This window comes from Bradyrhizobium valentinum, from assembly GCF_001440405.1.
In the GTDB taxonomy this organism is placed as follows: domain Bacteria; phylum Pseudomonadota; class Alphaproteobacteria; order Rhizobiales; family Xanthobacteraceae; genus Bradyrhizobium; species Bradyrhizobium valentinum.
Map to the genome: position 1 here is coordinate 79789 of NZ_LLXX01000177.1, position 41989 is coordinate 121777.

General features: G+C 61.2%; 40 protein-coding genes and 2 pseudogenes. 8 read left to right on the forward strand and 34 right to left on the reverse strand.

Annotated features, from left to right (window positions below):
• A partial coding sequence (locus tag CP49_RS43660) for a recombinase family protein (protein ID WP_245310976.1) occupies positions 1-244 on the reverse strand: 244 nt, incomplete at its 3' end.
• Between the two features lie 194 nt (positions 245-438).
• On the opposite strand from CP49_RS43660, the pseudogene CP49_RS32510 reads away from it, so the two are divergent.
• Positions 439-1807: pseudogene (locus CP49_RS32510) on the forward strand (transposase).
• 211 nt (positions 1808-2018) lie between these two features.
• On the opposite strand, the pseudogene CP49_RS32515 reads toward CP49_RS32510, so the two are convergent.
• From CP49_RS32515 to CP49_RS48105, 3 genes and pseudogenes are all read right to left on the reverse strand, one after another.
• Positions 2019-2221, reverse strand: a pseudogene (locus CP49_RS32515) (SOS response-associated peptidase); the annotation flags it as partial.
• A 93-nt stretch (positions 2222-2314) separates the two neighbouring features.
• Positions 2315-4339 carry an acyltransferase family protein gene (locus CP49_RS32520; RefSeq protein ID WP_057854210.1) on the reverse strand — a complete coding sequence of 675 codons (2025 nt, stop codon included), beginning with the start codon at positions 4337-4339 and terminating at the stop codon, positions 2315-2317.
• A gap of 346 nt (positions 4340-4685) precedes the next feature.
• Entirely contained in the window at positions 4686-5204 is a 519-nt protein-coding gene (locus tag CP49_RS48105) for a tyrosine-type recombinase/integrase (RefSeq protein WP_057854211.1), read from the reverse strand.
• A gap of 112 nt (positions 5205-5316) precedes the next feature.
• Between CP49_RS48105 and CP49_RS48110 the strand changes: the two genes are divergently transcribed.
• Positions 5317-5640 carry a hypothetical protein gene (locus CP49_RS48110; protein WP_245310978.1) on the forward strand — a complete coding sequence of 108 codons (324 nt, stop codon included), beginning with the start codon at positions 5317-5319 and terminating at the stop codon, positions 5638-5640.
• Between the two features lie 699 nt (positions 5641-6339).
• Here CP49_RS48110 and CP49_RS32535 read toward each other — a convergent pair.
• The 4 genes from CP49_RS32535 to CP49_RS32550 form a co-directional block, all read right to left on the reverse strand.
• Positions 6340-7851: a tripartite tricarboxylate transporter permease gene (locus tag CP49_RS32535; protein ID WP_057854213.1), complete on the reverse strand. Its 1512-nt coding sequence runs from the start codon at positions 7849-7851 to the stop codon at positions 6340-6342.
• Between the two features lie 123 nt (positions 7852-7974).
• Positions 7975-8517: a tripartite tricarboxylate transporter TctB family protein gene (locus tag CP49_RS32540; RefSeq protein WP_057854214.1), complete on the reverse strand. Its 543-nt coding sequence runs from the start codon at positions 8515-8517 to the stop codon at positions 7975-7977.
• Positions 8518-8575: 58 nt separating this feature from the next.
• Positions 8576-9679 carry an S-methyl-5-thioribose-1-phosphate isomerase gene (gene mtnA, locus CP49_RS32545; protein WP_057854215.1) on the reverse strand — a complete coding sequence of 368 codons (1104 nt, stop codon included), beginning with the start codon at positions 9677-9679 and terminating at the stop codon, positions 8576-8578.
• The gene (locus tag CP49_RS32550; RefSeq protein ID WP_057854216.1) at positions 9676-10551 is read right to left on the reverse strand and encodes an S-methyl-5'-thioadenosine phosphorylase; all 876 of its coding nucleotides are present in this window, start codon (positions 10549-10551) and stop codon (positions 9676-9678) included. The genes mtnA and CP49_RS32550 overlap by 4 nt, the downstream gene beginning before the upstream one ends.
• A 91-nt stretch (positions 10552-10642) precedes the next feature.
• Between CP49_RS32550 and CP49_RS32555 the strand changes: the two genes are divergently transcribed.
• On the forward strand, positions 10643-11293 hold the full coding sequence (locus tag CP49_RS32555; protein WP_057854217.1) for a class II aldolase/adducin family protein: 651 nt from the start codon (positions 10643-10645) through the stop codon (positions 11291-11293).
• Positions 11294-11301: 8 nt separating this feature from the next.
• Here the strand turns inward: CP49_RS32555 and CP49_RS32560 are convergent, their stop codons facing one another.
• The gene (locus tag CP49_RS32560; RefSeq protein ID WP_057854250.1) at positions 11302-12279 is read right to left on the reverse strand and encodes a Bug family tripartite tricarboxylate transporter substrate binding protein; all 978 of its coding nucleotides are present in this window, start codon (positions 12277-12279) and stop codon (positions 11302-11304) included.
• Positions 12280-12981: 702 nt separating this feature from the next.
• Here CP49_RS32560 and CP49_RS32565 point away from each other — a divergent pair.
• A complete protein-coding gene (locus CP49_RS32565) occupies positions 12982-13311 on the forward strand; it encodes a hypothetical protein (RefSeq protein ID WP_057854218.1) in 330 nt (109 codons plus the stop codon).
• A gap of 24 nt (positions 13312-13335) precedes the next feature.
• Here the strand turns inward: CP49_RS32565 and CP49_RS32570 are convergent, their stop codons facing one another.
• From CP49_RS32570 to CP49_RS32580, 3 genes are all read right to left on the reverse strand, one after another.
• On the reverse strand, positions 13336-14133 hold the full coding sequence (locus CP49_RS32570; protein WP_057854219.1) for an enoyl-CoA hydratase/isomerase family protein: 798 nt from the start codon (positions 14131-14133) through the stop codon (positions 13336-13338).
• Between the two features lie 35 nt (positions 14134-14168).
• Entirely contained in the window at positions 14169-15368 is a 1200-nt protein-coding gene (locus CP49_RS32575) for a pyridoxal-phosphate-dependent aminotransferase family protein (RefSeq protein WP_057854220.1), read from the reverse strand.
• Positions 15369-15510: 142 nt separating this feature from the next.
• Positions 15511-16713, reverse strand: a complete 1203-nt coding sequence (locus CP49_RS32580; protein WP_057854221.1) for a pyridoxal-phosphate-dependent aminotransferase family protein — start codon at positions 16711-16713, stop codon at positions 15511-15513.
• 120 nt (positions 16714-16833) lie between these two features.
• Between CP49_RS32580 and CP49_RS32585 the strand changes: the two genes are divergently transcribed.
• The 3 genes from CP49_RS32585 (at position 16834) to CP49_RS32595 (ending at position 21063) form a co-directional block, all read left to right on the forward strand.
• Positions 16834-17565 carry a GntR family transcriptional regulator gene (locus CP49_RS32585; RefSeq protein WP_057854222.1) on the forward strand — a complete coding sequence of 244 codons (732 nt, stop codon included), beginning with the start codon at positions 16834-16836 and terminating at the stop codon, positions 17563-17565.
• 98 nt (positions 17566-17663) lie between these two features.
• Positions 17664-20606: an FAD-binding and (Fe-S)-binding domain-containing protein gene (locus CP49_RS32590; protein ID WP_057854251.1), complete on the forward strand. Its 2943-nt coding sequence runs from the start codon at positions 17664-17666 to the stop codon at positions 20604-20606.
• Between the two features lie 28 nt (positions 20607-20634).
• Positions 20635-21063: a GlcG/HbpS family heme-binding protein gene (locus CP49_RS32595; RefSeq protein WP_057854223.1), complete on the forward strand. Its 429-nt coding sequence runs from the start codon at positions 20635-20637 to the stop codon at positions 21061-21063.
• A gap of 188 nt (positions 21064-21251) precedes the next feature.
• Here the strand turns inward: CP49_RS32595 and CP49_RS32600 are convergent, their stop codons facing one another.
• From CP49_RS32600 to CP49_RS32700, 22 genes are all read right to left on the reverse strand, one after another.
• Positions 21252-22442, reverse strand: a complete 1191-nt coding sequence (locus tag CP49_RS32600; RefSeq protein WP_057854224.1) for a TraB/TrbI/VirB10 family type IV secretion system protein — start codon at positions 22440-22442, stop codon at positions 21252-21254.
• The gene (gene trbG / locus CP49_RS32605; RefSeq protein ID WP_057854225.1) at positions 22442-23386 is read right to left on the reverse strand and encodes a P-type conjugative transfer protein TrbG; all 945 of its coding nucleotides are present in this window, start codon (positions 23384-23386) and stop codon (positions 22442-22444) included. The genes CP49_RS32600 and trbG overlap by 1 nt, the downstream gene beginning before the upstream one ends.
• 32 nt (positions 23387-23418) lie before the next feature.
• The gene (gene trbF / locus CP49_RS32610; protein WP_057854226.1) at positions 23419-24102 is read right to left on the reverse strand and encodes a conjugal transfer protein TrbF; all 684 of its coding nucleotides are present in this window, start codon (positions 24100-24102) and stop codon (positions 23419-23421) included.
• Positions 24102-25355, reverse strand: a complete 1254-nt coding sequence (gene trbL / locus CP49_RS32615) for a P-type conjugative transfer protein TrbL (RefSeq protein WP_057854227.1) — start codon at positions 25353-25355, stop codon at positions 24102-24104. Before trbL ends, trbF begins: the two co-directional genes overlap by 1 nt.
• 4 nt (positions 25356-25359) lie before the next feature.
• Complete coding sequence (gene trbK-alt, locus CP49_RS49480) at positions 25360-25746, reverse strand: putative entry exclusion protein TrbK-alt (RefSeq protein ID WP_082646350.1); 387 nt, start codon at positions 25744-25746, stop codon at positions 25360-25362.
• Entirely contained in the window at positions 25743-26480 is a 738-nt protein-coding gene (gene trbJ, locus CP49_RS32620) for a P-type conjugative transfer protein TrbJ (RefSeq protein ID WP_057854228.1), read from the reverse strand. The genes trbK-alt and trbJ overlap by 4 nt, the downstream gene beginning before the upstream one ends.
• Positions 26477-28918, reverse strand: a complete 2442-nt coding sequence (gene trbE / locus CP49_RS32625) for a conjugal transfer protein TrbE (RefSeq protein ID WP_057854229.1) — start codon at positions 28916-28918, stop codon at positions 26477-26479. The genes trbJ and trbE overlap by 4 nt, the downstream gene beginning before the upstream one ends.
• A 7-nt stretch (positions 28919-28925) precedes the next feature.
• Positions 28926-29189, reverse strand: coding sequence for a VirB3 family type IV secretion system protein (locus tag CP49_RS32630; protein ID WP_057854230.1), 264 nt, complete (start codon positions 29187-29189; stop codon positions 28926-28928).
• Positions 29189-29497, reverse strand: a complete 309-nt coding sequence (locus CP49_RS32635; RefSeq protein WP_057854252.1) for a TrbC/VirB2 family type IV secretion system protein — start codon at positions 29495-29497, stop codon at positions 29189-29191. Before CP49_RS32635 ends, CP49_RS32630 begins: the two co-directional genes overlap by 1 nt.
• 11 nt (positions 29498-29508) lie before the next feature.
• The gene (trbB, locus tag CP49_RS32640; RefSeq protein ID WP_197423297.1) at positions 29509-30477 is read right to left on the reverse strand and encodes a P-type conjugative transfer ATPase TrbB; all 969 of its coding nucleotides are present in this window, start codon (positions 30475-30477) and stop codon (positions 29509-29511) included.
• Between the two features lie 133 nt (positions 30478-30610).
• On the reverse strand, positions 30611-31045 hold the full coding sequence (locus CP49_RS32645) for a hypothetical protein (protein ID WP_057854232.1): 435 nt from the start codon (positions 31043-31045) through the stop codon (positions 30611-30613).
• 9 nt (positions 31046-31054) lie between these two features.
• On the reverse strand, positions 31055-33058 hold the full coding sequence (locus CP49_RS32650) for a conjugal transfer protein TraG (protein WP_057854233.1): 2004 nt from the start codon (positions 33056-33058) through the stop codon (positions 31055-31057).
• Between the two features lie 160 nt (positions 33059-33218).
• Positions 33219-34469 carry an MFS transporter gene (locus CP49_RS32655; RefSeq protein ID WP_057854234.1) on the reverse strand — a complete coding sequence of 417 codons (1251 nt, stop codon included), beginning with the start codon at positions 34467-34469 and terminating at the stop codon, positions 33219-33221.
• 130 nt (positions 34470-34599) lie between these two features.
• Entirely contained in the window at positions 34600-35181 is a 582-nt protein-coding gene (locus tag CP49_RS49485; RefSeq protein WP_057854235.1) for a ribbon-helix-helix domain-containing protein, read from the reverse strand.
• A gap of 333 nt (positions 35182-35514) precedes the next feature.
• Positions 35515-37272: a relaxase/mobilization nuclease domain-containing protein gene (locus CP49_RS32665; protein WP_057854236.1), complete on the reverse strand. Its 1758-nt coding sequence runs from the start codon at positions 37270-37272 to the stop codon at positions 35515-35517.
• 489 nt (positions 37273-37761) lie between these two features.
• Positions 37762-38247 (reverse strand): S26 family signal peptidase, encoded by a 486-nt coding sequence (locus tag CP49_RS32670; protein WP_057854237.1) that lies wholly within the window; start codon positions 38245-38247, stop codon positions 37762-37764.
• Between the two features lie 23 nt (positions 38248-38270).
• Positions 38271-38735, reverse strand: a complete 465-nt coding sequence (locus CP49_RS32675; RefSeq protein ID WP_057854238.1) for a DUF2840 domain-containing protein — start codon at positions 38733-38735, stop codon at positions 38271-38273.
• A 244-nt stretch (positions 38736-38979) separates the two neighbouring features.
• Positions 38980-39861: a replication initiator protein A gene (locus CP49_RS32680; protein ID WP_057854239.1), complete on the reverse strand. Its 882-nt coding sequence runs from the start codon at positions 39859-39861 to the stop codon at positions 38980-38982.
• 21 nt (positions 39862-39882) lie between these two features.
• Entirely contained in the window at positions 39883-40164 is a 282-nt protein-coding gene (locus tag CP49_RS32685) for a helix-turn-helix transcriptional regulator (RefSeq protein WP_057854240.1), read from the reverse strand.
• A gap of 131 nt (positions 40165-40295) precedes the next feature.
• Positions 40296-40949, reverse strand: a complete 654-nt coding sequence (locus CP49_RS32690) for a DUF2285 domain-containing protein (RefSeq protein WP_338060427.1) — start codon at positions 40947-40949, stop codon at positions 40296-40298.
• Positions 40876-41064, reverse strand: a complete 189-nt coding sequence (locus CP49_RS48115; RefSeq protein WP_057854241.1) for a transcriptional regulator domain-containing protein — start codon at positions 41062-41064, stop codon at positions 40876-40878. Before CP49_RS48115 ends, CP49_RS32690 begins: the two co-directional genes overlap by 74 nt.
• Before the next feature lie 152 nt (positions 41065-41216).
• On the reverse strand, positions 41217-41498 hold the full coding sequence (locus tag CP49_RS32700) for a DNA -binding domain-containing protein (RefSeq protein WP_057854242.1): 282 nt from the start codon (positions 41496-41498) through the stop codon (positions 41217-41219).
• Between the two features lie 189 nt (positions 41499-41687).
• On the opposite strand from CP49_RS32700, the gene CP49_RS43680 reads away from it, so the two are divergent.
• Positions 41688-41957, forward strand: a complete 270-nt coding sequence (locus CP49_RS43680; protein ID WP_082646353.1) for a helix-turn-helix domain-containing protein — start codon at positions 41688-41690, stop codon at positions 41955-41957.
• The last annotated feature ends 32 nt before the right edge of the window (positions 41958-41989 follow it).

Sequence of the window (41989 nt, forward strand, 5' to 3'; positions counted from 1 at the left end):
GGTGACCGACATCGCACCGGCTGGAGAGCGCCAAAAGCCGTTGCGCCAAAACTCGAATTTTAAGTGAGAGGGCACTCTTCCCAGCGTCAATGTATGATGCGACGACAGCATAACCATGCTGCTCGGCATACTCTGCAATCGCATTCTGCTGATTTTCGGTTGAGTATCGTTGGTTTTCCGACGACATGCGCAAATATTGCGCAGCGCGGATCGGACCATCTTGTGATGCGAGACGGTGGGACATGGTCTCTCCCTAGCTCGAATCGTGGTGACACCGACAGAGTACTACCTCGCTTCGTGATTTCCACTGATGTTTCCCGCTCAGGTAGAGCGGCAGATCGCGGTAGGCATTGGGTCGATTTTGTTGCAAAAGTCGGTTGAGGCAGGCGACGAACCGTGATTCCGTTACGTTGACGCGAATCTCGGCGAGGTCGATCCATGATGGGCCGTCTGAAGAGTGACCAAGGTCAACTGTTCTACGAGTTTCGTCTTGGCGACGCGGTTCCTGAAGACCATCTGGTACGTAAGATCGACACTGCTCTCGATCTGTCCTGGCTTCGCAGCGAACTTGCACCTCACTATTCGTCCATGGGTCGGCCGTCGATCGATCCGGAACTGATGATCCGGATGCTGGTCGTGGGGTATGTCTTTGCAATCCGTTCGGAGCGGCTGATCTGTCGCGAGGTGCAGGTGAACCTCGCCTATCGCTGGTTTTGCAAGCTCGGCATCGAGGACGCCATCCCGGATCATTCGGCGTTCTCACGCGCCCGTAACGAGCGCTTCCGCGAGGGAGACGTTTTTCGCCGCGTGTTTGAGCGTGTCGTCGAGGCGTGCATTGCGGCCGGTCTGGTCGGTGGCGAAGGCTTTGCAGTCGATGCGAGCCTGATTGCGGCCGACGCCAACAAGCAGCGTTCGATCGCGGGTCAGGATTGGCGCAGGGATCGTGATCCCAAGAGGTCCAGCCGCGCGGTGAAGGAGTATCTGGCGACCCTCGACGATACGGCATGGGGCGCCACCAGCGACGTTGTTCCGAAGTTCGTTTCGCCTTCCGATCCCGCGGCCCAGTGGACCGGAGCTCACAAGGGACCGGCATTCTTCGCTTACTCCGACAACTATCATTGACGTGAAGTTTGGCGTTATCGTAGACGTCGAGGCCTCCCGCTCCATTCGCCAGGCCGAGGTCGGTGCGGCGAAGACCATGATCGAGCGGACGGAAGAGCGCTTCGGCCTCAAGCCGGATAGGCTTGCGGCCGATACCGCTTACGGGGCGGCTCCGATGCTGAACTGGCTGGTCGAGGAGAAGGGTATCGCGCCCCATATTCCGGTGAACGACAAGTCGAAGCGGGACGATGGCACCTTCTCGCGCGGCGACTTTCGATATGATCCGACCGGCGACGTCTACCACTGCCCGGGCGGAAAGCAGCTTGGGACAAGTGGCCCAGTCCATGAGGGCAAGACGCTTCTGTGTCGCGCCAGCAAGCTCGACTGCTATGTATGCCCACTCAAACCCAAGTGCTGCCCAAAAGAGCCATCACGCAAGATCCCGCGCGATATCCATGAGCATGCCCGCGACGTCGCCCGATCGTTCGTTGGCACCGAGGACTTTGAGCAGTCGCGGCGCGAGCGCAAGAAGATCGAGATGCGGTTTGCGCACCTCAAGCGCATCCTCAAGCTCGGCCGGCTTCGACTGCGCGGTCCACGAGGCGCCCAGGATGAGATTGTTCTGGCCGCTATCGCCCAGAACCTGCGACGGCTCGCCTCGCTGGTCGCCCGGCCGCCACCCGCTGGGGCCCTGTGTATTGCGTAGCGTGGTAGTTGCGTAGAGAGCGTCAGGGCCGGCAGATCAAAGCCGGCCGTTCTGAATGAAATGGCAGGTCGACCATCGGCAGCAGCCGACTTTTGCAACAAAATCGGTCAAAAGCTGAGTTCAGCCTCAACACCACTCGATGCCCGGTTTACCCCTCGAAAGCGGACATGATGTGTTTCATCAGTCCCCGAAGCAGGATGGCGCCGCCCTTTTCCGGCTTTAGCCATCCCCGCCAGTGCGGCGACGCCGTATTGCGGATGTTGGTGACAGGCGGGCCGCCGGTTCGCGGCGGTGGCGGCATGCCCACCGCATCATCGCCATTTCGCGCTCAGCCTCGGCGTTGCGTACCACCGGAGCCGGATAATCCGGAAAGACCCCTGGCATCGGCGGCAGGTTGCCGACATAGCGGTCGATCAGGCGAAACACCGCTCGAATGGCTTCCTGGTACGTGGTGAGCGAATAGAGATTTCATCGTGTCGCTACCAATATGGGTATCGCGGCGCTCAGTTAATCTTTTGTCTCAGTTCCGGCGTGGACGGCTAACCTAAAAGCGGACTCGAACGCGCCTTTGAACTGCATTGCATTGACATTGGAGATATGGGCTGTATCCCGGAAATTGGATTGGCCGTTTCTGACCAGATAGCACTGATCCGCCTCACAGACTATGGCCTGTGGATCTACCTTAATGAGCCGCGCATTGTCTTGATGCTTGCTTAGCGCTTGAGCAATCTCATGCCGTAGGTCGCTCATTGTCAGACCAGGGTCAGCTTCGAGCTTCCATTCATCTATCGCTCGACCTGCTCTCAGTTGATTTTCGAACCATTTCTGCGGCACGTCGAAGCCAATGTTTAGTAGCGGCATGATCAGAACAACCGTCTTGTCCGAAGCAAGCAGTTTGTCGATCAGGGCGGAGATTTCGCGAGCATCTCCCCAGTTACTTCCAAGCACTACAATGCTAGGCTGACCTTGAGCTAGGACGAAGTCCAGTGTGCTACGGTTAAACTGTCGGCATGGCGGCTGATCTCCAGCGTTCCGTATGGGATTGTCGATGAAGGCCCGACACGCGCTCTGTGTGGCGATCAGTCCGTGTATCCGATTCGCGAGGGCAGCGGCGGAGACTGGCTCAAGGTACTGATTGGCGAATGAATCTCCCCACAATATTGCGGAAGGCCTGCCGGGGGTCTCCGCGCTTCCGAAACTGCAATAGGTCTCGGTCGCCTTCTTGATCGAGTTCGAATTTCTGAAGCACTCGTCTCGCGGTGTGTCGGTCTTTCTGGCCACTTCGGCCGGCAACAAATATTCCGGCAGCCGGCTTGGAAAGCCAGTGGTTAGAACTGCCATCGTCGTCAATCCGAGTAACAAAGCGAACACCACGCCGGAACACACCATCAAACGGTGAGGCGTCCAGATGTCTCGCCTAACCCTGAATGGTTGCTCGACATATCGAAAAGAAACTGCGCCGAGTGCTAGCGACGCCAGAACCATCAGGGTCTTCTGTGCGGCATCGACACTATAGCCGCGTAGGGAGAGCCAGCTTAATGCAAAGACCCAGATAGGCCAGTGCCAGAGGTAAATCGAATAGGACCAATCGCCTATGCGCTGAATGGGAGACATTCCCAACAAACCGCCTTCACTGGCTCCCTGTCGTGCCCCGACAATCATGGACGCGCCCAAGATCGGCAGGATTGTCAGGACGCCGGGCCATTTCGATTCCGGGAGAGGGTAAGCGATGCAACCCACGAGCAGCACCCAGCCTGATAATGCGACGATTGGCGTCTTCAGCCAGGACGCTTCGCTATCGCCGTTCACTCTGCGCCGAATCTCTTGAGCAGCAATCAGACCGCCGGCTAACGGCTCCCAAGCCCTCGCACGGAGTGAGAAGAAGGCGGACCCCATGGCGTCGTGTTGGCTTTGCCACAGACACCAAGCCAAAGAGGCTGCAGAAACCGTCGCTAGCGCAAAAATAATCGCGCTGAGCTTGGATTTCGAACCGGAAGCCACGCGCCAGACCAGGCATACGACTAGCGGCATCCAGATATAAAATTGCCACTCGAGCGACAGAGACCAAGTGTGCAAGAGCGGCTTAGTCTGGGCGGCCATTGCGAAATAGCCGTTGTCATTGTCGAACGTAAAATTCGACAGAAACAAAAGCGCGTAACATGCCTGCCGAAGGTGCCTTAAGTACTCGCCCGGCAAGGTCACAAACCAGCCTGCGACGGCGGACGAAACGACCACAACCACCAGCGCGGGATAGATTCGGCGCATCCGCATCATGCTGAAGTCATGGAAGGAGAAACGACTTAGGCTCAGGTCGTTTATGACCTTACCGGTCATCAGGTAGCCCGTTATGACGAGGAAGACATCGACGCCGACGAATCCCCCGGCGAACCCTGGCATCTGAAAATGATAGCCAAGTACAGCTACTACGGAAAGCGCCCGGAGCGCGTTGATATCTAGCCGAAAGGCCTTCGTCGCCGTTAGGCGCGCATCGACCCGCAACAGCGGTTGCGCGCCGGCAATAGAGTAAGACAATAGGGTTCCCCAACCCACTTCACCGGACAAATTCCGGGTACCGCGCTATTAGCTGAAGCTGAGCGGGTTGTCTTTCAGAAAATTGCTAGCGGCCGTATTTCTACGGGTCGCTGTTTTCGCCTTGCGCTCTCCCGGCCACCAAGTGGACGGCGGGTCGCTGGCTGAAATCTTTGTTGGCCGCGGTGCTACCAGATGGCTGCGCCTGAGCCCGGACCATTTCCCCCCGCGCGCCCGTTAAGCGCCCAGCGGCCCAAATGGCGCGTTTCGCGGTGTTTCAAAAGCAGAGCCCGATCCAGAGATGGGATCGGGCTCTGCGGCCGGATCGGCGCCGCACCCGCAGGAGGGGTCAGGTGACGAGACGCAGTTCGGGTTCCGCTTGTTTCATTGGTGCAGGGTCGCCGAAGCTCCGCCGCGACGCCATCCGGCGCAGATCGTGCGGCGTGAACGGCCGCAGACCAAGCAGCGCGCAGATACCGAGCCTTTTCACCTTGCCCTTGCACTTCGTGCCGCGCAGCGCCGTCGCCATCACCCTGCGGTTCATCGGCTGGTCACCGAACGGGCTGGCAAACACGAATTGCTGCTTGTCGCTGATCAGCGCCTCCTTGATGATCTCTACCGCGAGGCTCGACAGCGGCTGCTGGATCACGCGCCGCTTCTTCACTCGTTTCAGCGGCACGTCAAAGCGCGGATTTTCCTCGTCCAGTTCGAACAGTTCGTCCCGACGCGCGGCCAGCAGTTCGCCTGAGCGCAGCATGGTGACCAACTCGAACTTGAGCGCGAGACAGGTCTTGCGATCCCAAGGCAGGTCGTCGCGGTCGAGGCCGTGCCAAAAAATCCTGATCTCGTCCTCCGAAAGAACGCGCATGCGCGGATGCTCCGGGTTCGAGCTTCGGCAGGTTGACGCAAGAGCTGGCGGTTACATAGTCGCGGCCCGCTTCCGCCGCCCAATTGAAAAGGCCCGACGCGGCGCGGCGCATGTGACGGGCGTTGGCTATCGACGGAACGCCGAGCTTGCCGGCAACGATGTCGTTCGACAGCGTCGCGATGTCGTGCTTGGTGATGTCGCCCGCGATCTTCTTGCCAAGCCAGGGGCTGATGAAGCGCCGAAGGTGGCTGGCTACGTTGTCCCAAGTTTCGATCCGGGGCCGCATTTCCCCGTCCGGCTTGCGGACCGGCGTCTTCATCCACTCGATCCGCTCCTGGATGATCTCGTCAACGGTCTCGCCTCGTTTGGCCTTCTCCGCCTTGCGCTCGCGGAAGGTCTCGGCCAGCGTGTCGCCGCCATGCCCTTGAGGCCGTAGACCTTGCTGCGGACATCCTCGACGGTAAAGGTTTCTGGGTTATAGAGGCCCAGCCATCCCGTCCGTTGCTTGCCGGTTTGCTTGTCGTGAACTTGAAGGAAAAGGTCGCAACGCCGGCCGTGGTGATGCTGACGTAGAGGCCAGGGCATTTGCGGTCATAGATTTTGACCCGCTTGGCGACCCGCTTCTCGCAGAGGCGATTGGTGAGGATCACGCTGCCATTGCGCGCTCGCTTGCCAGCGGGTTCGGCGGTTGTGGTAGTATCCATTGCGGTTTCAGGCTCCTAAAGGGTTTGACCAACAGGGCTGGCCTTTGGGCCGGGCCCTAGATTTGGCGAAACCCGCCGAAGCACCCCGAAACAGGCTAGGCGAAATGTAGTTGTTTTAAAGGCTTTTCGTAGTTTCGGCGTGTTTCACTGAAAGGCCGGAATGCTCCCGCTGCCCTGTATGCTCGTGTGCACTTTTGTTTGCGCACATCGCACGCGAGACCGCGGGTGCAGCAAGCACCCAGTCTTCCCTGCGCCCTCTGCTCTCCAAGGGGGCAAGACTAGATGCAAACCTCGGGTGATCAGCGCCGCGAGAGGGCGAAGGTATGTCCACCCGTCATTGCGAGCGCAGCGAAGCAATCCATGCCTCCGCAAGCCGCGAAATGGATTGCTTCGTTTCACTCGCGATGACGACGAAAGGCCGATCCGTATCGCTACGCCTTCGCCGGCCGCAGCATGCGCGTGACGCTGCCAAACGCTTTGTCGATGACGGGCCAGAACAGCAGCACGATCGCAAGTGTCGTGATCGAACCGACCAAGCCGTTCGACCAGAACACTTTCATGTCGCCGCCGGAGCCGATCATCGACAGGCGGAAGGCGTCCTCGGCGCGGTTGCCGAGCACCAGCGCCAGCGTGAACGGCGCGAGCGGAATTCCGATCTTCTTAAATGCGTAGCCGACAACGCCGAAACCCAGCATCAGCCAGATATCGAACATCGCGTTCTGGATCGCGTAAGCGCCGATCGCGCAGGACACCACGATCATCGGCGCGACCGCCGCGAACGGCACGCGCAGGATGGAGGCAAAGATCGGCACCGTCGTCAGCACCAGCACGAGACCGACGACATTGCCCAGATACATCGACGCGATCAGGCCCCAGACAAAGTCCTTATGCTCGACGAACAACAGCGGCCCGGGATTGAGGCCCCACACCATCAATCCGCCGAGCAGGATCGCCGCCGTGCCGGAGCCGGGAATGCCGAGCGCAAGCATCGGCAGCAGCGCCGCGGTGCCGGAAGCGTGCGCCGCAGTCTCCGGCGCGAACACGCCCTCGATGCGGCCCTTGCCAAAGCTGTCCTGATCCTTCGAGAAGCGCTTGGCAAGGTTGTAGCCCATGAAGGACGCAGCGATCGCGCCGCCCGGGGTAATGCCGAGCCAGCAGCCGATGAAGGAGGAGCGAAACAGCGTCACCCAATATTTCGGCAAGTCCTTCCAGACCGACAGCACCACGCGCAACGAAATGCCGGCGGCATGGCCGCGCAGCGCGAGCCGCTCCTCCATGGTCAAGAGGATTTCGCTGATGCCGAACAGGCCGATCACCGCGACCAGGAAGTTGACGCCGCGCAACAGTTCCGCCGAACCGAAGGTCATCCGCAACTGGCCGGATACGGTGTCCATGCCGATGCCGGCGAGCAAGAGGCCGAGCGACATCGAAATGACCGTCTTGTGCTTGGCTTCGCGGCCGAGGCCGACAAAGGAGCAGAAGGTCAAGAGGTACACCGCAAAGAATTCCGGCGGTCCAAATTTCAGCGCGAACGACGAGATCATCGGCGCCAGGAAGGTGATCAGCATCACCGCGACCAGCGAGCCGATGAACGACGAGGTGAAGGCTGCGGTCAGCGCTTCCGCCGCCCTGCCCTGCTGCGCCATCGGATATCCGTCGAAGGTGGTCGCGACCGACCAGGCCTCGCCGGGGATGTTGAACAGGATCGAGGTGATGGCGCCGCCGAACAGCGCGCCCCAATAGATGCACGACAGCATCACGATGGCCGAGGTCGGATCCATCGTAAACGTCAGCGGCAGCAGGATCGCCACGCCGTTGGGACCGCCGAGGCCGGGCAGCACGCCTACGAAAATGCCGAGCACCAGCCCGAGCATCATCAGCAGCAGCGTTTTCCAGGTCAGCAGCACGGCGAAGCCGTGCATCAAGAGGCCGAGCGCTTCCATCAGGTAATCCCAAGCAGTTCGTCATTGCGAGCGAAGCGAAGCAATCCCTGGTGCAGCAAAGCAAGAATGGATTGCTTCGTCGCTTCGCTCCTCGCAATGACGGAAGGAGTCATGCCAAACCCGTTAGCGGCCGAGCGCCGCTTCGAGCGGGCCCTTTGGCATGATGACGTCGAAAGCGATGTCGAAGGTCACGAACATCACGGCGGTGAATACGAAGGCGGTGAGCAGCGACTTCCACAGCGCGATCTTGCCGACCATACGCATGAAACCGGCGATCAGGAGGAAGCTCGCGACATAGAGCCCGAGAAACTGCATGGCGAGGCAGAACAGCACCGTCGGCACCAATACCGCCATCACGCGCCGAAGCTGCGCCCGCGTCACGAAGACCTCAGAAGCCTCCTTGCGCGAAAGGAACGCGGCGACCAGTCCATAAAGGCTGGCACCGCCGAGGATGATCGAAAGATAGAACGGAAAATAGCCGGACTGCGGGCCGGTCGTTTCCCAGCCGGCTCCCGTGCGCCAGTTGTCGTACCCGAGCGTCAGCGCGAGCGCGAGCAGCAGGAGGCAGACGACCACATCGACCGCGCGAACGCTCGCTACCTGAGGCGAGTCCGCCTCGGGCGCGCTTGGATCCTCGACGACGATTTCGATGTCGGTGTTAGACATGGAGACGATGACCCCCCGATACGGTATCGAACGGGGATACGTGCCGATGTCGCTGGCGTCAATGTCCGGCGCTGCGCTCCGGGAATGCGCTCGCAAGTGCAGCACGCTCGGGACGCAGCAGGCCGCGTTCGGTGATCAGCCCCGTCACCAGCCGCGCCGGCGTGACATCGAAGGCGTAATTGGCCACAGGCGAGCCATCGGGAACCACGCGCACGGTCTCGACGCGTCCGTCGGCGGTGCGGCCGGTCATGGTCGCGACTTCCTCCGTGCTGCGCTGCTCGATCGGAATCTGCCTGATGCCGTCATCGATACTAAAGTCGATGGTCGGCGACGGCAGTGCAACATAGAACGGCACGCCGTTGTCGTGCGCGGCGAGCGCCTTCAGGTAGGTGCCGATCTTGTTGCAGACGTCGCCGCTGGCGGTCACCCGGTCGGTGCCGACGATCGCGAGATCGACCATGCGGTGCTGCATCAGGTGGCCGCCCGTGTTGTCGGCGATGACCGTATGCGGCACGCCGTGATGGCCAAGTTCCCATGCGGTCAGCGAGGCGCCCTGATTGCGCGGCCGGGTCTCGTCGACCCAGACATGGACCTTCAGGCCTCGATCATGCGCGAGGTAGATCGGGGCCGTCGCGGTGCCCCAGTCGACGGTGGCGAGCCAGCCGGCGTTGCAATGGGTCAGGATGTTGACGGGCTCGCCCGGCCGCTTCCTCGCCGCGATCTGTTCGATCAGCGCCAGCCCGTGCCGGCCGATCCCCTGGTTGATCGCGACGTCCTCCTCGGCGATTTCGCCCGCGCGCTTATAGGCCGCCGCGGCACGCTCCGACGCCGGCAGCGGTCGAAGCAACCGTTGCATCTCGTCGAGCGCCCATTTCAGATTGATCGCCGTCGGCCGCGCCGCCAGCAACATGGCATAGGCGCGGTCGAGCGCCGGATCGGAAGCGCCCGTCCGCATGGCGAGTGCCATGCCGTAAGCCGCAGTGGCGCCAATCAGCGGCGCACCGCGCACCAGCATGGAACGGATAGCCTCGGTCGCGTCCTCGGCGCTCGCGATATGCGCCACCACGAATTCATGCGGCAACCGCCGCTGGTCGATCGCGCCGACCGTCCAGCCGTCGTCCTCGAGCCAGATGCTGCGAAAATGCCGGCCGTCCACCTTCATGAGTTCAGCACCCTTCCGGCCACCGCGTCGAGCTTGGCGAGCAACCTGACATCGCGCGCTTCCGGCGCCGTGATCAGTGCGGTGTCGAGCGCCTTGTCCGATCCAACAGGACAAGGCTCGTGCTCGCGCGGAAAATCCCTGGCGAGACGCGCAACGAGCGCCTTGGCCTTCCCGGCATTCGAGTTCAGCACGCGAATGATGTCCTGAACGGTGACGGCGTCGTGATCGGGATGCCAGCAATCGAAATCGGTGACCATCGCCACGCTGGCGTAGCAGATCTCGGCCTCACGGGCGAGTTTTGCCTCGGGCATGTTGGTCATGCCGATCACCGAATGGCCCTGGGCCTTGTACGTCAGGCTCTCGGCGAGGCTGGAGAATTGCGGGCCTTCCATGCACACATACGTGCCGCCCTGCACCGCTTCGATACGTTCAGCCTTGGCGGCCGCCACGAGGTGCACATGCAGCCGCGGCGACACCGGATGGGCCATCGAGACGTGAGCGACGCAGCCCTTGCCGAAAAAGGAACTCTCGCGCTTGTAGGTTCGGTCGACGAACTGATCGACCAGCACGAAGATGCCCGGCGGCAACTCCTCCCTGAACGAACCGCAGGCCGAGAGCGAAACCAGGTCGGTGACCCCTGCCCGCTTCAGCACGTCGATATTGGCGCGGTAGTTGATGTCGGAGGGCGAAAGCACATGTCCCTTGCCGTGCCGCGGCAGGAACACAATCGGCAGCCCGGCGATAACGCCGCGCGTCAGGGCTGCGGACGGCTCGCCCCAGGGGCTCTCGATGGTCTCCTCGCGGACGTCCTCCAGCCCCGGCAGGTCGTAGATGCCGGATCCGCCGATGATGCCAAGCACGGCACGCGTCATGACTTCTCCCAGTCAGGATTTCACGCAAGATGTTCGACTATACTGCGACGCAATAATCAAGCATTGTCGTGCGGTTGCAAGGGGTCTCAAAATGCCGGCCAGGAACGACAGGGAAAAACGTCAATCCATCGTCGATGCATGCCGCAGCATGAACGCGCTCGGCATCAATCAGGGAACATCGGGAAATATCAGCCTGCGCCACGGCGAGGGCCTGCTGATCACGCCGACCAGCACGCCCTACGAGGCAATGCAACCCGAGCAGATCGTATTCATGGGCCTGGATGGCTCGCACGATCCCGCCCAGCGACCGTCAAGCGAGTGGCGATTTCACCTCGACATCCTGAGAGCCCGGCCCGAAGTCAATGCTGTGGTCCATGCCCACCCACCCTATTCGACGATCCTCGCCATCATGGGCCTGGAAATTCCAGCGATACACTACATGATCGCGTGTGCCGGCGGCGACACCATCCGCCTCGCGCCCTACGCGACCTTCGGCACGCAAGAGCTTTCAGAGCACGCCGTGCGCGCGCTGGAAGGCAGGCAGGCCTGCCTGCTGGAACACCATGGCATGATCGCTGTCGGCGCATCGCTTTCGAAAGCGATGTGGCTTGCCGTCGAAGTCGAAACGCTGGCCCGGCAATATCACGGCTGTATGCAGATCGGGACACCGCGGCTGCTCTCGAAGGCAGAGATCGAAAACGTTCTCGGCAGGATCGCAGGGTACGGTCCTGCCGACAAATAACGATCGGCCTACTTCGCGACGAAGCCCGCTTCGTTCATCAGCGAGTTGTTGAGCTTGTCGTCCTCCTCGAGGAACTTCAGCATGTCCTTGCCAGTCAGGAAGATCGGCTTGAGCGCCTGCTTCTCCATATAGTCCTTGTACTCCGCCGTCTGCGTCACCTTCTGAAACAGGTCGACATAGAACGCCTGCTGTTCAGGTGTCACCTTGCCGGGCAGGAACATCGCGCGCAGCATCAGGTACTGCACGTCGAGCCCCTCCTCCTTGCAGGTCGGGATGTCGTTCCACGATTGCGTTTCGGTGACCTTGGTCTTGTAGGAGATGCGCTCCTTGTCGAACACGCACAGCGCACGGACCTGGCCAGCGCGCCAGACTTCCAGATTCTCGGAAGGGTTGTTGACGTTGGCTTCGGTGTGCTTGCCGACCAGTTGCGTCGCCGCCTCGCCGCCGGACTTGTACGGCAGATAGGAGAATTTCGCGCCGGTCTTCTGCTCCATAAACACGGTCAACACGTGATCCTCGCGCTTGGAGCCGGTACCACCCATCTTGAACGGCGAGCTTGCAGCCTTGGCGGCCGCGATGAATTCCTTCACCGTCTTCGGTCCGTCGGCATTGTCCCACAGCACGAATTGGTCCATCGCAACGACCGATACCGGCGTCAGGTCGCGCCAGTTGAAGGGGATCTTGGCCGACAGCGGCAGCATGTAGATCAGGGAATAGGCGATCAGCACCTTGTTGGGATCGCCGTCGCTGGACTTCATGTACATCAGCGCCTCGGCGCCGGACGCCCCGCCCTTGAGCGACACCACCATCGGCTGCTTCATCAGATTGTTCTTCTGAATTGCCGCTTGCATCATCCGCGCCATCTGGTCCGAGGCGCCGCCCGCGCCGGCTGCAACCACGATTTCGACCGGCTTGGTTGGCTCCCAGGCGGCAAGCGCCGGGGTGCTTGCGATCATGGCCGTCAAGGCGGCCGCGGCTTTCAGCATCTGTCCCACGAGTTTCTCCCATATGTCATTGTTGTATTTAGAAAAATTATCATTGCCCGCCACGCCATTGTGCGAGCGAACCGACCAGAGTTCAAGCTGCACCGCAATGCGCCGCCTATGACTTTCGCATGAGGCGCAAGCCCCTTCAGCAACAGCCTCGTAGCTGGAAGCAGCCGATTCAAGCCCGCGGCTTTTCCGTTGCACGGCTGCGTGTGGGCCCATCTAATGCACGTTGCAAGGATAATCAGGTGGAGCAACCGAATGAGAAGGATTTTGATGGCCGTCCTCATGGGGGCGACGGTGACCCTCGCCGGGTGTGGACGGGATCCAGGACCGAAAGGGGATCCTGGCCCTCAAGGACCCGCCGGGCCGCAGGGCGCGCAGGGCTTGCAAGGCGTGCCCGGCCCTCAAGGACAACAAGGTCCGCAAGGGCAACAGGGTCCTCAAGGACCACAGGGACCGCAGGGTGCGCCCGGAGCAAAGGGCGATCCCGGACCGGCTGCTACTTCCATCAGGTCGGTCCAGGCCGACCGCGAGGTCAGTTGCGATGCAAGTGAAAATCTGGTGTCGGTGTTCTGCCCGTCTGGCGGCGCACCCGATGGCGCCAAGTGCGCCACCGCTCCTGCCATTGGTCTTTGCCTCAAAAAGCCATAGCCATCCTATTGTGCTGCGGTCCGACAAATGACGCGCTAACGAGGAAGCATGAAGGCGTTCGCGATTGGTTTGGTCCTGGCTTGTCTTTCCACCGTCGCGGACGCCGGCTCGTCAATAATTGGCGCAGGCTCTCAATCCTGTACGGCTTGGACTAATCGCAAAAAGAATGCGGTCGTCAAAGGAAGCTTTGAATCCTGGCTGGTTGGATTCATCAGTGGCCTGAACATCAGCGGCGAGCGGGACATGGTTGGTGGCGGCGACTTCGACGCGATCGTCGCGTGGATGGATCAACGTTGCCTCGCAACCCCTTCAGACAGAATAGGTATCGCAGCGCTCGACCTGGGTATGGAACTGGCAAGAAAGGCTGCCAAACCATAGTGGGCGGTTCTGACCGCTTGTGCCCTATTTGCCTTTCCAGTTCGGCGAGCGCTTGTTGAGGAATGCGTCCATGCCCTCGCGGAAATCCTCGCTCATATAGGCGCGCAGGATCAGGTCTTCGCCCTCGTCGCGGGTCAACGTTCGCCGGATGCGGCGCACCGCTTCCTTGGTGACCTCGAGCGTGATCGGCGCATGGCTGGCGACGAGCTTTGCCGTTTCGTCGGCGCGTCGCTGCAACGTCGCGACGTCCGGCACCACTTCGTTGAGCAGCCCGAGCGCCAGCGCTTCCGGTGCCTCGACCAGCCGCGCCTTGAAGATCAGGTCTTTGGTCCGTGCGGGACCTACCAGCGATACCAGCCTGGAAATATTCGACATCGACAAGCAGTTGCCGAGCGTGCGCGCTATCGGAAATCCTATCCGTGTCGTCTCAGTGCCGATACGGATGTCGCAGCACGCCGCGATCCCCGCGCCGCCGCCGGTGCAGGCGCCGGCAATCGCCGCGATCGTCGGAACGCGGCACGCCTCCAGCGCACCGAGCACGCGGTCAATCCGCGCCTCGTAGTCGAGCGCATCCTGTGCGGTCTTGAAGGCACGGAACTGCGAGATGTCGGTGCCCGACGCGAACGCTTTGTCGCCCGCGCCGGTCAGGATCATCGCCTTGATCGAGCGATCATTGTTGATGGTCTCGCAGATCGCCGCCATTTGCTCGTACATAGCAAAGGTCAGCGCGTTGCGCGCTTGCGGACGGTTGAACGTCAGCCGGGCGATGCCGTCCTCGACGGAATAAATCAGGTCTTCGGTCGCAGCTACCGGAGCGTTCATCGCAGCTCTCTCTATCTTGTTTCGATCAAACGATCTCAGGCAACGGCAGCCTTCGGCATCGCGACGACGTCGCGCCCCTTGAGCACTTCCATCGCCGCCAACACGCCGCCGCCGCGATGAGGCACCTTGGCGAGATCGAGACCCATCTCGACGCCCGACAGCGTGCCCATCATCATCAGGTCATTGAAGTGCCCGATGTGGCCGATCCGGAACACCCGGCCCTTGATCTTGTTCAGGCCGGTGCCGAGCGACATGTCGAAATTTTCCAGCACGACCTTGCGGAAATTATCGGCGTCATGGCCTTCCGGCATGACGACGCCAGTCAGCGCGGGCGAGTGCGCGCCCTGCTCCTGACATTGCGTTTCCAGCCCCCACACCTTGATCGCCGCGCGCGTCGCGGCGCTATGGCGCTTGTGCCGGGCGAAGACATTCTCCAGCCCCTCCTCCTCGAGCATCTTGATCGCCTCGCGCAGGCCGAACAGCAGGTTCGTTGCCGGCGTGTAGGGCCAGGTGCCCGCCTTGTTGATCGCGATGACCTCCTGCCAGTCCCAGTAGGAGCGCATGGCAGGATTGGCTTTCGCCACTGCAAGCGCCTTTTCTGAGATGGCGTTGAAGCCAAGCCCCGGCGGCAGCATCAGGCCCTTCTGCGAGCCGGCCACCGACACGTCGATGCCCCAGGCATCGTGCTCATATTCCAGCGATCCGAGACCCGAGATGGTGTCGACCATCAGCAATGCCGGATGGTTGACGCGGTCGAGAATCTTGCGGACGTCCTGCGGATGGGTGACGCAGCCGGTCGAGGTCTCGTTGTGAACCACGCAAACGGCCTTGATCTTGTGCGCCTTGTCGGCCGACAGCCGCGCCTCGATCTGCTCGAGGTCGGCGCCGTGACGCCAGTCGCCGGGAATGAAATCCACTTCGAGCTTGAACTTGTCGGCGATGCCGTGCCACAGAACGGCGAACTGCCCGGTTTCGGCCATCAGAACCTTGTCGCCGGGCTGCAGCGTGTTGACGAGAGCCGCCTCCCAGGCGCCAGTGCCGGACGAGGGAAAGATGATCACCGGCTGCTTGGTGCGAAACACCCGCTGCATGGCCGCCAGAACGGCGTACCCGACCTCGGCAAACTCGGGACCCCGGTGGTCCAAGGTCGGCATATCCATAGCGCGCAGCACCCGGTCCGGCACGTTGGTCGGTCCCGGAATCTGCAGAAAATGCTTTCCAGTATGCACGGTCATGGGCGTCCTTCCCGGTCTTGCCTTGGCGTTTCGAGCCGCTCGAATATCACCATTTGGCGGGCTTGTCGCCCGAAGGACGCAGCACGTCAATGCATAAGGAGCAGGGCTGGAGCGGTGCCTCCCGGCAGGCGCGAGCTGCCGGCTAGCTGCCGACGACCTTGAGATGCGCCGGGGAATTGTCTTGCGGGCGCTGCTCCAGATACTTCATCGCGGCATCGACGCCTCCGGAACGATGCGGAACGCCGGCGACCGACAGCCCCATCTCCACGCCGGTCAACGCACCGAGCAGCGTGAGCTCATTGCATTCGCCGAGATGGCCGATGCGGAACACCTTGCCCGCGACTTTCGACAGGCCTGCGCCGAGCGACATGTTGTAGTTGTCGAGCACGACCTGACGAAATTGATCGGCGTCGTGTCCCGGCGGCATCAGCACGGCGGTCAGCACGGGCGAATACTCCTGGGGTTCCTGGCACAGCACCTCCAGCCCCCAATGATTGACCGCCGCTCGAGTCGCTGCGGCGAGCCTCTGGTGACGCGCGAACACATTGTCGAGCCCCTCCTCGAGCAGCATCGCAATCGCCTCACGCAGCCCATAGAGCAGGTTTGTCGCCGGCGTATACGGAAAAAAACCCTTCGCGTTCGGCTTCAGCATCTCCTCCCAATCAAAATAGGAGCGCGGCATCCGGTTGGTTCTGGCGGCGGCGCGGGCCTTCTCCGAGATCGCGTTGAAGCCGAGGCCGGGCGGCAGCATGAAGCCCTTTTGCGAGCAACTGACGCTGACATCGACCTTCCACTCGTCATGTCGGTAGTCGACCGACCCGAGCGAGGAGATGGTGTCGACCATCAACAAAGCGGGATGTCCGGTCCGGTCGATCGCGGCGCGGATGTCGGCGATACGGCTGGTCGCGCCGGTGGAGGTCTCGTTATGGACGACCATCACCGCCTTGATCGCGTGTGCGGCATCGCCTGCGAGCCTGGCCTCGATCTGGGCGGGCTCGGCGCCGCGACGCCAATCACCGGGAATGAAATCGACCTCGATCCCGAAGCGGCCCGCCATCTGGCGCCACAGGGTTGCAAAGTGACCAGTCTCCGCCATCAGGACCTTGTCGCCGGGCGACAGGGTGTTGACGATCGCGGCCTCCCAGGCGCCTGTCCCTGATGACGGGAAGATCACCACCGGTCCGGAGGTCTGGAAAATCCGCTGGCTGCCCTCAAGCACCGCCCGCCCGAGTTCGGCGAACTGGGTGCTCCGGTGATCAATCACGGGCATGTCCATCGCGCGAAGAATCCGGTCCGGGACCGGGCTGGGCCCTGGAATCTGCAGAAAATGCCGTCCTTGCCGCATGACAACCTCCCAAAACGTCTTGAGGGATCATTTTGCATTCATTTTTTGTCTTTTCAACTTAATTTTGGTATTCAATCTGGATCGTCGACGCTGCAGATTTCGCAAACTATTGTTATGCAAATGAAATCCACGATTCCCGAAGCCGGGGTACCGATCACCCAGTCCGATCGCCAGGAGGCTTCGCTTCACGGCGAAATCCTGCTGCGACTTCGCGATTACGTGGTCGAAGGCAACATTCCAGAAGGTGCACGCGTTCCCGAACGGCAGCTCTGCGAGATGCTTGGAATCTCCAGAACGCCGCTGCGCGAGGCGCTCAAGGTGCTCGCTGCGGAGGGCTTGATCGAGCTCCAGCCCAACCGCGGCGCGCGGGTACGCCAACTCGGCAAGCGGGATCTGGAGGAACTGTTCGATATAATGGCGGGGTTGGAAAGCCTCGCCGGACGCCTTGCCTGCGAGGCCATCACGGACGAGGAAATCGCTACGATCGAGCGGCTGCACTACGAGATGTATGGCCACTATCTCAATAGCGACATGCACGGGTATTTTCACGTCAACCAGCGCATCCACGAGAGCATCGTTGCTGCTGCGCGCAACGAGACCCTGCGCGCGGCCTACGCGAGTTTTGCCGGCCGGATCCGCCGCGTCCGCTATTCCGCCAACTTCGCGCGCAAGCGGCAGCGCTGGGGCGAGGCCATGCGCGAGCACGAAGCGATCCTGGATGCGCTGCGCCGCCGCGCCGGAAGCGAGCTGAGCGATATCCTGTTCCAGCATTTGCGTAACAAGCGAACCGCCGCCATCGAGCATCTGGCTGCGGTTGGGGATGACATCGCAGCGGCGCCCGCGGACAGCTAGCTTGCCGATTATGAATTCATAATGTAGTTCACCAGAGGAAAAGTGCATAATCCCGCTGAGGGATCGCACCAGCCCTCTTGGATCGCTTTGGATTTGGCATGAAGAACGCCTCAACGCTCGAGCGACGCCTGCGGACAAACATGACCGGCGACGTCCTTTTCGACGCCTTCAACCGCGGCCGCTACGCGACCGACGCCTCGTTCTACCAGATCCTGCCCCTGGGCGTGGTGGTTCCCAGGACCATGGACGAGGCGCTGCGGGCGCTATCGATCGCCAGGGATGCCGGCCGAATCGTCACCCCGCGCGGCGGCGGGACCTCGCAATGCGGCCAGACCGTCAACGAGGGAATTGTTGTCGACTTTTCAAAGCACCTGAACCGCATCCTCTCGCTCGATGTCGAAAACTGCACCTGTGTGGTCGAGCCCGGCATCGTGCTCGACGATCTCAACCGCCAGCTCAAAAAATACGGGCTCTGGTTTCCGGTCGACGTCTCGACCGCGTCACGCGCCACGATCGGCGGCATGGCCGGCAACAATTCCTGCGGCGGCCGTTCACTGCGCTACGGCACCATGCGCGATAATACGCTGTCGATGGATGCAGCGCTGGTCGATGGCACGCTCTTGCATTTCGGCGAGGTGCCGCGGGATCTGGCGCGGGTGAACTCACCCCAAAGCGGGCTCGCCCTGTTCCGTGACATGCTCGATCTCGGCGAACGCGAGGCCGCAGAGATATCAGAGCGATTTCCCAAGGTGCAGCGCCGCGTCGGCGGTTACAATCTCGATGCGCTGGTGCCGCGCAATGCGCCGAACAACATGGCGCATCTTCTGGTCGGCTCCGAAGGCACGCTGGCCTTCACCACACAGGTCGAGCTCAAACTATGGCCTGTGATCCGCAACAAGGTGCTGGGCGTCTGCCATTTCGGCAGCTTCTATGAGGCGATGGACGCGGCGCAGCATCTGGTGAAACTGCGGCCAATCGCGGTGGAACTGGTCGACCGCACCATGATTGCGCTCGGCCGCGACATCGCGATGTTCAAGCCGATCATCGGCACCGCCGTGCGCGGCGATCCCGACGCGGTGCTGGTCGTAGAATTCGCCGAGGAAGATCAGGCCGAAAACCTGCATCGCCTAAAACAGCTCGGCGAACTGATGGCCGATCTCGGCTTTGGCTGGGACAGACCGCAACGCAAATGGGGTGGCGTCGTCGACATCACCGAGCCCGCACTGCAGACCGGCATCGCCGATTTCCGCGCCGCCGGCCTCAACGTCATGATGTCGATGAAGCAGGAAGGCAAGCCGGTCTCCTTCGTTGAGGATTGCGCGGTGCCGCTGCCGCACCTCGCGGACTACACCGAACGGCTCAACGCCATCTTCGCCAAACACGGCACCCGCGGCACCATGTATGCGCACGCCTCCGAAGGCTGCCTGCATGTTCGCCCTGTCCTCAATTTGAAGCTCGAGAAGGACGTCAAGGCGATGCGCGCCATCGCCGAAGAGACCTTCGAGATGGTGCGCGAATATAAGGGCTCGCACTCCGGCGAGCATGGCGACGGCCTGGTTCGTTCCGAATTTCATGAAGCGATGTTCGGCTCGCGCATCGTCGCCGATTTCAGGGAGGTCAAGCAGCGTTTCGACCCGGAGAATTTGCTCAATCCCGGCAAGATCGTCGATCCGCCAAAAATGGACGACCGTTCGCTGTTTCGCTTTTCGCCGGACTACCGCGTCGCCGAGCTCAAGACCGTGCTGGACTGGTCAGCCTATCCCGGCGCGGGCGGCGGCTTTCAGGGCGCGGTTGAGATGTGCAACAATAACGGCGCCTGCCGAAAGCTCGAGGGCGGCGTGATGTGCCCGTCTTATCGCGCGACCCGCAGCGAAAAGGATGTCACGCGAGGCCGTGCCAATACGTTGCGGCTGGCGATTTCCGGCCAATTGGGGCCCGATGCACTGGCCTCCGACGAGATGATGGAGACGCTCAAGCTCTGCGTTTCCTGCAAAGCGTGCCGTCATGAATGCCCGACCGGCGTCGACATGGCCAAGATGAAGATCGAAGTGCTGGCCGCCCGCGCGGAGAAACATGGCCTTTCGCTGCGCGACCGGCTGGTCGGCTATCTGCCGCGCTATGCGGACCTGGCCTCTCGCTTCGCTCCGCTCGCCAATTGGCGCAACAACAGTCCGTTGCTGCGTTCGTTGTTCGAGAAGTTTGCCGGCATCAGCGCGAAGCGCGCCCTGCCCGCGTTCCGCCGCGATGTGTTCAGACCCGATGTGGAAGTATTCGGCCCGGCAGATGGCCCCGAGGTCGCGCTGTTCGCCGATACCTTCAACCGCATCTATGAGCGTGAGAATCTCGACGCTGCCTTGCGTGTTTTGATTGAAGGCGGATATCGCGTGCATATTCCACGGCCCATCGACCGCAGCCGTCCACTGTGCTGCGGGCGGACGTTCCTGTCCGCGGGCCTGGTCGAACAGGCGCGCAGCGAACTGGACCGCCTGGTCGCGACCTACGCCCCATTTGCCGCGCGGGGCGTGCCGATCGTCGGGCTGGAGCCGAGCTGTCTCCTGACGCTGCGCGACGAGCTGCTCTCGCTGCGCCTGGACGACGACGCCAAGAGAGTCAGTGCGCACGCGTTGTTGTTCGAGGAATTCCTGGTTCGCGAGGCGGAAGCCGGACGTCTGAAGCTCCCGCTCGGCGCCGTACCGGCGAAAGCGCTGGTTCACGGCCACTGCCATCAAAAATCATTCGGCGCGTTCAAGCCGGTCGAAAAGGTGCTTCGCCTCATTCCCGACCTCGGAGTCGAAATTATCGATTCGAGCTGCTGTGGCATGGCCGGAGCGTTCGGCTATGGCGCCGACACCTATCAGGCTTCGATCGAAATGGCCGAACTGTCGCTGCTACCGACGGTGCGCCGCGCCGATGCGGCTACGCTGATCGTAGCCGACGGCACCTCGTGCCGGCACCAGATCAAGGATGGCACGAACCGTGCAGCATTGCACGTTGCCCGGGTGCTCGCGATGAGCCTCGACAGCGCGCGGCCCAACCATTAATCCCGCTCAATCACAAAGGAACTGATTTATGGCTGAACTCACCCTCGACGTCGCCCGCAAAATTCTCGATGCCGCCCTGGCGAAAGGCGTTGAGAAAAAGCTGAAGCCGCTGGTCATCACCATTCTGGATGTTCGCGGCTGTGTGAAGGTAACAGCGGCGCAGGACGGCACCAGCCTGATGCGGGCCGAAATCGCGCACGGCAAGGCCTATGGCGCGCTTGCTATGGGCATGGGATCGCGGGCACTGTTCCAGCGCGCCCAGGAGCAGGCTTATTTCGTCGATGCGGTAAATACGCTTGCACATGGCCGCCTCGTGCCGGTGCCCGGCGGCGTACTGATCATGGACGGCACGACGTTGCTTGGAGCGGTCGGGGTCAGCGGCGATACGTCTGATAACGACGAGGCTTGCGCGGTCGCCGGCATCGAAGCCGCCGGACTGAAGGCGAATGTGGGGTAACGGTCGTCCACGGCCGGGCACCCGTCAGTAGGCTGTTATGTCTGCAGCCAGCTTCGTACGAAGCCCTATGAGTCTCGCGCCCAAAGATCAATAAGAACAAAGGTCTTTGGCCATAATTGAGTGGTCAATCGGAGTGTTGTCCGTGTTTGCCCTGCTCTAATTCACGGTAGGAACGGATCACCGACCCCTCACACTCTGTATGGTTCAAGGACCAGATCACGATTGACGATTACCCGCACCGGGAAACCCGGCCGGATTGTCAGGGTAGGCTGCATGTTGAGGTTACGCCGAACGATCTGTTGGCCGGTCTGGCTGAAAGTGCCCCCCGCCCCACGGCGAAGCGCCTGGAGGATACCACTGTCACTGTTGCCGGCATCGGAGCCGAGCTCCGCCCCGACGCTGAGCAAGGTTGACAGCAGCCCCGCCTTGAACAGCTCGCCCCAATGATGATCGACTTCGTCTAGCAGCCCCGAATATCCTCCGACGTCGGCAGCGGGCTGGCGCTCAAGGATGATCGATCGGCCATTCGGCATGATGAGACGTGTCCAGACCAAGAGGACGCGCGACTGGCCGAAGGCAACCTGACTGTCGTAAATTCCGATCAGCCGCGCTCCTTGGGGGATTAGCAGCGAGCGTCCCGTCGGCGTGTCATAGATGTTCTCCGTCACCTGCGCGGTGATTTGCCCCGGCAGATCGGACCTAAGCCCCGTAATAAGCGCAGCGGGGATCACGGACCCAGCCTGCACGACGTAAGGCGAAGCCGGCTTCGTCACACGATCGGGGCTCGTGGTCCGGCGATCTATCGAGGCATTGATGAACGCGAGCTTGCGATCTTGTCCGTTCTGAGCATAGGCCTCATCGGGCGATGCCACAGCATTCGGGGTGGTCTCAGCGGGAGTGATTGCCGCGGGTGGTCGAGCATTCGTTGACGCAAAGACCTTGCTGATGCGCGCGGCCTCGCTTTCCTGGTTCATTCGCTGCTGCTCGGCATCGGCCGCTAGCGGACCTGACTGAGCTTGAGCCGCAACGATTGGACGACCGAGATCGCCGGGCAACGGCGGTCCAAGGCGAGGCACGTCGCGCGGAACGCCTGCATAGTCGCGCGGCAGTCCGGCCAAGCCATCGGCTACATTGTGGTGATCAGTGCTGTAGAGTTCCTCGGATGCAGGCCCGCGTGTACGATCGTTCTGCAAGGCCCAGAGGACGGCTGCAGGGACCAGAAGGAGTGCCAATGCTGTCCCGCTAGCCAAAATCTTACGCGACAGACGCTTAACAGGCGGGCGTTCTGGGCGGAGGCGCAAAGAGCGAACAACTTCCTCGGATGTCTTCGGCGCGGTCGAATGAGGGCTGCCGGCACTATTCGCGTCGGTGCTGGTCATCAAGACCTCCGGTCGCTTCTAACGATCCGAACTTTTTGCTGGGCATCGCCACCAAGCCGCAGCTCAGCCGCGGCAAATAGCCGATCGACAATCAGCACATTACGATAGGTTCGGTAATTGATGATTTCAGGCTTGCCATCCGGACCGATGACGAATAGCGGCGGCATCTCGCCCTGAACTATGCCAGGAGAGAATTCCACATAGACCTTGCGACCGTCGTCATAGGCACCGACCGGCCGCCAGGGCGGATCATCGCCTTCGATGGTGTACCGGTAGCGACGCTGAGAAGGCTCGGGAAGGACTGGCGTCGGCGCAACGGCCTCTGCGCGCGCCATCCGATCCTCGGGATAGAACCAGGCCACCGAGGGCATGTAGGGCTTCTCACGCGATCGCAGCTCGATCAGATAGGTGCGCCGGTCAGTGTTGACCACGAGATTGGTCTCGATCGAGGACCGTGTCGGCTTGACCATGATATGGACGCGTCTGGTGTCGCCACTTCCGCTTTCGGTGTCGCCGACAACCCAACGCACGGTGTCGCCGGCCGATATCGGACCTGAACCCGTAAGCTGCTCACCGGGCTCGAGCGCGATGTCGGTAATCTGCCCCGGAGCGGCATAAATCTGATAGAGGGCGCCGGGACTGAACGGAAATACCTGCACCGCGTTGAAGTAGCCCTCCTTCCGGGGCTCGACGCGTGCGGCATCATTGGCGGTCTCGATCCGGGCGACAGGCTCTTTCGCCTCCGCCACCCCTTTCTTGCCTCCTTTGGCTGGCGTCCAAGACGGTGGAACGTGCTGCGACCGTGGACGGCCCTCCGCCAACAATGGTGGACCGGGAAGCGGCGGGACATCGGCATCGTAGCTGATCTGCGGTGGCTTGAAAGTGGTACAGCCGCTGAGTGCAACTAGGTAAGCAAAGAGCACGGGACACATGATCTTGCCCATACTTCGGCTAGCGATTTTGATTGTCGGCTCGTTCACTGCCCGACCTCCTTCGACCAGTTGATGGCATTGACATAGACCCCGAGCGGATTCTTGCGCAGGCGATCGGCATCACGCGGGGTTTCGATCACGAGGGTGAGGATGGCGGTCCAGCGTTCGGTAGCGGCAAGCTGACCGTTTTCATAGCGGCGCTCGAGCCAGGCGACGCGAAAGCTCTCCGGCGAGGCACGGATGACGCTGGATATTTCCACTGCGATCTGCAGCTTGCCGAGTTTGGCAAAGGGATCGTTGACGCGGGCGTGGTCATTGAGGGCGGCGGCGCCGCGATCGGTCGTAAAGTCGTAGGCGCGCAGCCAGTCCTGACGCAGCACGATGGCATCGGCCGACAGACCGCGCACATTCTCGATGAAGCGTGCCAAATGAAAGGCAATCTGCGGATCGGTTGGCTGATAGAAGGGATTGGCTGGGCTAACCGCCTCTGCCTGGCCGAGACGATCGACCTCGATGACCCAGGGGGTAATGCTTCCCTGTGTGGATTGCCAGACGAGACCTGATGCAAGTCCTGCCGACAGGATCAGAGAACCGAAGGCTATAAGTCGCCAGTTTTTGGCCTGCACCCGCGCCGAGCCAATGCGCTCGTCCCACACTTGCGCCGCTTTCTGATAGGGCGTTACGGGCGCGGGCGTGCGGCCATAATGAACGGATGGTCGCTTTAACATCACCGCTTTCCTTCCGAGAGATCGACGGAGGCACCTCCTCCACCTTGATCGGCAGAGCGAACGGCGTTGGTCGCGGCGGACGCCCCATGACGCATGGTCTGAATGCGCTTGATGCGCCATGCCCATCTGGATTGAGTGTCCGCAGATGAAGAACTCGCAGCAGTCTGGGCTGCGGCGGCTTCGCCGGCTACAGTGCCGCCGGTTGATGCCGAGCTGCCACTAGAAGTTGCCGCAGCGCGGCGAAGCGGACTCGTTGTGGCGGACGCGCCGGCATCCGCGGCGCCGGCCAAACCGCTCGCCCGAAGCACGCCGCTCGCACTACCCGCTAGCGCCGCAGTTCCACGTGCGGCACCTGCGAGTGCACCGGCGCTGCCTGCAGCAACACCCGCTCCGGCCACCACGACCCCGCCGGCAGCTAACCCCGTGCCCGCGGCGGCTCCAGCGCCAAGTTGCGGACCGCCGGACACGATGCCATTGGCGATGCCGGGCCCAAAGATTCCCAGGCCCAGCAGCGCTAAGGCGGCGAGCACCAGGGCCATGGCATCTTCAATGCCGATCTGTGCACCGCTAGCGCCTGCGGTAAACTGCGAAAACAGCGTCGAGCCGATGCCGACGATGACGGCGAGCACCATGATCTTGACGCCAGACGAGATAACGTTGCCGAGCACGCGTTCAGCGGCGAAGGCCGTCTTGCCGAATAGCCCAAACGGGATCAGGACGAAGCCAGCGAGCGTCGTCAGCTTGAATTCAATCAAGGTGACAAATAGCTGGATTGCCAAAATGAAGAAGGCGAGCAGCACGACCACCCAGACGAACAGCAGCACAACGATCTGGATGAAGTTCTCGAAGAAGCTGACATAGCCCATCAATCCCGAGATCGACTCCAGAATCGGTCGCCCCGCATCGATACCGACCTGTGCAATCCGCCCCGGACGGAGGAATTCAGCCGAGGACAGTCCTGTGCCAGAGGCCTTGAGGCCGAGACCGGCAAAGCTCTCGAAAACGATGCGGGCGAGATTGTTCCAGTTGCCGATCAGGTAAGCGAAGACGCCAACGAACAACGTCTTCTTCACAAGGCGAGCGATGATATCCTCGTCAGTACCCCAGGACCAGAACAGGGCGGCGAGCGTGATATCGATTGCGGCCAGCGTGGTCGCGAGGAAGCCGACTTCGCTTCCGAGCAGTCCGAAGCCGCTGTCGATATAGCGGGTAAACGTTTCCAGAAATCGGTCAATGACGCCGGTGCCACCCATGGGATCACTCGCGTTCTTGTGTTGCAACGGGCGGCCAGCCCTGCGGAAGACGACCGGGATGCTTGGGCTGCGCTGACGACCATGTCAGGTTGCTTGGTTGAGCATCGACGGAGGAAGCACCGGGCGTTTTCTTTAATCCCAGGAAGCGACGGCGGTTCTCCGCCCAAATCAGACGGCACTCCTGCAGTTCTGCCACTTGCTCGGAGGTGACCTTCCGGCAACGTTCGAGTTCGGCGCCAAGCGGATTAGTTACCCGGGATGCCGACGATCCAGCTGATGGACCGTCACTGTCGCCGCGGAGCTCGATTGTACAGGCTGCGACAACCAGCATGGGGACGGCAACTGCCGTGGTCACAAACACCCCCCGCTTGAATCCACCACGTCCGCTCATTGGTGAAACATCCGAACTATCGAAGGCTGATAGCCTCGACCGGATGCGAGAAAGCGACGAAGCTGCTCCCTGCCCTGGTCCTGGGCCGCAATACGCTGGGCAGTCTCTAGATTTTGCGCCCGTCCCTGCGCGGCAACTGCAGCCGTAAGGTCGGCAAGCTGCTGAGCCTGCAGACCAAGGAGCTGATTCCCGGCCTGACTGGCTTGCAGCGCGCCCGTCGCGCCCTGGCTTGAGCTGACGAGGACCGACATCTCTTTGCGGTGGGTGTCGAGATTGCCGACTACGATCGCCTGAATGCGCAAAGCATCCTGCAAGCCCGCCATAGAATTCTGCCAGCGTGTTTGCGCATTCGCGATCAACGCTTGATCTGATTCGCTCGTTGAGACCGGCGCATAGGTCGTCGAGAACGCTCGATCGATCTGCTTGATATCGTAGGCAATGCGCTGGGCCTCGGCGAGCAGCTCTTGGGTTCGCTGGATCGACCGCTCAAGCTGCTGCAACGAGGAATATGGTAGGCTGGCGAGATTCTTGGCCTGGTTTATCAACATCTGCGCCTGGTTGTGCAGCGAGGTGATCTGGTTGTTGATCTGCTGCAGCTCACGCGCGGCCGTGAGCACGTTCTGCGCATAGTTGTTGGGATCGAACACGATCAATTGGGCGGATGTTGGCGAAGCGGCACATGCGATCGCAATGGCGAGCGCACTCAATGCTGAGAGATAACGGCGACGCATCATGACAAACCTTCCTGCTTGATGAGACCGGGAATAAGATCCGCGGCCCAACCCAGCCCACGCGCGGCGAGCCAGCCGGTGACAAAACCGTCGCGGCCATGTTCGGCCAGCACGCGCTCAATCATAGCCTGATCGGACTTTGATGAAGCCGCAGTGAAGGCGAGCGCGAATTCTTCAAGACCGAGCTCGAACAGGCGATTGCCGCGCCGGGACTGGCAGTAGTAGTCACGCTTGGGCGTGGCGCGCGCGAGGATCTCGATCTGCCGGTCGTTGAGACCGAAGCGCTGATAGATGGCCGTGATTCGCGGCTCGATCGCCCGCTCGTTCGGAAGGAACAGCCGCGTCGGGCAGCTCTCGATGATGGCAGACGCAATCGCGGAGCCGTCGATATCCGAGAGTGACTGCGTGGCGAAGACGACGGAGGCATTCTTCTTGCGCAGCGTCTTCAGCCATTCGCGGATCTGGCCGGCAAACCCTTCGTCATCGAGCGCGAGCCAACCTTCGTCGATAATGAGCAGCGTCGGCCTCCCGTCGAGCTGCCCCTCAATCCGGTGAAAAAGATAGGATAGGACCGCCGGCGCAGCGCCGCTGCCGATCAGCCCCTCGGTTTCGAACACCTGGACCGGACTTGTTCCAATCCGTTCAATCTCGGCGTCGAGCAAGCGGCCAAAGGGACCACCGAGGCAATAGGGCTGAAGGGCTCTCTTCAGGCTCTGGGACTGCAGCAGCACCGACAGCCCGGTCAGCGTACGTTCGCCCGCAGGTGCTGAAGCCAGCGAAGACAGCGCCGACCAAAGATGGTCCTTGGCGTCTGGCGTCATGTCAACCTTTTCGCGGGCGAGAATGGCTGCGATCCATTCCGCCGCCCAGCCGCGTTCGGCCGCATCGTCAATCATGGCTAGCGGCTGCAGCGCGACGGGTTCGGCGGCGCTATCGGACAGCGCACCGCCGAGATCATGCCAATCGCCCTTCATGGCGAGGGCTGCTGCTCGGATCGATCCACCGAAGTCGAAGGCAAACATCTGGGAGGTTGGATACCGGCGGAACTGCAGCGCCATCAGCGCGAGCAATACGGATTTGCCGGCACCGGTCGGACCAACCACCAGCGTGTGCCCGACGTCCCCAACGTGAAGGGAGAAGCGGAACGGTGTGGATCCTTCCGTCCGCGCGAAGAACAGCGGCGGCGCGCCCAAGTGCCCGTCCCTTACCGGTCCCGCCCAGACCGCGGACAACGGAATCATATGGGCGATGTTCAGGGTCGAGACCGGAGGCTGGCGGACGTTGGCATAGACATGGCCGGGCAACGAGCCTAGCCAGGCATCGACGGCGTTGACGGTTTCTACCATGGAGGTGAAATCGCGTCCTTGAATGACCTTTTCGACCAGGCGCAACCGTTCATCCGCGGTGTGCGGATTGTCGTCCCAGACCGAAATGGTGGCAGTGACAAACGCCTCTCCGATGAGATCGGAGCCGAGTTCCTGCAACGCGGCGTCGGCGTCGAGAGCCTTGTTACTAGCGTCGGTATCGATGAGAGACGAAGCCTCGTTGGTCATCACCTCCTTCAGGATTGCGGCGACGGATTTCCGCTTGGCGAACCATTGCCGCCTGATCCTGGTCAGGAGCTTCGTCGCGTCAGCCTTGTCGAGCATGATCGCCCGAGTGGACCAGCGATAGGGGAACGCCAGCCGATTGAGATCATCCAGGATCCCCGGCGTGGTCACGGTCGGGAACCCCACAATCGTGAGCACACGCAGATGCGCACTCCCCAGCATCGGCTCGAGGCCGCCCGTCAGCGGCTGATCGGCCAGCAATGCGTCTAGATACATCGGAATCTCGGGGACGCGGACGCGGTGGCATTTGGTCGAGACGCAAGCATGCAAATAAGTCAGGGTCTCGCCGTCATCGAGCCACCGGCTCTCCGGCATGAATCCTTCGATCAGTTGCAGTACGCGGTCGGTTCGGTCGACGAAGCCGCGCAACACTTCGTGGGCGCCGGAAGCTTGCCCGCGTTCCTGTCCTTCATAAAGGAAGCGTTCGGCGCGCGCCGCATCCTCCGCCGGCGGCATATACAGGAAGGTGAGGAAATAGGCTGACTCGTAGTGAGCTCCCTCTTCCTCGAACTGAGCTCTGCGCTCGGCATCGACCAGGGCCGACGCCACATCCGGACAGCTGCTCGGTGGATAGGCGTTCGATGAATATCTCTGCGCTTCCACAAACACAGCCCAGCCCGAACCGAGGCGCCGAAGCGCATTGTTGAGGCGGCCAGCAACCGCAACGAGCTCCGCCGGAACGGAGGAATCAAGGTCGGGGCCTCGAAAGCGCGCGGTTCTCTGGAACGATCCGTCCTTGTTAAGGACGATACCTTTGTCGACCAGTGCGGCCCATGGCAGAAAATCCGCAAGGCGCACGGTGGAGCGGCGATATTCAGCGAGGTTCATCATTGTCGGCTCACACGTTCAGATGGGCGGGGATGCGCAGATGGCGTCTTGCGGTTTCGACAAACAGCGGATCGCGCTTCGCTGCCCAGACGGCGGCGGCATGGCCGATCGCCCAGAGCAAGAGGCCGGCGACCCATAGCCGCAGGCCGAGGCCGAGCGCCGCGGCAACGGTACCGTTGACGATGGCGACCGCCCGCGGCGCACCACCAAGCAGGATCGGCTCGGTCAGGGCGCGATGCACCGGTACTGCGAAGCCTTCAACGGGTCCGTCCATCAGATGAGCACCCCGCCGCCGAACGAGAAAAACGCCAGGAAGAAGCTCGACGCCGCAAACGCGATCGACAGACCGAACACGATTTGGATCAGGCGCCGGAAACCGCTGGAGGTGTCGCCGAATGCGAGGGTAAGACCGGTGACGATGATGATGATCACGGCCAGGATCTTGGCGACCGGTCCTTCGACCGATTGCAGGATCTGGTTGAGAGGCTGCTCCCATGGCATGTTGGATCCCGCCGCATATGCCGCGGGAGAGATCACTAAAGAGCTGAAAGTAGCGGCAGCCGTTTCCACCACGGGTCGCAATGTGATGTCCTTCACGATCGGTCTCCTGAGAGTGAGATGAGGTAATCACCATCGGACGTCAGGCCCTCGACGCGAGCCAGTTCGGTCAACCGTCGGTTGGTGCCACGGCCGGAGAGAACGGCGATGACATCGATGGTTTCCGCAATCAGCGCACGCGGCACGGTGACGACCGCTTCCTGGATGAGCTGCTCGAGCCGGCGTAGCGCGCCAAGCGCCGTGCCAGCGTGAATGGTGCCGACTCCTCCGGGATGGCCGGTGCCCCAAGCCTTGAGGAGATCCAGCGCCTCGGCGCCACGTACCTCACCGATTGGAATCCGGTCGGGGCGCAGCCGCAGGGAAGAACGAACAAGGTCAGACAGTGAGGCAACGCCGTCCTTCGTGCGTAACGCCACGAGGTTTGGCGACTTGCATTGCAACTCCCGGGTATCCTCGATTAGCACCACGCGGTCGGTTGTCCTGGCGACTTCGGCCAGAAGCGCATTCGTTAAGGTGGTCTTGCCGGTCGAGGTACCGCCCGCCACGAGAATGTTGCGACGCTCACGCACGGCTTCGCGGAGCATTTCTGCTTGAACTCCGGTCATGATGCCGGCGGCGACATAATCGTCGAGCGTGAAGACGGCGACCGCCGGCTTGCGGATTGCGAAGGCTGGTGCTGTCACCACGGGCGGCAGCAACCCCTCGAATCGCTCTCCCGTCTCGGGCAATTCGGCCGAAACCCGCGGACTTGCCAGATGGACTTCGACGCCGACATGATGGGCGACAAGCCGAACGATGCGTTCGCCGTCGGCTGCGGCGAGTCGTTCGCCGGTATCCGCGAGACCTCCCGACAATCGATCGACCCAGAGCCGGCCATCGGGATTGAGCATCACCTCGATGATTACCGGGTCTTCGAGCCAGGACGCTATCGCTGGTCCGAGCGCGGTGCGCAACATGCGCGCACCACGCGATAGCATCTCGGATTGGAAAGAATGAACTGCCACCCAACGGCCCCAAGACACCGAGTGCGAAAATGGCTCGGCAACGGGATTAGTAGAAAAGGCAGGTCGTGCATCCACGCAACAAGATCAGATCAGGCAGCGTGCCGTGGCGTAGCAAAAGAAAGGGCCTGCGAAATCACTCCTGAGGAATGATTGGCGACGCCTTGGCCGGCTCGACGTCGAGCGAGACCTCCTGAGCGAAGGTCTGGCCTCTGGCTAGCCGGCGCCCGAGTGCCTCGACAAAGCCCTCATATCGTTCCCGGCCCTTGGCCTTTGCGGCGGCTTGCGCCGTGTCGGGCAGCGGCGGCGTTGCCGTCAGCCAGAACCGTACGAACAAGGCCAGGGCCTCATTCGAGATCGTAATGTGGCGTTCGAGCCGCTCGACCTGTCTGGTCAACCGGTCAAGGCGACGGCCGAGTGCGGCCTCCATCCGCTCGGAATTGTCCGGCGACAGGAATGAGGCCAGTGCGGTTTCGACGACAAGCGCCTGGGGCACCCGCTTGCGGCTTGCGTGATCGGCGAGCCTGACCGCAAGGTCCGGAGGCAAGCGAAACGTATGTTTTGTCCGCACTATCTCACCCTAGAGCTTGAGTCCATCGTCCGGGTCCATCGCGGCTTGGCGTGCCAGCCCGACGGCATTCTTGCGCATCGCGCGAGCCCGCACAGGGTCACCGTCGTCCTCGTCTTCCATAAAGTCGAACTCAGGCGGAGGCTTCAAAACGTCTGGTGCGATATCTTCATGCTCGGGAAGCTCCGGCTCGCGACGAATGCCGGAATTTGCGGGATCATCGAACGATCGTCGGCCGTCCGACAGGATTTCTGGCTTGCCAGCACTGCTATTCGGTGAGTTTGGCAACCGGCTCCAATCATCCGGCCGAGCGCCGGCCTCGCGGTCGCGGGTGGATGATTCCGGCGGCGGGAGCACACGCTCAGCCAGGCGTTGATCCTCAAAATACCTCGCCTTTTTTGCGCGGATTGGAGGCGCACCCGAAACCAGCACCAACTGATCGTCAGGTGGAAGCTGCATCACCTCGCCCGGCGTGAGCAAAGGCCGCGCCGTCTCCTGCCGAGAAACCATGAGATGGCCGAGCCAAGGGCTTAGCCTGTGACCAGCATAGTTCTTCATTGCTCGCAGTTCCGTAGCAGTCCCAAGCGCGTCCGAAATCCGTTTGGCGGTGCGCTCGTCATTGGTCGCAAAGCAAACGCGCACATGACAGTTGTCGAGGATCGCGTTGTTTGGCCCATAGGCCTTCTCGATCTGATTGAGAGATTGGGCGATGAGAAAGCTCTTGAGTCCATAGCCAGCCATGAAGGCAAGCGCGGACTCGAAGAAGTCAAGTCTTCCGAGCGCCGGAAACTCATCGAGCATGAACAGCAGGCGATGCCGACGGCCCTTGGCATGGAGGTCTTCAGTGAGACGGCGACCGATCTGATTTAGCACGAGCCGCACCAAGGGCTTGGTGCGGCTGATGTCAGACGGCGGTACAACGAGATAGAGCGTCGTTGGCCGGTCATCCTCTATGAGATCGCGGATTCGCCAATCGCAGCGGCGTGTTACCTGGGCAACGACGGGATCGCGATAGAGACCCAGGAACGACATCGCCGTCGATAGTACGCCTGATCGCTCGTTCTCGCTCTTGTTTAACAACTCCCTCGCCGCAGAAGCGATCACTGGATGCGTCCCGGCTTCGCCAAGGTGCCGCGTAGTCATCATCGCGCGAAGCGTTGTTTCGATCGGACGCTTCGGATCGGACAGAAAGCTCGCGACGCCCGCAAGCGTCTTGTCCTGTTCCACATACAGAACGTGAAGGATAGCTCCGACCAGCAAGGCGTGGCTGGTCTTCTCCCAGTGATTGCGCCGTTCAAGCGATCCTTCCGGGTCAACCAGCACATCGGCGACATTCTGGACGTCGCGGACCTCCCATTCCCCTCGCCTCACCTCCAAAAGAGGATTGTAGGCCGCGCTCTCAGAATTGGTTGGATCAAACAACAGCACCCGGCCGTGCCGGGCCCGAAAGCCTGAGGTCAGGGTCCAGTTTTCACCCTTGATGTCATGGACAATGCAGCTTCCTGGCCAAGTCAGGAGTGTAGGCACAACGAGTCCGACGCCCTTCCCTGATCGGGTCGGCGCAAAGCACAGCACATGCTCCGGTCCATCGTGCCGCAGATAACGTCCCTCGAAACGCCCGAGGATCACTCCGTCCGGCCCGACGAAGCCCGCGCGTCGAATCTCAGGTCCCTTCGCCCAACGCGCGGAACCGTATGTCGCGGCCGTCTTCGCCTCACGAGCCCGCCACACCGACATCGCAAATGCGACCACAATGGAAATGATCCCGCCCGATGCCGCAACGCATGCTCCTTCGACGAACACGTCAGGTGCATAGGCATCGTAGGCAAACCACCACCAAAGGAAGGACGGTGGAAAATAGACGGGAACACCATGCGCAAGCTCAAACCAGGGTTCGCCGAGTTGGGGCTGATAGCCGAGCCGCCACGCAGTCCACTGCGTCGCGGCCCACATCGTGATCAGCACAATGGTGAAGACAACGAGAATCTGGTCCCAGAGAATTTTGGTGGCAGACATGGGCACCGGCAGATCAGACGATCCGCACCCCCTCGTACAAGCCTTTTGGAATGGTCAGCGCATTCCCGCGCATTCCTGCGAACAAATCGGCCGGTCTACCCGAACCGAAAGCATCCTACAAACAGCTCGCTCATCTGAAATTCGGGCCGTCATGGCCTTGTCAAGCATGGCCAGCCCTGACGCGCCCTGAGAGCACATCGCAACTGCTATGCGCCGCATGGTATCGCCATCGCGTGCGACCGCGTGGCAAAATCCAAGGTAAAGCAAACCAGATGCCTGCTGCAACCTGGAGGCCGACATTGACGGTAAACGCCGTCTTGTAGGCAACCTCAGGGTAGTGCCCCCCTATAGGGGTCCAGAGCTGAACCACCATGCCAGTCATATACTGCACGAAAAACGCACCACCGATGTGGAGCACGTTCAGCGCCGCGTTGGCCCTTCCAGCAATTTCCTTGGGAAAATACTCGGCCAGGATCGCATAACTGAGAACGGTCGCAGTACAGACCGCCGCGACGACGGCCCATGGAAGATACGAGGGAATGGGCAACCGGAAGATCAGCGTCAGTTGAGCCGCAATGAATACCACAGCGACGACGCCCAATGGCACCCTCGGTCCGACACCGCGCCGGCCCAACCAATCGACCGCGACACCCAATAGAAGCGCCCCCACACTTAATGCGACTGCCATGACGAACAAATGCCGGAGCACTCCGGTCCGGTCGAGCCCTTCGACATCGCTGAGCCATGGCGCCACCCATAGTCCCTGCAACGCCCAAGCGGTTCCGATACAGGTCGCCGAAAGCGGAGCCAGGCGCCAAAAGCGCGGGTCGGCGTAAACCGTCGTTATACTGTTGGCGGTCGCATCGCTTGCAGCCGGCGCCTCAGGCACGACGACGTAGATAATAAGAGCGCATCCAGCCGACGCCACTGCGAGTAGCTCAAACAACCCTCGCCAACCAATCGAATCCAGTAGGTTTGCGGCGGGCAGCGTTGCCGTCAGGGCGCCCAAGGCCCCCAACATGATCATCAGACCGTTGAGCAGCGGGATACGCTCCGCGGGAAACCAGAGAACGAGGGCCTTCAAGCCAGCCGTCAATGCCGCGGCGACGCCTAGACCGATCAGCGCCCGGCCGCCGAGGAGCAGGAAATAATTGTTCGAGACAGCAAATAACGCCGCGCCCAGCGCTGCGGCGACCAACACAGCACACTGGATTCGTCTCGGGCCGTATCGGTCTAATAAGATGGCGATCGGAATCTGAGCAGCGGCGAAAGTCAGGAAGTACACCGAGGTCAGCAGGCCAAGATCGCCGGCGCCGAGGCCAAATTCCGACGCAAGCGGGTTCGCGATCGTCGCATTGATGGTCCGGAACAGAAACGCAAGGTAATAGGCGGCAACGAACGGCAGGAACACGCGCAGAATAAGACGCCAGTTTGTTGTCAGGTTTCCAGCAGGTCGGCGTGAACTCGCGTCCTGAGACGCTCCAGATCGTCGCAACTGATCGCTGGAATTTGCGCGAGCGATTTCCCAGGTCGCGGCGACCTTAGTGCAGAGGTATCCCCGCCTTGCCTGGAAAGTTGATCAAGCTGCCGCCCTCCCGAACGGCAGCGGGGTTGTGTGCATCACTGCCAATTTGACTTGACGCGTGGACATCTGGCTCTTGAGCTGGGGAGTACGGTGCTGGCATCCCCTCCCCGACGACGCTAGCCTGCGTATCCCGTTTCGTCGTACGGATCCGATCTATCGTCTCCTGCATGAGCGATGTTCCCAAATGAACGCGTCGCCCGACTTGTGCGGCAAATTCGTCAAAGCGTTCCGCCCCTAGCATGCAGGCAGTGCGCAGAGCGGCGGCCGGCAGCTGTGGCGTCACTGCAAGGTGGTATCGGGCCTGAAGCGTGACAGTCTCGTTTACGATTCTAAGATCGCGATCGAGTTGCTCGAGTTGGCGGCCTATAAGGGTAAGGCGATGATCCACCGAGAGGTTATCAGTGTCGTCGTCAGCACCCAGGAACTGAGCGAGCGCGGCCTCAACAAGCGCTGATTTGCTGGCACCGGGACGCTTGGCCGCCGCCGTTAGCCGTGCGGCCATCTGTTCAGATAGGTAGACGCCAATCCTGGGCTTCATGCTTGGACCTTGTTTGAAACGCTATTGAACTGCGCTTGCAGCGCGCACCTTGGGATCGGAAATTCGGCAACTGCCGAAAGTACCTCGACCGCCACGAACGTGACCTACAAAAGGAGCTACGCCCGGTCGCCGGCAATCTCACAATTGCTGTCGTCGTATGTTCGGATAGATCCGGATACAGAAACTGACTCCGGCCTGTGAGTGCTTTGGAGTAGCGGCACGACGCAGAGGACGATACAGTCATTTCGGCAGAAGCTGCAGCTCGCTCCACGCCGCCCGCTTTTTCTTCAATCGAAGTGTTTCGCGCGTCAAAATGCGCGGCGCGCCCGGCGATCAAATTCCGAGACCAATTTTCCTTCCAAAGGTCCAGGTCACGCCGCCCCCTTTCGTTGCGATGCCTGACACCTCCCGACCAAGATGCTCCTCTAGCGCCGGTCGCCAAGGTACAAGCTGGAATCCAAATCTATCGTCGATCATGGCAAACCGTCCCGTTGCCAGCGTTACGCGTTGACGATAGATACCCGCGACATGCTCACCTTCAGACGAGGGATGATGGAGCAGTCCGGTCTCGGCCGAGAGCCTCGACGCAGCCGCATCAAGGTCTCGTTGCCTTAAAGTATTGAGGAGATCGCGAGCGAAGATAACGCGCTGCCCTTGTCTCCGCACGAGACCTTCGTTTGAGAGATGGTCGATCCGGCGCTCCATCGCATCTTGCACCGCTGTTCCGAAACCGGCGCCGCCGACCTCCGAATCACGGACAAGCAACTGCTGATCAATCCAGGTCGCCCCCTGTGCCGTGACCTGAGCCTCGATACTGAGATCCGATCGCGTGGCAAGCGCGAGGCGTTTGCGGCCTTGCGCATCCTCGTATGCCCATGCTTCCACGATCGCGCCGGGCGTGGCATCGCCGGTCATTTCCAGATCGGTGAACCTGATGTGATGCGTTCGTCCATCGATGCCCTCGATGATCGCATAGGCCGAACCTTTCAGCTCGTCATGCAGCCCGCGCTCGACCAGGCGGCCAACCACTGCATCTGCCGGCTCATCGCCGTGCAGGGCGAAGCCAGAGACATCTGGATCGCGACCGATGCCGGCGATAGCCCGATGCATGGTCTTGAGGATATCGCGACGAATCGAGAGATCACGAAGCTTGTCCTCGATGCCAGCTTTGAGGGTCCAGCAACCGGGTGCAATCTGCTCGGCAAGGCCGAAACGTTCCAGCATGGTTGCCCGGCCGACCATCAGGCGGCGAAGTTCGGGGTCTTCACCTGTTGCATTTGGTCGAAGGTCCGCCACGCCGACCCCTTCGTCGGCGGCAATACGCAACGCCTGATCTAGACTCGTCCAGCGCTCGGCCTCAACCTCCCTCGTCAGGGCAGATCGGATTTCTCGCTCGCTGCGTGGCCCGAGTTCGAGAGTAACGCGCTCGGTGGCGCGATTCCGAAAGCCGCGGCTGATGTAATCACGACTAATGACCAAATCCTGGCCGTTCGCGTCGCGGCCGCGGATCAGGACATGAACATGGGGGTTGTCGGTATTCCAGTGATCGACCGCAATCCAGTCCAGTTTGGTTTCGAGGTCCGCTGCTACGTCGATCATCAGCTCTCGCGTAAAGCTACGGAGATCGCCGAGTTCGGCGGCATCCTCTGGAGATATGATGAAGCGGAAATGATGCCGGTCGCCCTCACAGCGTTCAGCAAAGGCACGCTCATCTGCCACATCGGATCGCCTATCGAACATCCGGGCATCGGTACCATCCCGCGTCACGCCCTCTCTTTTCAAATAAGTGATGTGCTTGAACAGCGGCGCTGAACGAAAGCGTGTGCCGTGGTGTCGGACCACGCGCGCCTTCATTGCCACACGTCGCGAGGTTGGTGGTAGCGATGACAAGGAGAGCGCGGCACGCCGGCCTCGTCCGAAGCGGGACCGGCTCGCGCCGCCCTTACCGCGTCCAAACCTGTCACCGACATGCCCGGCCTTCTTCGCTGCTCGCATGACCTGGCCGACAAAGCTCTTCGGACGCGAGAAGCGGCGCCCGCCGTCGCGAATGCGGCCGGGGCGAACGCGAAGGTCACTATCGCCGTGGCTCATGATGTTACACCGCCGACTTGGGCTAAGGGCAGCTCTCGATGTGTTGATTTTCTTGACATTTCCCGATGAAGCGACGGCATGATCATTCCAGTCGTCCCCTAAAACTTAAACTCCACCAACTACGTGGGCCCGACCGAAGGCCGTACTTTTCCCTTGCCGTCCGTGGTCTGTCCTCCTGCTCCGAACCACGCACCGCCAAGAATGCGAAGAGCTTCGACAGAATGCGATTCAGCTCATTGGCGACGGACGCAACCGTCAGAACTGCAGACAAGACCGCCGCCACAGCGCAACAAGCGGCAATCCCAACAGAAAATGAGCATGCCACCGTGCTCGCGACCATCCAGGGTGAAGCTGCTTCGCGCCGGCAGTTCGGTCGCCCTGGACGGCCGCTGCGCACGGCGGCTGCTACAGCGTTGGTCGGGACGGAGGAATGGTGCCGCCCCCGATCGAACAGAGGAATGGCAGACAGGGTGCACACGGAACGCACGATCAATCCTCCCAAGTCCACACGGGAAGTACGCGACCGATGACAGCCGTCACTGATGTCATTCCGAAGTAGCGCCCATCGAAAGAGTTCGCGGCTTGCCAGTTCATGAGGAAGAGCTTTCCGTCTTCGACGACGTCGCACCCTTCCCAGGCCGGCAACGGCCGGCCACGACTGTCGCGCTCCCGCGCCTCGCCCATCTCGATGCCATCGACCGTAATGGTGCTCCCGGTTCTGCAGACAGCTTGTCCGGGAAGCGCCAGCACACGCTTCAACATCGGAACACCCCGCGGCAGGTAACCATTTCGGTCCAGATAGGTCGCCAGCGGCTCGGGCGGCTGAACGGCGACGAGTTCGGTGACGTAGTGGTTGCCGGCCGGGTGCAAGCGATAAAGGCCGACAGGGACACTCTCGGAACTGTTCCATATGTAGATTGGAGACGGCCTTACAACGACCGTCCCCGCGAGAATGGCAACTGCGCCGATCGTCATGGTGATTGTTCGGTTTCGAGTCGTCACGGGCTGATTCTTCGTCGATGGAGCCAGGCCTGATGGCGTGACTTTGTGTAGGCGCGCGGGGTTTCATTGACGGACAGACGATTGTGAACGTGATGCCAATAATCGGGCGCGGCGTCGGCAGGATCGATGCCGAGGGCCTCGACAGCATCGATCAACTGCAACACACGCTCGACCTTTGGCCAGCCCGAAAGGCGCAAGAGACTCTCGCCGCCGGGTTTGACATAAGGGACGGTCGAGCAGCGTTGGCCGGTTGCGACCGCACGCAGGATGTCGATGCGGCAAACGACTGTCCCAAAATCGTTCGACATCCAACGCACGAACGCAAAGATGCTGCCGGGTGCGAATGACAGGACGCGCCTGTTGCGGTCGAGAATCCTTTCCTCGGTGGCGCGACCGAAGCGAATTCGGTTCTCGATACATTTTTCATGCCAGAGCAGCTCGACGTGCGTGAGATCGCTCATGCGTCCGCTCCGTCTACCCGGAGGTCAAACGCTTGCAGGCGCGCACCGAGATCGCGCCGGTTATGAACAGTAAGGAAAACGGCTCGGTCCGTTAGAAGAAATCCTACGGATTTCTGGTTAGAAGAGTTACGGCTGCTGGAACGCGCCTGATAACAAACGCTTAAAACCGATTCCGGTCCCCGATAGCACGAGGATCCGGTCCCCGATAGCACGAGGGTTGTGGTCCCCGATAGCACGAGTTGATTCACAGCTTATCTCCAGCCCGAGGTGCAAGCCCGCTCTTGCGAAGCCGCTCCTCGAACGGATCGGTGCAACAGGGCGCAAAGTTCAAACGTTCGACGCCCTTCGGGTCGCGCGTGATCACGAGCTCATAGCCGGGCAAGGTCTGGCGACGAACGATTTCGCGCACGTCAAAGGCAAAGTGTTTGAGCGGCGAGAGGCTGCCGGACTTGGCGTGAAGATGCAGAAAATCAAAACTCCAGCCGCCCTGCTGGCGACCACCGTGCTTGCGGACAAGCCGGTAAAGCCAGCGCTCGAGTCCGCCGGTCAAACCAAAATAGGCGCGATCGATTGTCAGCACGAGCGCGTCATCGATAACGCCGGCATAGAACCAATCCGGCAGGATCAGTTCGAGGCCCAACGGCCGCCCATTGGCATCGGCCGTCTCCTTCCATTCGTTGATCCAGGAGAAACGATGACGCCGCCGTTCGGCCGGCTGGCGGATCGACGTCAGCACCGATGTCGCCTGCAACCTGTCGAGGCCCGCCTTGAGGCGATCGTAGTCGCGCGCGCTGGTGCCGCGGCCAACGAAGGTCAGAATTTCGTAAGGCGTAGCCGCCATCAGGCGCGAGGTTTTCAGTCCTGCATCGCGCGCCTCGACAATTTGCGAGGCTGCCCAGATTAGAACATCAGCATCCCAGATCGTTGCCATTCCGTGTTCAGGCACCGCTTCAACGCGAATGGAGATTGCCCCCGCGCGGAAATCGATCGGTACGACCCGCTTTGACTTGGCGAGCGAGAAGAACGGATAGGCCATCAAGTCCTGTGCGTCGCGCGGCGCGAGGTCGCCGGGCAAGGCACGGAACAACTCGAGCTGGCTGCGCTCGGATCGTAGTTTGCGCCGCATCTACCAAAGCTCTCGCAGCACTCAACGACGTTCCTGGCCCGCATAGGGGCGCAGAGCCGGGTGCTTCTTGGCTGGTAGTACGGTCCCCTTCCCGGGATCGGACGTCGATGTCTTGGCACCGAGATCGGCCCAGGCTTTCAAGTCATCGAGCGCGTAAACGACGCGGCCACCAATCTTCCGGTAGGTCGGACCTGTGCCATAGGTGCGATGCTTTTCCAAGGTACGTCCGGAGAGACCCAGATATCGGGCGGCCTCGGGCGTCCGCAGGAAACGTGGCGGCAGACCGGCCATGGGATCGGGCATTTGAGAACTCCATGAGGACATCGCGCTGATGCTGGCGGTGCCAGCGTGTGTGCGGTGATCATGGAGGAGCAGCTCCTCGCAGGAGGATGCCGAAGATCAAGGGGTGGATTTTCGATACCCCCCGCGAGCGGCTAATTGTCCTTGCGTCTTGGACGCAGGAGTTCGCGATAGCCGCCGCGCATCAGGGCGAGGCCTCGCTGCACGAGGCGGATGGTACGATTGCGCAGATCGTGCGTCTTCCAGGCGCGCTCGGGGATCCGCTTCTTGCCAAAGAGGCCTTCGGCGATCGCGCGATAGCTCTTGTTTTCATTGCGCCCATCCAGTGCACGCAAGACCAGCGCAAACCGCTGGCGCCGTTGCGGGGGAAGGTCGGACAGCGGCGGACACGGCGAACGGCCGCTCATGGTACGCCAAAGTGATTGAGCAGCTCGGGCGCGGAGTTCAAACGCCGAGTCCAGTGGCAACTCAATCGCTTGGGGCGCGCCGGCGGCAGGCAGTTTCCTCATCCACACGCGATGCGTGGCACCACCGAACCGCAGCACGGCGTGCCAGCCGTCCGTGTTCTGCCGCAACTCCGTGGGCGACAGTTTGGCTAGATCAAGAGTGATCGGTTGAGCTGAAGTTTGCGACGACGAAGCTCCTACCGACAAAACCGTCGGCAGAATTTCTGGTGCCCAAAAAACGATCTGCTCGTAGCAAGCCTTTTGCGGATCAGCCGCGAAAAGACAGGCCCCATTTATTCCGGAATTCGACCGGAGCGCCGGCGCGCGGATTCGCAAGCGCACAATAATTTTTTTGGTATTCGGGATTACGACGAAGGCATTCCCAGGCGAGACCGGTCAGGTCGGCGTTCTGCAGTTTTGAATAGGCCTCGGGCGAGCGCCAATCGAAGTCCGGCATTGTGCTTTGTCCTCACGCGTAACAATGCCGCATTGCAACACTTTAAATGTGGGCCATTTATGGTTGCATAACGTATCCCACCGGTTAGTTACGCGAATAACCTGCATTACAGAAGATTCTTCCCTCCCGATTTGATTCTACAGATCGTTGTTCTACCGATCGGAGGGGCCGCCACGCAGCAAATGGCCATAGCCATGATTTGTCATCCATCTGGCGCGAGCCAGATGGCTCTCGAAGGCGCTGCGCGCGCGCTCCGGGTAGCGTTCGGGATCGATGTGAAGAACGATTCTTGCAACTTCCCGCCAGTCCGCGTTGTCAGCATCAGCATCCAGCAGCCGGAGATACGTGACGACGTGTTGCTTGTCATAGGCCGTCAGCACGGGATCATCCGGTGCCAGGTCCGCAACATCGGGATCAAGCGGAGGTGACGGCATGTAGTTCCTTTAAGAGGCGACGCGGCGTCGCCTGTCCCCATACATCGACAGTCTTACCTTAGTCCTATTCGGCGCAGTTCACAGCCAAGCTTTGCGAAGGCAGCTATTCCCCGCGGCAACGCGCCACTCCGTATCTTTGTCGAAAATACTCCGTGGTGAAATACTCTTCAAGTCGCTGCGCTCTCGGGCATCGATATCCGAGAGATATTGGCGCTCAATTTGAGGAAGCTTCGAGCCGCGAGAGGCATCTCGCAAGAAGAACTCGCGCATCGTGCTGAAATCGACCGCACCTACATCAGCGCGCTTGAGCGCAGTGTTTATGCGGCGAGTATCGATGTCCTGGATACGATTGCGCGCGTCCTCAATGTAGAGGCCAGTGACCTTCTCAAACGACCAGCGCCAACAGCGACGAAGAAGGTCGCAGTCCAGCAAACGATTGAGTGCAAAACAAAGAAGTAGTCGAACCAGTCGTTTCCGCGAGCCGGGCCGAT

Excerpts from the sequence above, each read along its gene's own strand:
- CP49_RS48105 (WP_057854211.1), bottom strand. The coding sequence starts at position 5,204 with ATGCGCGTTCTTTCGGAGGACGAGATCAGGATTTTTTGGCACGGCCTC.
- CP49_RS32535 (WP_057854213.1), bottom strand. The coding sequence starts at position 7,851 with ATGGAAGCGCTCGGCCTCTTGATGCACGGCTTCGCCGTGCTGCTGACC.
- CP49_RS32540 (WP_057854214.1), bottom strand. The coding sequence starts at position 8,517 with ATGTCTAACACCGACATCGAAATCGTCGTCGAGGATCCAAGCGCGCCC.
- mtnA (WP_057854215.1), bottom strand. The coding sequence starts at position 9,679 with ATGAAGGTGGACGGCCGGCATTTTCGCAGCATCTGGCTCGAGGACGAC.
- CP49_RS32550 (WP_057854216.1), bottom strand. The coding sequence starts at position 10,551 with ATGACGCGTGCCGTGCTTGGCATCATCGGCGGATCCGGCATCTACGAC.
- CP49_RS32555 (WP_057854217.1), top strand. The coding sequence starts at position 10,643 with ATGCCGGCCAGGAACGACAGGGAAAAACGTCAATCCATCGTCGATGCA.
- CP49_RS32560 (WP_057854250.1), bottom strand. The coding sequence starts at position 12,279 with ATGCTGAAAGCCGCGGCCGCCTTGACGGCCATGATCGCAAGCACCCCG.
- CP49_RS32565 (WP_057854218.1), top strand. The coding sequence starts at position 12,982 with ATGAAGGCGTTCGCGATTGGTTTGGTCCTGGCTTGTCTTTCCACCGTC.
- CP49_RS32570 (WP_057854219.1), bottom strand. The coding sequence starts at position 14,133 with ATGAACGCTCCGGTAGCTGCGACCGAAGACCTGATTTATTCCGTCGAG.
- CP49_RS32575 (WP_057854220.1), bottom strand. The coding sequence starts at position 15,368 with ATGACCGTGCATACTGGAAAGCATTTTCTGCAGATTCCGGGACCGACC.
- CP49_RS32580 (WP_057854221.1), bottom strand. The coding sequence starts at position 16,713 with ATGCGGCAAGGACGGCATTTTCTGCAGATTCCAGGGCCCAGCCCGGTC.
- CP49_RS32585 (WP_057854222.1), top strand. The coding sequence starts at position 16,834 with ATGAAATCCACGATTCCCGAAGCCGGGGTACCGATCACCCAGTCCGAT.
- CP49_RS32590 (WP_057854251.1), top strand. The coding sequence starts at position 17,664 with ATGAAGAACGCCTCAACGCTCGAGCGACGCCTGCGGACAAACATGACC.
- CP49_RS32595 (WP_057854223.1), top strand. The coding sequence starts at position 20,635 with ATGGCTGAACTCACCCTCGACGTCGCCCGCAAAATTCTCGATGCCGCC.
- CP49_RS32600 (WP_057854224.1), bottom strand. The coding sequence starts at position 22,442 with ATGACCAGCACCGACGCGAATAGTGCCGGCAGCCCTCATTCGACCGCG.
- trbG (WP_057854225.1), bottom strand. The coding sequence starts at position 23,386 with ATGGGCAAGATCATGTGTCCCGTGCTCTTTGCTTACCTAGTTGCACTC.
- trbF (WP_057854226.1), bottom strand. The coding sequence starts at position 24,102 with ATGTTAAAGCGACCATCCGTTCATTATGGCCGCACGCCCGCGCCCGTA.
- trbL (WP_057854227.1), bottom strand. The coding sequence starts at position 25,355 with ATGGGTGGCACCGGCGTCATTGACCGATTTCTGGAAACGTTTACCCGC.
- trbK-alt (WP_082646350.1), bottom strand. The coding sequence starts at position 25,746 with ATGAGCGGACGTGGTGGATTCAAGCGGGGGGTGTTTGTGACCACGGCA.
- trbJ (WP_057854228.1), bottom strand. The coding sequence starts at position 26,480 with ATGATGCGTCGCCGTTATCTCTCAGCATTGAGTGCGCTCGCCATTGCG.
- trbE (WP_057854229.1), bottom strand. The coding sequence starts at position 28,918 with ATGATGAACCTCGCTGAATATCGCCGCTCCACCGTGCGCCTTGCGGAT.
- CP49_RS32630 (WP_057854230.1), bottom strand. The coding sequence starts at position 29,189 with ATGGACGGACCCGTTGAAGGCTTCGCAGTACCGGTGCATCGCGCCCTG.
- CP49_RS32650 (WP_057854233.1), bottom strand. The coding sequence starts at position 33,058 with ATGTCTGCCACCAAAATTCTCTGGGACCAGATTCTCGTTGTCTTCACC.
- CP49_RS49485 (WP_057854235.1), bottom strand. The coding sequence starts at position 35,181 with ATGAAGCCCAGGATTGGCGTCTACCTATCTGAACAGATGGCCGCACGG.
- CP49_RS32665 (WP_057854236.1), bottom strand. The coding sequence starts at position 37,272 with ATGAGCCACGGCGATAGTGACCTTCGCGTTCGCCCCGGCCGCATTCGC.
- CP49_RS32670 (WP_057854237.1), bottom strand. The coding sequence starts at position 38,247 with ATGACGATCGGCGCAGTTGCCATTCTCGCGGGGACGGTCGTTGTAAGG.
- CP49_RS32675 (WP_057854238.1), bottom strand. The coding sequence starts at position 38,735 with ATGAGCGATCTCACGCACGTCGAGCTGCTCTGGCATGAAAAATGTATC.
- CP49_RS32680 (WP_057854239.1), bottom strand. The coding sequence starts at position 39,861 with ATGCGGCGCAAACTACGATCCGAGCGCAGCCAGCTCGAGTTGTTCCGT.
- CP49_RS32685 (WP_057854240.1), bottom strand. The coding sequence starts at position 40,164 with ATGCCCGATCCCATGGCCGGTCTGCCGCCACGTTTCCTGCGGACGCCC.
- CP49_RS48115 (WP_057854241.1), bottom strand. The coding sequence starts at position 41,064 with ATGCCGGACTTCGATTGGCGCTCGCCCGAGGCCTATTCAAAACTGCAG.
- CP49_RS32700 (WP_057854242.1), bottom strand. The coding sequence starts at position 41,498 with ATGCCGTCACCTCCGCTTGATCCCGATGTTGCGGACCTGGCACCGGAT.